Source organism: Nocardioides coralli (assembly GCF_019880385.1).
In the GTDB taxonomy this organism is placed as follows: Bacteria; Actinomycetota; Actinomycetes; order Propionibacteriales; family Nocardioidaceae; genus Nocardioides; species Nocardioides coralli.
Genome location: NZ_CP082273.1, coordinates 335,009 through 390,687, shown reverse-complemented (window position 1 = coordinate 390,687; position 55,679 = coordinate 335,009). Strand labels below are relative to the sequence as shown.

The 55,679-nt window shown below is 72.2% G+C and carries 55 protein-coding genes (2 of these 55 running past the window's edge); 20 read left to right on the top strand and 35 right to left on the bottom strand.

Annotated features, from left to right (window positions below):
- The 8 genes from K6T13_RS01935 to K6T13_RS01900 form a co-directional block, all read right to left on the bottom strand.
- A protein-coding gene (locus tag K6T13_RS01935) for an NADH-quinone oxidoreductase subunit G (RefSeq protein WP_222896508.1) crosses the window boundary here: on the bottom strand, nt 1–2,350 show its 5' portion. Its footprint begins 32 nt before the window's first position; the window shows 2,350 of its 2,382 coding nt (coding positions 1–2,350); the start codon lies at nt 2,348–2,350; its stop codon lies beyond the left edge, outside the window.
- Nucleotides 2,347–3,672: an NADH-quinone oxidoreductase subunit NuoF gene (nuoF, locus tag K6T13_RS01930; protein WP_222896507.1), complete on the bottom strand. Its 1,326-nt coding sequence runs from the start codon at nt 3,670–3,672 to the stop codon at nt 2,347–2,349. The genes K6T13_RS01935 and nuoF overlap by 4 nt, the downstream gene beginning before the upstream one ends.
- On the bottom strand, nt 3,672–4,442 hold the full coding sequence (gene nuoE / locus K6T13_RS01925) for an NADH-quinone oxidoreductase subunit NuoE (RefSeq protein WP_222896506.1): 771 nt from the start codon (nt 4,440–4,442) through the stop codon (nt 3,672–3,674). The genes nuoF and nuoE overlap by 1 nt, the downstream gene beginning before the upstream one ends.
- Entirely contained in the window at nt 4,439–5,782 is a 1,344-nt protein-coding gene (locus tag K6T13_RS01920; protein WP_222896505.1) for an NADH-quinone oxidoreductase subunit D, read from the bottom strand. The genes nuoE and K6T13_RS01920 overlap by 4 nt, the downstream gene beginning before the upstream one ends.
- Nucleotides 5,779–6,483 (bottom strand): NADH-quinone oxidoreductase subunit C, encoded by a 705-nt coding sequence (locus tag K6T13_RS01915; protein WP_222896504.1) that lies wholly within the window; start codon nt 6,481–6,483, stop codon nt 5,779–5,781. The genes K6T13_RS01920 and K6T13_RS01915 overlap by 4 nt, the downstream gene beginning before the upstream one ends.
- The gene (locus K6T13_RS01910) at nt 6,480–7,034 is read right to left on the bottom strand and encodes a NuoB/complex I 20 kDa subunit family protein (RefSeq protein WP_222896503.1); all 555 of its coding nucleotides are present in this window, start codon (nt 7,032–7,034) and stop codon (nt 6,480–6,482) included. The genes K6T13_RS01915 and K6T13_RS01910 overlap by 4 nt, the downstream gene beginning before the upstream one ends.
- 4 nt (nt 7,035–7,038) lie before the next feature.
- Nucleotides 7,039–7,398: an NADH-quinone oxidoreductase subunit A gene (locus K6T13_RS01905; RefSeq protein ID WP_222896502.1), complete on the bottom strand. Its 360-nt coding sequence runs from the start codon at nt 7,396–7,398 to the stop codon at nt 7,039–7,041.
- A gap of 167 nt (nt 7,399–7,565) precedes the next feature.
- Nucleotides 7,566–8,273, bottom strand: a complete 708-nt coding sequence (locus tag K6T13_RS01900; RefSeq protein ID WP_222896501.1) for a demethylmenaquinone methyltransferase — start codon at nt 8,271–8,273, stop codon at nt 7,566–7,568.
- A 114-nt stretch (nt 8,274–8,387) separates the two neighbouring features.
- Between K6T13_RS01900 and K6T13_RS01895 the strand changes: the two genes are divergently transcribed.
- On the top strand, nt 8,388–9,470 hold the full coding sequence (locus K6T13_RS01895; protein WP_222896500.1) for a L,D-transpeptidase family protein: 1,083 nt from the start codon (nt 8,388–8,390) through the stop codon (nt 9,468–9,470).
- Nucleotides 9,471–9,484: 14 nt separating this feature from the next.
- Here K6T13_RS01895 and K6T13_RS01890 read toward each other — a convergent pair whose 3' ends face one another.
- A complete protein-coding gene (locus tag K6T13_RS01890; protein ID WP_222896499.1) occupies nt 9,485–10,153 on the bottom strand; it encodes a DUF305 domain-containing protein in 669 nt (222 codons plus the stop codon).
- Nucleotides 10,154–10,244: 91 nt separating this feature from the next.
- On the opposite strand from K6T13_RS01890, the gene K6T13_RS01885 reads away from it, so the two are divergent.
- Both K6T13_RS01885 and K6T13_RS01880 read left to right on the top strand, forming a co-directional pair.
- The gene (locus K6T13_RS01885; protein ID WP_222896498.1) at nt 10,245–11,783 is read left to right on the top strand and encodes an LVIVD repeat-containing protein; all 1,539 of its coding nucleotides are present in this window, start codon (nt 10,245–10,247) and stop codon (nt 11,781–11,783) included.
- 85 nt (nt 11,784–11,868) lie between these two features.
- Complete coding sequence (locus K6T13_RS01880; RefSeq protein ID WP_249423893.1) at nt 11,869–13,134, top strand: isochorismate synthase; 1,266 nt, start codon at nt 11,869–11,871, stop codon at nt 13,132–13,134.
- 1 nt (nt 13,135) lies between these two features.
- Here K6T13_RS01880 and K6T13_RS01875 read toward each other — a convergent pair whose 3' ends face one another.
- Nucleotides 13,136–13,768: an MBL fold metallo-hydrolase gene (locus K6T13_RS01875; RefSeq protein WP_222896497.1), complete on the bottom strand. Its 633-nt coding sequence runs from the start codon at nt 13,766–13,768 to the stop codon at nt 13,136–13,138.
- Nucleotides 13,769–13,961: 193 nt separating this feature from the next.
- Here K6T13_RS01875 and K6T13_RS01870 point away from each other — a divergent pair, with 193 nt between their 5' ends.
- The 5 genes from K6T13_RS01870 to K6T13_RS01850 all read left to right on the top strand — a co-directional run bounded on the left by K6T13_RS01870 (nt 13,962) and on the right by K6T13_RS01850 (nt 19,836).
- Nucleotides 13,962–15,635 carry an ABC transporter substrate-binding protein gene (locus K6T13_RS01870; protein WP_222896496.1) on the top strand — a complete coding sequence of 558 codons (1,674 nt, stop codon included), beginning with the start codon at nt 13,962–13,964 and terminating at the stop codon, nt 15,633–15,635.
- Between the two features lie 86 nt (nt 15,636–15,721).
- Nucleotides 15,722–16,732 carry an ABC transporter permease gene (locus tag K6T13_RS01865; RefSeq protein ID WP_222896495.1) on the top strand — a complete coding sequence of 337 codons (1,011 nt, stop codon included), beginning with the start codon at nt 15,722–15,724 and terminating at the stop codon, nt 16,730–16,732.
- A 4-nt stretch (nt 16,733–16,736) separates the two neighbouring features.
- Entirely contained in the window at nt 16,737–17,684 is a 948-nt protein-coding gene (locus tag K6T13_RS01860; RefSeq protein WP_222896494.1) for an ABC transporter permease, read from the top strand.
- Complete coding sequence (locus K6T13_RS01855; RefSeq protein WP_222898104.1) at nt 17,684–18,676, top strand: ABC transporter ATP-binding protein; 993 nt, start codon at nt 17,684–17,686, stop codon at nt 18,674–18,676. Before K6T13_RS01860 ends, K6T13_RS01855 begins: the two co-directional genes overlap by 1 nt.
- Nucleotides 18,673–19,836 (top strand): ABC transporter ATP-binding protein, encoded by a 1,164-nt coding sequence (locus K6T13_RS01850; RefSeq protein ID WP_222896493.1) that lies wholly within the window; start codon nt 18,673–18,675, stop codon nt 19,834–19,836. The genes K6T13_RS01855 and K6T13_RS01850 overlap by 4 nt, the downstream gene beginning before the upstream one ends.
- 39 nt (nt 19,837–19,875) lie before the next feature.
- On the opposite strand, the gene menD is transcribed toward K6T13_RS01850, so the two are convergent.
- The 3 genes from menD to K6T13_RS01835 are packed head-to-tail and all read right to left on the bottom strand — an operon-like array spanning nt 19,876 to nt 23,380.
- Nucleotides 19,876–21,462: a 2-succinyl-5-enolpyruvyl-6-hydroxy-3-cyclohexene-1-carboxylic-acid synthase gene (gene menD / locus K6T13_RS01845; RefSeq protein WP_222896492.1), complete on the bottom strand. Its 1,587-nt coding sequence runs from the start codon at nt 21,460–21,462 to the stop codon at nt 19,876–19,878.
- Nucleotides 21,459–22,400, bottom strand: a complete 942-nt coding sequence (locus tag K6T13_RS01840; protein WP_222896491.1) for an o-succinylbenzoate synthase — start codon at nt 22,398–22,400, stop codon at nt 21,459–21,461. Before K6T13_RS01840 ends, menD begins: the two co-directional genes overlap by 4 nt.
- A complete protein-coding gene (locus tag K6T13_RS01835) occupies nt 22,397–23,380 on the bottom strand; it encodes an AMP-binding enzyme (protein WP_249423891.1) in 984 nt (327 codons plus the stop codon). The genes K6T13_RS01840 and K6T13_RS01835 overlap by 4 nt, the downstream gene beginning before the upstream one ends.
- Before the next feature lie 87 nt (nt 23,381–23,467).
- Here K6T13_RS01835 and K6T13_RS01830 point away from each other — a divergent pair, with 87 nt between their 5' ends.
- The 5 genes from K6T13_RS01830 to K6T13_RS17545 all read left to right on the top strand — a co-directional run bounded on the left by K6T13_RS01830 (nt 23,468) and on the right by K6T13_RS17545 (nt 28,316).
- The gene (locus K6T13_RS01830; protein WP_222896490.1) at nt 23,468–24,133 is read left to right on the top strand and encodes an alpha/beta fold hydrolase; all 666 of its coding nucleotides are present in this window, start codon (nt 23,468–23,470) and stop codon (nt 24,131–24,133) included.
- Between the two features lie 34 nt (nt 24,134–24,167).
- The gene (locus K6T13_RS01825; RefSeq protein ID WP_222896489.1) at nt 24,168–25,040 is read left to right on the top strand and encodes a 1,4-dihydroxy-2-naphthoate polyprenyltransferase; all 873 of its coding nucleotides are present in this window, start codon (nt 24,168–24,170) and stop codon (nt 25,038–25,040) included.
- A 173-nt stretch (nt 25,041–25,213) separates the two neighbouring features.
- Nucleotides 25,214–26,701, top strand: coding sequence for an alkaline phosphatase D family protein (locus K6T13_RS01820; protein WP_249423890.1), 1,488 nt, complete (start codon nt 25,214–25,216; stop codon nt 26,699–26,701).
- Nucleotides 26,702–26,752: 51 nt separating this feature from the next.
- Complete coding sequence (locus K6T13_RS01815; RefSeq protein ID WP_222896488.1) at nt 26,753–28,024, top strand: GNAT family N-acetyltransferase; 1,272 nt, start codon at nt 26,753–26,755, stop codon at nt 28,022–28,024.
- A gap of 157 nt (nt 28,025–28,181) precedes the next feature.
- On the top strand, nt 28,182–28,316 hold the full coding sequence (locus K6T13_RS17545; RefSeq protein ID WP_283247940.1) for a hypothetical protein: 135 nt from the start codon (nt 28,182–28,184) through the stop codon (nt 28,314–28,316).
- Nucleotides 28,317–28,323: 7 nt separating this feature from the next.
- Here K6T13_RS17545 and K6T13_RS01810 read toward each other — a convergent pair whose 3' ends face one another.
- The 7 genes from K6T13_RS01810 to hemL all read right to left on the bottom strand — a co-directional run bounded on the left by K6T13_RS01810 (nt 28,324) and on the right by hemL (nt 34,608).
- Nucleotides 28,324–28,584, bottom strand: coding sequence for a DUF4229 domain-containing protein (locus K6T13_RS01810; RefSeq protein WP_222896487.1), 261 nt, complete (start codon nt 28,582–28,584; stop codon nt 28,324–28,326).
- Between the two features lie 126 nt (nt 28,585–28,710).
- Nucleotides 28,711–29,754: a c-type cytochrome biogenesis protein CcsB gene (gene ccsB / locus K6T13_RS01805; RefSeq protein ID WP_222896486.1), complete on the bottom strand. Its 1,044-nt coding sequence runs from the start codon at nt 29,752–29,754 to the stop codon at nt 28,711–28,713.
- The gene (resB, locus tag K6T13_RS01800; RefSeq protein ID WP_222896485.1) at nt 29,751–31,295 is read right to left on the bottom strand and encodes a cytochrome c biogenesis protein ResB; all 1,545 of its coding nucleotides are present in this window, start codon (nt 31,293–31,295) and stop codon (nt 29,751–29,753) included. Before resB ends, ccsB begins: the two co-directional genes overlap by 4 nt.
- Nucleotides 31,295–32,044 carry a cytochrome c biogenesis CcdA family protein gene (locus K6T13_RS01795; RefSeq protein ID WP_222896484.1) on the bottom strand — a complete coding sequence of 250 codons (750 nt, stop codon included), beginning with the start codon at nt 32,042–32,044 and terminating at the stop codon, nt 31,295–31,297. The genes resB and K6T13_RS01795 overlap by 1 nt, the downstream gene beginning before the upstream one ends.
- On the bottom strand, nt 32,037–32,618 hold the full coding sequence (locus K6T13_RS01790) for a TlpA disulfide reductase family protein (RefSeq protein ID WP_249423889.1): 582 nt from the start codon (nt 32,616–32,618) through the stop codon (nt 32,037–32,039). Before K6T13_RS01790 ends, K6T13_RS01795 begins: the two co-directional genes overlap by 8 nt.
- Nucleotides 32,619–32,620: 2 nt before the next feature.
- Entirely contained in the window at nt 32,621–33,268 is a 648-nt protein-coding gene (locus K6T13_RS01785) for a histidine phosphatase family protein (protein WP_222898100.1), read from the bottom strand.
- 23 nt (nt 33,269–33,291) lie between these two features.
- Nucleotides 33,292–34,608, bottom strand: coding sequence for a glutamate-1-semialdehyde 2,1-aminomutase (gene hemL / locus K6T13_RS01780; protein WP_222896483.1), 1,317 nt, complete (start codon nt 34,606–34,608; stop codon nt 33,292–33,294).
- A gap of 213 nt (nt 34,609–34,821) precedes the next feature.
- Here hemL and K6T13_RS01775 point away from each other — a divergent pair, with 213 nt between their 5' ends.
- The 4 genes from K6T13_RS01775 to K6T13_RS01760 all read left to right on the top strand — a co-directional run bounded on the left by K6T13_RS01775 (nt 34,822) and on the right by K6T13_RS01760 (nt 38,748).
- Complete coding sequence (locus K6T13_RS01775) at nt 34,822–36,129, top strand: lytic transglycosylase domain-containing protein (RefSeq protein ID WP_249423888.1); 1,308 nt, start codon at nt 34,822–34,824, stop codon at nt 36,127–36,129.
- 200 nt (nt 36,130–36,329) lie between these two features.
- Nucleotides 36,330–37,727: a 13E12 repeat family protein gene (locus K6T13_RS01770; RefSeq protein ID WP_222896482.1), complete on the top strand. Its 1,398-nt coding sequence runs from the start codon at nt 36,330–36,332 to the stop codon at nt 37,725–37,727.
- 119 nt (nt 37,728–37,846) lie between these two features.
- Nucleotides 37,847–38,521, top strand: coding sequence for a DUF2975 domain-containing protein (locus K6T13_RS01765; protein ID WP_222896481.1), 675 nt, complete (start codon nt 37,847–37,849; stop codon nt 38,519–38,521).
- The gene (locus K6T13_RS01760; protein ID WP_222896480.1) at nt 38,521–38,748 is read left to right on the top strand and encodes a helix-turn-helix domain-containing protein; all 228 of its coding nucleotides are present in this window, start codon (nt 38,521–38,523) and stop codon (nt 38,746–38,748) included. The genes K6T13_RS01765 and K6T13_RS01760 overlap by 1 nt, the downstream gene beginning before the upstream one ends.
- 47 nt (nt 38,749–38,795) lie before the next feature.
- On the opposite strand, the gene hemB is transcribed toward K6T13_RS01760, so the two are convergent.
- The 7 genes from hemB to K6T13_RS01725 form a co-directional block, all read right to left on the bottom strand.
- Nucleotides 38,796–39,794 (bottom strand): porphobilinogen synthase, encoded by a 999-nt coding sequence (gene hemB / locus K6T13_RS01755; protein WP_222896479.1) that lies wholly within the window; start codon nt 39,792–39,794, stop codon nt 38,796–38,798.
- Nucleotides 39,795–39,798: 4 nt separating this feature from the next.
- Nucleotides 39,799–41,451, bottom strand: coding sequence for a bifunctional uroporphyrinogen-III C-methyltransferase/uroporphyrinogen-III synthase (locus K6T13_RS01750; RefSeq protein ID WP_222896477.1), 1,653 nt, complete (start codon nt 41,449–41,451; stop codon nt 39,799–39,801).
- Nucleotides 41,448–42,392: a hydroxymethylbilane synthase gene (gene hemC / locus K6T13_RS01745; protein WP_249423887.1), complete on the bottom strand. Its 945-nt coding sequence runs from the start codon at nt 42,390–42,392 to the stop codon at nt 41,448–41,450. Before hemC ends, K6T13_RS01750 begins: the two co-directional genes overlap by 4 nt.
- Nucleotides 42,389–43,678, bottom strand: coding sequence for a glutamyl-tRNA reductase (locus K6T13_RS01740; protein WP_222896476.1), 1,290 nt, complete (start codon nt 43,676–43,678; stop codon nt 42,389–42,391). Before K6T13_RS01740 ends, hemC begins: the two co-directional genes overlap by 4 nt.
- A complete protein-coding gene (locus K6T13_RS01735) occupies nt 43,675–44,355 on the bottom strand; it encodes a redox-sensing transcriptional repressor Rex (protein ID WP_249423886.1) in 681 nt (226 codons plus the stop codon). Before K6T13_RS01735 ends, K6T13_RS01740 begins: the two co-directional genes overlap by 4 nt.
- Nucleotides 44,356–44,506: 151 nt before the next feature.
- The gene (locus tag K6T13_RS01730) at nt 44,507–44,749 is read right to left on the bottom strand and encodes a glutaredoxin family protein (RefSeq protein ID WP_222896475.1); all 243 of its coding nucleotides are present in this window, start codon (nt 44,747–44,749) and stop codon (nt 44,507–44,509) included.
- Nucleotides 44,746–46,347, bottom strand: coding sequence for a class I adenylate-forming enzyme family protein (locus K6T13_RS01725; RefSeq protein ID WP_222896474.1), 1,602 nt, complete (start codon nt 46,345–46,347; stop codon nt 44,746–44,748). Before K6T13_RS01725 ends, K6T13_RS01730 begins: the two co-directional genes overlap by 4 nt.
- A gap of 54 nt (nt 46,348–46,401) precedes the next feature.
- On the opposite strand from K6T13_RS01725, the gene K6T13_RS01720 reads away from it, so the two are divergent.
- From K6T13_RS01720 to K6T13_RS01710, 3 genes are all read left to right on the top strand, one after another.
- The gene (locus K6T13_RS01720) at nt 46,402–47,280 is read left to right on the top strand and encodes an HAD family hydrolase (RefSeq protein WP_222896473.1); all 879 of its coding nucleotides are present in this window, start codon (nt 46,402–46,404) and stop codon (nt 47,278–47,280) included.
- A 107-nt stretch (nt 47,281–47,387) separates the two neighbouring features.
- Complete coding sequence (locus tag K6T13_RS01715) at nt 47,388–48,179, top strand: sigma-70 family RNA polymerase sigma factor (protein WP_222896472.1); 792 nt, start codon at nt 47,388–47,390, stop codon at nt 48,177–48,179.
- Nucleotides 48,180–48,306: 127 nt separating this feature from the next.
- The gene (locus K6T13_RS01710; protein WP_222896471.1) at nt 48,307–49,500 is read left to right on the top strand and encodes a DUF5667 domain-containing protein; all 1,194 of its coding nucleotides are present in this window, start codon (nt 48,307–48,309) and stop codon (nt 49,498–49,500) included.
- A gap of 12 nt (nt 49,501–49,512) precedes the next feature.
- On the opposite strand, the gene K6T13_RS01705 is transcribed toward K6T13_RS01710, so the two are convergent.
- The 8 genes from K6T13_RS01705 to K6T13_RS01670 form a co-directional block, all read right to left on the bottom strand.
- Complete coding sequence (locus K6T13_RS01705) at nt 49,513–50,688, bottom strand: lysophospholipid acyltransferase family protein (protein WP_222896470.1); 1,176 nt, start codon at nt 50,686–50,688, stop codon at nt 49,513–49,515.
- Entirely contained in the window at nt 50,681–51,730 is a 1,050-nt protein-coding gene (locus tag K6T13_RS01700; RefSeq protein ID WP_222896469.1) for an NAD-dependent epimerase/dehydratase family protein, read from the bottom strand. Before K6T13_RS01700 ends, K6T13_RS01705 begins: the two co-directional genes overlap by 8 nt.
- 16 nt (nt 51,731–51,746) lie before the next feature.
- Entirely contained in the window at nt 51,747–51,848 is a 102-nt protein-coding gene (locus K6T13_RS01695; RefSeq protein ID WP_008356322.1) for a 30S ribosomal protein bS22, read from the bottom strand.
- Nucleotides 51,849–52,005: 157 nt separating this feature from the next.
- Nucleotides 52,006–52,209, bottom strand: coding sequence for a helix-turn-helix domain-containing protein (locus K6T13_RS01690; protein WP_222896468.1), 204 nt, complete (start codon nt 52,207–52,209; stop codon nt 52,006–52,008).
- A gap of 184 nt (nt 52,210–52,393) precedes the next feature.
- Complete coding sequence (locus K6T13_RS01685) at nt 52,394–53,578, bottom strand: acetoin utilization protein AcuC (RefSeq protein WP_222896467.1); 1,185 nt, start codon at nt 53,576–53,578, stop codon at nt 52,394–52,396.
- Between the two features lie 74 nt (nt 53,579–53,652).
- The gene (gene proC, locus K6T13_RS01680) at nt 53,653–54,456 is read right to left on the bottom strand and encodes a pyrroline-5-carboxylate reductase (protein ID WP_222896466.1); all 804 of its coding nucleotides are present in this window, start codon (nt 54,454–54,456) and stop codon (nt 53,653–53,655) included.
- A gap of 28 nt (nt 54,457–54,484) precedes the next feature.
- Entirely contained in the window at nt 54,485–55,420 is a 936-nt protein-coding gene (locus K6T13_RS01675) for a proline dehydrogenase family protein (RefSeq protein WP_222896465.1), read from the bottom strand.
- Nucleotides 55,421–55,492: 72 nt separating this feature from the next.
- Nucleotides 55,493–55,679: the final stretch of an ABC transporter permease gene (locus tag K6T13_RS01670; protein ID WP_222896464.1), read on the bottom strand. Its footprint extends 551 nt past the window's final position; 187 of the gene's 738 nt are visible here — the last part of the coding sequence; its start codon lies off the right edge, out of view; the stop codon is at nt 55,493–55,495.

The window sequence follows — 55,679 nt, the reverse complement described above, 5'->3', positions numbered from 1 at the left end:
CTCCGGGCGGGGCCAGCTCGGCGAGCACCCCGCGGCCGAAGGAGTTGGCCGGGACCCAGATGGTGTCAGGAGCCAGGTCGGCGACCTCGACGGGCAGGGTGACCGAGCCGCGCTCACCGGTGATGGTGACGGTGCTCCCGAGCTCCTCGGCCATCGCCAGCGGCACCCTGGCGACCGCGGCGCGCGCGGTCGCGCGCAGGTGCTGCTCGCCGTCCTGCAGGCTGCCGTTGTCGAGCATCTGCTTCCAGGTCGAGAGCCTGACGCCCTCGGCACCCTCGGCCGGCTCCACGTCGGTGAACGGCGCCCGGTCACCGTCCCAGGGGCCCAGCTGCTCCATCTCGGCCCGCACCTCCTGCACCGTGCGGAAGCCGAGCGGTCGGCCGAGCTCCTCGGCGATCCCGGCCAGCACCCTCAGGTCGGGCAGGGAGGCGGCTTCCCGGAAGATCTCGTCGAAGGGGCGTGGGCGGCCCTCCCAGTTGACGAAGGTGCCGGCACGGTCGGTGACCGGCGCGACCGGGAAGACCACGTCGGCAGCGCGCGTGACCTCCGTCTCGCGCAGGTCGAGGGCCACGACGAACCGGGCCGCCTCGACCGCGGCGCGAGTGGCAGCGGGGTCGGCGCAGTCGTCGGGGTCGACGCCCCCGATGACCAGCCCGCCGAGCTCGCCGGTGGTGAGGGCGGCCACCATCGCGTCGACGTCGCGGCCGACCGCCTCGGGCAGACCGTCGACGCCCCACGCCGTGGCGACGTCGATCCGGGCGGAGGCGTCGGCGACCGGCCGACCCCCGGGCAGCAGGTTGGGCAGGCACCCGGTCTCGACCGCACCGCGGTCGCCGGCGCGACGGGGCACCCACGCGAGCCGGGCACCGGTGCGGTTGGCGAGGTCGCGGGCGGCCGTCAGGGCTCCCGGGACGGTCGCGAGGCGTTCGCCGACCAGGATCACCGCGGTGCCGTCGATGCCGTGCTCGCCGTGCTCGACCAGCGAGGCCAGGACGGCGGGCTCGTCGCCGGGACGGGTCGCGAGAAGCTCCCCGTGCATCTTCTGCAGGCCGCGGGAGGCGTACGGCGCCACCGAGAGGACCCGCAGGCCGCGGCGGACGGCCTTGCGCAGCCGGAGGAAGATCGCGCCGGCCTCGTCCTCGGGCTCGAGCCCGGCGAGGACCACGCAGGACGCGGTCTCGAGGTCGGCGTAGGAGACCGGCGAGCGGAGCACCACCTCGGAGGCCAGGAAGTCGGCCTCCTCGGCGGACAGTGGCCGCGCGCGGAAGTCGACGTCGTTGGTCTGGAGGGCGACCCGCGCGAACTTGCTGTAGGCGTAGGCGTCCTCGGCCGTCACGCGGCCACCGGGCAGCACGGCCGTGCCGCCGGCCTCGCGCAGCCCGCGGGCGGCGACGGTGAAGGCCTCGACCCATGAGGCGGGCCGCAGCTCGCCACCCTCGCGCACCATCGGGTGGGTGATCCGGTCACCGACCTGGGTGTAGCGGAAGGCGAAGCGGTCCTTGTCGGTGATCCACTCCTCGTTGACCTCGGGGTCGTTGCCCGCGAGTCGGCGCATCACCTTGCCGCGACGGTGGTCGACGCGGATCGCCGAGCCGCACGCGTCGTGCTCGGCGACCGACGGGCTGGAGACCAGGTCGAAGGGACGGGACCGGAAGCGGTAGTCGGCCGAGGTCAGCGCACCCACCGGGCAGATCTGGATCGTGTTGCCCGAGAAGTAGGACTCGAACGGCTCCTTCTCGTAGATCCCGACCTGCTGCAGGGCGCCGCGCTCGACCAGGGCGATGAACGGGTCGCCGGCGATCTCCTCGGAGAACCGGGTGCACCGGGCGCACAGCACACAGCGCTCGCGGTCGAGCAGCACCTGCGCCGAGATGTTGATCGGCTTGGGGTAGGTGCGCTTCACGCCCTCGAAGCGGGACTCGCCGCGGCCGTTGGTCATGGCCTGGTTCTGCAGCGGGCACTCGCCGCCCTTGTCGCACACCGGGCAGTCGAGCGGGTGGTTGATCAGCAGGAACTCCATGATCCCCTGCTGCGCCTTGTCGGCGACCTCGCTGGTGGCCTGGGTGTTGACCACCATGCCCTCGGCGACCGGCAGCGTGCAGGACGCCTGCGGCTTGGGGAAGCCGCGTCCGTTGCCGGCATCCGGCACCTCGACCAGGCACTGGCGGCAGGCGCCGACGGGCTCGAGGAGCGGGTGGTCGCAGAACCGGGGGATCTGGACGCCCACCTGCTCGGCGGCGCGGATTACCAGCGTGTTCGGGGGGACGCTGACCTGGATCCCGTCGATGGTGACGGTGACGAGGTCGGTCCGGTCGGGGGCCGTGTCGGACCCCTTGTCGATGGTCGTCATGCGTGCGCTCCGGCGGTCGCGCTGTGCTGGTGGTCAAAGACGGTCGAGGCGGCCGGGTCGAACGGACAGCCGCCGTGGGTCAGGTGGGCGAGGTACTCGTCGCGGAAGTACTCGATCGAGCTGGAGATCGGCGAGGTCGCGCCGTCGCCCAGCGCGCAGAACGAACGCCCGAGGATGTTGTCGCACTGGTCCAGCAGCAGGTCGAGGTCGTCCTCGGAGCCCTGCCCCTGCTCGAGCCTGGCCAGGGTCTGCACGAGCCACCACGTGCCCTCGCGGCACGGGGTGCACTTGCCGCAGGACTCGTGCTTGTAGAACTCGGTCCAGCGCAGCACCGCACGCACCACGCACGTGGTCTCGTCGAAGATCTGCAGGGCGCGGGTGCCGAGCATGGAGCCCGCCTCGCCCACCGACTCGAAGTCGAGGGGTACGTCGAGGTGCTCGTCGGTCAGCAGCGGGGTGGAGGAGCCGCCGGGGGTCCAGAACTTCAGCTGGTGACCCTCCCGGACACCGCCGGCGAGGTCGATGAGCTCGCGCAGCGTGATGCCCAGCGGCGCTTCGTACTGTCCCGGTCGGGTGACGTGGCCCGACAGCGAGAAGATGCCGTACCCCTTGGACTTCTCGGTCCCCATCGAGGCGAACCAGTCGGCTCCGTGCTCGATGATGCTGGGCACCGACGCGATCGACTCGACGTTGTTGATGACCGTGGGGCTGGCGTAGAGGCCGGCGACGGCCGGGAACGGCGGGCGCAGCCGGGGTTGCCCGCGGCGCCCCTCGAGACCCTCGAGGAGGGCGGTCTCCTCCCCGCAGATGTAGGCGCCGGCGCCGGCGTGGACGACCACGTCGAGGTCGTAGCCCGAGCCGTGGATGTTCGTGCCCAGGTGGCCGGCGCGGTAGGCCTCCTCGACGGCCGCGCGCACGCGCCGGATCACGTGGAGCACCTCGCCGCGGATGTAGATGAACGCGGTGTTGGCCCGGATCGCGTAGGAGGAGATGGCGACGCCCTCGACGAGGACGTGGGGGTTGCCCATCATCAGCGGGATGTCCTTGCAGGTGCCCGGCTCCGACTCGTCGGCGTTGACGACGAGGTACTTGGGCTTGGGGTTGTCCTGCGGGATGAAGCCCCACTTCATGCCGGTCGGGAAGCCGGCGCCACCACGGCCACGCAGGCCGGACTCCTTGACCTCCTCGATGACGGCCGCGGGGTCCATGCCCAGGGCCTTCTTCAGGCCCCGGTAGCCGCCGTGGCGCTCGTAGACGGGGAGCGTCCAGCTGCGGTCCTCACCCCAGGGTGCGGTGAGGACGGGGGTCAGGGTGTCCACCATCAGGCCTTCCCCTCTTCCTGCTTGGTCTCGGACTCGGCGCGGGCGGTGTCGGCCTCCTCGGCGGCGCCCTCCTTGCTCGCAGCCACCTGACCGGTGTCACCCGAGGCACGCGGGGAGGGTGCGCTCCACCCGTTCTCCCGCGCGACCTCCAGCCCCACCAGGCTGGCCGGCCCGGCACCCGGGCCCTCGTCGGCCAGCCCGTCGTCGAAGCCCGCCAGCACGCGTTCGGCCTCGCGCCAGGTGCAGACCCGTGGGCCACGGGTCGAGGAGACCTCCTTGCCGGCGCGCAGGTCGTCGACCAGCTGGACCGCCGACTCGGGGGTCATGTTGTCCATGAACTCCCAGTTGACCATCATCACCGGGGCGTAGTCGCAGGCGGCGTTGCACTCGACGTGCTCGAGGCTGACCGTCCGCACGTCGCCCTCACGCGACGGGGCGGTCTCGTCGTTGCCGACCCCCAGGTGGTCCTGCAGCCGCTCGAGGATGGCATCGCCACCCATCACCGCGCAGAGCGTGTTGGTGCAGACACCCACGTGGAAGTCGCCGACAGGACGCCGCTTGTACATCGTGTAGAAGGTGGCGACGCCGCTGACGTCGGCCGCGGAGATGCCGAGGATGTCGGCGCACGCCTCGATGCCCTCGGGGGTGACGCGCCCCTGCGCCGCCTGCACGAGGTGCAGCATCGGCAGCAGGCCCGACCGCTTCTCGGGGTAGCGGGCCGCGATCTCCTCGAGCTCGGCCCAGGTCTTCTCGTCGATCGCCTGGCTCATCGGTCAACGCCTCCCATGACGGGGTCGAGCGAGGCGATCGCGACGATCACGTCGGCCACCATGCCGCCCTCCGACATCACGCTGGTCGCCTGCAGGTTCGTGAAGGACGGGTCGCGGAAGTGCGCACGGAAGGGCCGGGTTCCTCCGTCGGAGACGACGTGTGCGCCGAGCTCGCCGCGCGGCGACTCGACCGGCACGTAGGCCTGGCCCGCCGGCACCCGGAAGCCCTCGGTCACCAGCTTGAAGTGGTGGATCAGGGCCTCCATCGACTCACCCATGATGTGACGGATGTGGTCGAGGCTGTTGCCCATCCCGTCGCTGCCGATCGCCAGCTGGCTGGGCCAGGCGATCTTCTTGTCACCGATCATGACCGGCGCCCCCTCGAGGCCGGCGAGCCGGTCGGCGCACTGCTCGACGATCCTGAGCGACTCGTGCATCTCGGCGAGCCTGATCCGGAACCGGCCGTAGGCGTCGGGCACGTCCCAGGTCTGGACGTCGAAGTCGTAGTCCTCGTAACCGCAGTAGGGCTCGGACTTGCGCAGGTCCCAGGGGTAGCCCGTGCTGCGCAGCACGGGGCCGCTGACGCCGAGGGCCAGGCAGCCCGCGAGGTCCAGCACGCCGACGCCGTCGAGGCGGGCCTTGAAGATCGGGTTGGCGTTGCAGAGCGCGGCGTACTCCGGCAGACGCTTCTTCATCAGCTTCACGAAGTCGCGGATCTCGTCGAGCGCCCCCGACGGGAGGTCCTGGGCCACGCCCCCGGGTCGGATGAAGGCGTGGTTCATCCGCAGGCCGGTGATCAGCTCGAAGAGGTCGAGCACGAGCTCGCGCTCGCGGAACCCGATCGTCATCACCGTCAGCGCACCGATCTCCATGCCGCCCGTGGCGATCGCCACGAGGTGGGAGGAGATCCGGTTGAGCTCCGAGAGCAGGACCCGCATCACCTGGGCCTTCTCGGGGATGTCGTCCTCGATGTCGAGGAGCCGCTCGACGCCGAGGCAGTAGGTGAGCTCGTTGAAGAACGGCGACAGGTAGTCCATCCGGGTGCAGAAGGTGGTTCCCTGCACCCAGGTGCGGAACTCCATGTTCTTCTCGATCCCGGTGTGGAGGTAGCCGATGCCGCACCGGGCCTCGGTGACCGTCTCACCCTCCAGCTCCAGGATCAGCCGCAGCACGCCGTGGGTCGAGGGGTGCTGCGGGCCCATGTTGACGACGACGCGCTCGTCGGCGTCGCCCGCGTCCGCGAGGCCCTGGGAGATGGCGTCCCAGTCCTGGCCGGTGACGGTGAAGACCCGACCCTCGCTGGTGTCGGCGCCCGTGGCGTAGAAGTCGGTGTCGCTCATGAGTAGCTCCTGCGCTGGTCCGGCGGCGGGACCGAGCCGCCCTTGTACTCGACCGGGATCCCGCCGAGCGGGTAGTCCTTGCGCTGCGGGAAACCCGGCCAGTCGTCGGGCATCAGGATCCGCGTGAGTGCCGGATGGCCGTCGAAGACGATGCCGAACATGTCGTAGGTCTCGCGCTCGTGCCAGTCGTTGGTGGGGTAGACCGGCACCAGGCTCGGGACGTGCGGGTCGCTGTCGGGGACCGAGACCTCGAGCCGGATCCGGCGGTTGTGGGTCATCGACAGCAGGTGGTAGACGGCGTGCAGCTCGCGGCCGGTGTCGTCGGGGTAGTGGACACCGCTCACGCCGGCACAGAACTCGAAGCGGAGCCGCTCGTCGTCGCGGAGCAGCTGGGCCACGGCCAGCAGGTGGTCGCGGCTGACGTGGAAGGTGATCTCGCCACGGTGGACGACGACCTGCTCGACGGCGGTGTCGAGCTGTCCGTCGGCCAGCCTGTGCTCGAGCGCGTCGGCGACCTCGTCGAACCAGCCGCCGTACGGTCGCTGGGTCGCCCCCGGGTAGACGACCGGCTGGACCAGGCCGCCGTAGCCGCTGGTGTCGCCCGTGCCCTGGGCGCCGAACATGCCGTGGCGGACGCCGGCGGTGCGGACCTCGCCGGCCTCCGCCGGCACGTTGCCGGGCTGGTTCTGCTCCTCCGTCATCGCAGCAGGCCCTTCATCTCCGAGGTCGGGAGCGCGTTGAGGGCGGCGGTCTCCCGCTCCTCGATCTGGGCCAGCCGGTTGCTGCCCAGCTTGCCGGCCTGCACCTGGTCGTGGAGCTTCAGGATCGCGTCGATGAGCATCTCCGGCCGCGGCGGGCAGCCCGGGAGGTACATGTCGACGGGGACGACGTGGTCGACGCCCTGCACGATCGCGTAGTTGTTGAACATGCCGCCGCTGCTGGCGCAGACGCCCATGGCGAGCACCCACTTGGGCTCGGCCATCTGGTCGTAGATCTGGCGGAGCACCGGCGCCATCTTCTGGCTGACCCGCCCTGCCACGATCATCAGGTCGGCCTGGCGGGGGCTGGCCCGGAAGACCTCCATGCCGAACCGGGCGAGGTCGTACTTGGGGCCGCCGGAGGTCATCATCTCGATGGCGCAGCACGCGAGCCCGAACGTGGCGGGCCAGAAGCTGGCCTTGCGCATGTACCCGGCCACGCCCTCGACGGTGGTGAGGAGCACTCCGCTCGGGAGCTTTTCTTCGATGCCCATGTGATCAGTCCCAGTCGAGGCCGCCACGACGCCACTCGTAGGCGTAGGCGATGGTGATGTTGAAGAGGAACAGGACGACCGCGATCACGCCGAACCACGAGAGCTGGTCGAAGTAGACCGCCCACGGGATCAGGAACATGATCTCGACGTCGAAGATGATGAACGTCATCGCCACGGTGTAGTACTTCACCGGGAACCGCCCGCCCCCGACCGGCTGCGGGGTGGGCTCGATGCCGCACTCGTAGGAGTCCAGCCGGGCCCGGTTGTAGCGCTTGGGCCCGACGAGCGCGCTCATGACCACGGAGAAGACCGCGAACCCCGCCGCGAGGAGGGCCAGCGCCAGGACCGGCGTGTAGAGCTCCATCCGCGTGCTTCCTTCCCTCGTCGACGCCCCCGGTTGTGACCTTGTGAAGACGTTCACAAATCGTGGTGCGTCGCACAGTCTAGGACTCCCACCCCACGTTCGCACCCCGGGGTGCTCGGCGGCGAAACGGCCCCTGACCTGCTGATTTAGGCAACGGGAGGCTTGCGTTAATGGCCGGGCCGGGTGGCCCGGTGGAGCGCGACGACGCCCCCCGTCAGGTTGCGCCACTCCACCCCGTCGCCACCGCTCCAGCCGGCCGCGTCGATCATCGCCGCCAGCCCCGCCTGGTCGGGCCAGGCCCGGATCGACTCGGCCAGGTAGACGTAGGCGTCGGCGCTGGAGGACACCGCGCGGGAGATGGCCGGCAGGGCCCGCATCAGGTACTCGAGATAGACCTGCCGGAAGGCGCGGTTGGTCGGGTGGCTGAACTCGCACACCACGAGCCGGCCGCCGGGCCGGGTCACCCGGAGCATCTCGCGCAGGCCGGCGGCGGGGTCGACGATGTTGCGCAGCCCGAAGGAGATCGTGACGGCGTCGAAGGTCGCGTCCGCGAACGGCAGCCGGGTCGCGTCCCCGGCGGTGAAGGGCAGCGCCGGTCGGGCCTGCTTGCCGACGGCGAGCATGCCGATGGAGAAGTCGCACGGCACCACCGTCGCGCCCCGGTCCGCGAAGGGCTGGCTGGAGGTGCCGGTGCCGGCCGCCAGGTCCAGCACCACGTCCCCCGGCCGCGGGTCGACCGCCTCGATCACCTGCGTCCGCCAGCGTCGGTCCTGTCCCAGCGACAGCACGTCGTTGGTCAGGTCGTAGCGCCGGGCCACGGCGTCGAACATTCGCTGCACGTCAGCGGGCTGCTTGTCGAGGTCTGCGCGGGCCACGGGGGAAGGGTACGGGCCTCCTCCCGACCGGTTCCGACCCGGACGGCAACCAAATGCCGAGATCCCGCGTCCTCCCCCATGACACTGGTAGACCTGCGACGTTTCGGAGGACCCATGAAGCTGTTGAGGACGCTGGCCGTCTCGGTGCTGGCCGTCGCCCTGGTCTGCGCGGCGGCGTACGGCGCGGGCCAGCTGAGCCGCGGCACCTCCGTCGCCTCCGACGACCGCACCGCCGCCGACGGCGGCACCCCCGACACGCAGGAGCCGACCGCCGAGCCGCGGCAGCCCACCGTGTCCCCGGCCACGCTGCGGCCCGGGCCGGTGCTCGAACCCGGCGACCGGGGTCCGCAGGTGCGCGAGCTGCAGTCGCGGCTCTTCCAGCTGGCGTGGTTCCCCGAGCTGACGAGCGGCAGCTACGACGCGACGACCCGCGAGGCCGTCAGCGGCTTCCAGGCCAAGCGCGGACTGCGCGCCTCGGGCATCGTGGACCGCCGCACGTGGGGCCGACTGGTCGCCATGACCGAGCAGCCGACGCACGACCAGCTCTTCAACATCCTCCGCCCGGGTCCGGCCATCCTGGCCACGGGCTCACAGGGGTCCGCGGTGCGCGACCTCCAGGCCCGGCTGAAGGCGATCCAGTGGTACTTCGGCGACGTCACCGGTTCCTACGACGCGGCGACCGTCGAGGCGGTCCGCGGCTTCCAGGCCAAGCGCGAGATCCCGGTGACCGGCGACGTCGACCAGCGCACCCTGGACAGGCTGCACGGGATGACCGCCGTCCCGACCCACGAGCAGCTGCACAACATCGAGCCGCAGCCGGGCGCCCTCGACCCGCGCTGTCGCACCGGCCGCGTGCTGTGCGTGGACAAGTCGACCAACTCCCTGCGGTGGGTGGTGGACGGCGACGTGGTCGCCACCTTCGACGTCCGGTTCGGCTCCGACGAGCTGCCGACCCGGGAGGGCCGGTTCAGCGTCTTCGCGAAGTCACGCGACCACGTCTCCAGCCTGTACGACACGGCGATGCCGTTCGCCATGTTCTTCTCCGGCGGCCAGGCGGTGCACTACTCCCCCGACTTCGCGGCGGTCGGTTACAGCGGAGCGTCCCACGGCTGTGTCAACGTGCGCGACTACGCCGGCATCGCCTGGCTCTACGACCAAGTGCAGATCGGCGACGCCGTCGTCGTCTACTGGAGCTGACGCCTCGGCGGGTGTCAGAGGTCGCGGCGGAGGTCCGCCATCCGGCGGATCTCGGCGAGCTGTCCGGTCGCGATGTCCGCCGCGAGCTCGAGGGACAGCGTCTCGGACCCCGCGTCGAGCGCGTCATGGGCCATGTCGACGGCCCCCTGGTGGTGCTGGGTCATCCCGGCGAGGAAGAGCCGGTCGAAGGCGGGTCCGCGGGCGGCGGCCAGCTCGGCCATCTGCTCGTCGGTGAGCATCCCGGCCATCTCCCCGTCGTGGCCGCCGTGCGATCCGTGGTCGCCCGGGACCTCCGCGCCCTGCAGGGCCAGCCACGACGACATGGCGATGATCTCGGGGCCCTGGGCCCCCTGGATGCGGCGAGCCAGGGACGCCACGCGCGGGTCGGCGGCCCGGGTCCGAGCGAGCTCGCACATCTCCAGCGCCTGCTGGTGGTGGGGGATCATCTGTTGCACGAACGCCACGTCGGCGGCGTTCGCGGGGGCGGACTCCACGCGGGTGTCCGGCGGCACGGTGCGGTTGGGCTCGCCGGGACGGCCCGGCTGGAGCACGGTGCCGTCGGTGCCATCGGCTTGCGAGGCGCTCTCCGTCGACGGTGCCTCGCGGTCGGTCCCGGAGCAGCCGGTGAGCAGCACGGCACCGAGGCCGGCGGCGACCACGGCCCGGACGATGAGGGTGTCCACGTGACTCCTCCCGAGATGTCTGCCCTGGGGGCTGGTGTGACGCGACGCACTGTACCTAGGATGCGGGCACCCCCTCACGGAAGGTCCTCCCATGTCTCGGGTCCCCCGCTTGGCAGCCGTTGCTGCCGCCACCGCCCTGGCCGTCGCCGGGCTCACCCTCACCAGCACTCCCTCGGTCGCCGACGACCGCCACCGCGATGCCGACGAGCAGCCGGTCATCACCGAGGAGGCTCGGCCCGACTGCGGGGCCGACCAGCGTGACCTCGCTCGCGCCGGCGACCGCTTCTCCCAGGGCTGCCTCTCCGAGAGCGAGCTGGAGGCCCTCGGCGGCAACGAGGCCTCGCTCGCCCCCGGCGAGCAGGCCTCCCTCGAGATGGAGCTGCTGGCCAACATCCCCAAGAACGGCGCGTTCTCGGACTACGGCTCCTTCAGCTCCGACCTCGCGTTCCAGGACGACTACGCCTTCGCCGGCAACTACAACGGCTTCACGGTCTACGACATCAGCAAGCCTAAGAAGCCCACGCAGGTGGCCCAGGTGCTGTGCCCGGGTTCCCAGAACGACGTGTCCGTCCACGAGGACCTGCTGGTGCTCTCGACCGACTCCAGTCGCAGCAACGACAGCTGTGACAACACCAGCCAGTCGGCGACGATGAAGGAGTCGTGGGAGGGCATCAAGGTCTTCGACATCAGCGACCCGGAGGAGCCGGCCTACGTCGCCGCGGTCGAGACCAAGTGCGGCTCGCACACCCACACGCTCGCCCCGAGCAAGGACGGCGACGACCTGTTCGTCTACGTCTCGTCGTACTCCCCCCGGGACACCTTCCCCGACTGCCAGCCGCCGCACGACCTGATCAGCGTGGTGCAGGTCCCGGTCGACGAGCCGGCAGCCGCCCGCCTGGCCGCCGAGCCGGTCCTGTTCCCCGAGGGCGGCAACCCGTCCGGCAACGGGTCGCGCGAGACGAGCGGCTGCCACGACATCACCGCCTACCCGGAGAAGGACATCGCCGCCGGCGCCTGCATGGGCGACGGGGTCCTGATCGACATCTCCGACCGGCTCAACCCCGTGGTCACCGAGACCGTGCGCGACACCGAGAACTTCGCGTTCTGGCACTCCGCGACGTTCAACGACCGGGGCACCAAGGTCGTCTACACCGACGAGCTCGGCGGTGGCGGTGCCCCGACCTGCAACGAGAAGACCGGTGACACCCGCGGCGCCAACGGCATCTACGACATCCGCGGCGGCCAGCTCGAGTTCGCCAGCTACTACAAGATCCCCCGGACGCAGTCGGACACGGAGAACTGCGTGGCCCACAACGGCTCACTCATCCCGGTCAAGGGTCGTGACGTGATGGTGCAGGCCTGGTACCAGGGCGGCATCTCGGTCTTCGACTTCACCGACTCGGCCAACCCGCGTGAGCTGGCGTGGTTCGACCGCGGCCCGCTGTCCGACACCCAGCTGATGGTCGGCGGCTCCTGGTCGGCCTACTACTACAACGGCTACGTCTACTCCAACGACATCCAGCAGGGCTTCGACGTCCTGCGGATCACCGAGAAGAGCCTGCGCAAGGCCCAGGGCCACGAGTACGACGACGAGTTCAACCCGCAGAGCCAGCCCAGCTTCAACGGCTGACCCAGCACCCGTCGCGGGCCACCGGCGCACTCGTGCGCGGGTGGCCCGCGTTGCTGTCCCCGGCGGCCACGTAGGCTTCGGCAGCGTGACGACCAGCGTGACGCTCGACGAGCAGGCCGGGCCCCTCGTCGTCCGTACGGTCGCCCTCGACCTGGCCGCGACTCCGCTGCTGGACCTGCTCCCCGACCGAGACCCCGTCACGTGGCTGCGCCGCGGCGAGGGCCTGGTCGGGTGGGGCACGGCGGCGCAGATCCGCACCCGCGGGCCCGGCCGCTTCGCCGACGCCGACGCGTGGTGGGGCGAGGTCACCGGCCGGGCCGTGGTCCGTGACGAGGTCACCGAGCCCGGCACCGGGCTGCTGTGCTTCGGGAGCTTCGGCTTCGCCGACGACACGGGTGACTCCGTGCTGACCGTGCCGGAGGTCGTGGTCGGCCGTCGCGGCGACCGGGCCTGGGTGACCACCGTCTCCCGCGGCTCGCTGGACCACCCCGCCCGGGTCGTGGCCGCCGAACCACCCGCAGCGCCCCTGGACATCGTCTTCGCGGACGGTGCGCTCAACGGCGAGCAGTGGATGAGCGCGGTCGCGGACGCCGTCCGGCTCATCGGCACCGGCGAGCTGGAGAAGGTCGTGCTGGCGCGCGACCTCGTCGCCACGGCGACCGAGCCGGTCGACGTGCGCTGGCCCGTGACGAGGCTCGCGGGCGACTACCCGATGTGCTGGACCTTCCACGTCGACGGACTCTTCGGAGCCACACCGGAGATGCTGGTGCGCCGTGAGCGCGGCCTGGTCACCTCCCGCGTGCTGGCCGGCACCATCCGGCGTACTGGCGACGACGGACGCGACCTGGCCCTCGCCGCGGCACTGGCGCGGTCGTCGAAGGACCTCGAGGAGCACGAGTACGCCGTCCGCTCGGTCGCCGACGCGCTCGACCCCCACTGCTCGTCGATGAACGTGCCCGAGGCTCCCTTCGTGCTGCACCTGCCCAACGTCATGCACCTGGCCACCGACGTGGCGGGGGTGGTGCACGACGCTGCGACCGTCTCCTCCTTGCGGCTCGCGGAGGCGCTGCACCCCTCGGCGGCGGTCGGGGGGACACCGACGGCGGAGGCGATGGCGGTGATCGCCCGCCTGGAGCAGATGGACCGGGGCCGCTACGCCGGGCCGGTCGGCTGGATGGATGCCGAGGGCGACGGCGAGTGGGGCATCGCCCTGCGATCCGCCGAGGTCGACGGGGACACCGTTCGCCTCTTCGCCGGCTGCGGCATCGTGGGAGACTCCGACCCGCAGGCAGAGCTGGCGGAGGCGCAGGCCAAGTTCGTGCCGGTCCGCGACGCCCTCGCCGCCGACTGACCTAGAGGTCCGCGCCCTCGCGCAGCCGGACGTAGGACTGTTCCGGAGGCAGCAGCCGTTCGAAGTGGCCGTCGACGATCCCCAGGCCCTCCGGCGAGTAGACCCGGTCGTGGATCGCGAGGTTGCGCGGCGCACCGACGGCGCGGGCGAAGTCGACCGCCTCGGCCGCCTTGAGCCACGGCGCCGACACCGGCACGCACAGCACGTCCACCGACCGGTCCGGGACCGTGAGCGCATCCCCCGGGTGGAACACCGTCGAGCCGCCCGCCGACACGAGGTAGCCGGAGTTGTGGAACCGCGGCAGCTCCGGGTGGATCACGGCGTGCAGCTCGCCGACCACCCGGACCGCGAGCCCCGCCGCCACGTCGTCCCCGGGCCCCACGACCGTCACGCGCTCGGCGAGGTCGGGCGCCTCCTCGGCGATCCGGAGCGCCACCGCGTCGATGGTGAAGATCGGCGCCTCCGCGGCCCGCAGATGAGCGACGTCCAGGTGGTCGGGGTGCTCGTGGGTGACCAGGAGCGCGGTCGCTCCCTCGACGGCCTCGCCCTCGGTCCAGCCGCCGGGGTCGATCACGAGGGCCGCCCCCTCGTGCTCCACCCGCACGCACGCGTGGCCGAACTTGGTGATGCGCATGCCTCCACCCTGCCGCACACCGTTGGTCACGGCCAGATAACACCTCGGCCGCGCCTCCGGCGTAGACCTTGTCCCGCAGGAGTCGCGTGGGGCTAGAGTGCACCGACGCCGGCGAGACGGGGGTCACAATCTCCGCCGTCGGCCTGGCTCGTCGCAGGGGCGAGCCGCAACGATCGACTGCGAGGTTGCACTGATGAGATCCATCAAGAGGGCGGCTCCGGTCGCCATGGTGGCCGCTCTGGCGCTCGGCATCACGTCCTGCGCCGAGTCCGAGCGGAGCGACGACGGCGGCGGCTCGGGCGAGGGTGGTGGCACCTTCATCTTCGGCGCCGCCGGCGCCCCCGAGATGTTCGACCCGTTCTACGCCACCGACGGCGAGACCTTCCGCGTGACGCGGCAGATGTTCGAGGGCCTGCTCGGCATCGAGCCCGGCAGCGCCGAGGTCGTGCCCGAGCTGGCGACCGAGTGGACCTCCAACGAGGAGGGCACGGAGTGGACGTTCACCCTGCGTGACGACGTCAAGTTCCACGACGGCACCGACTTCAACGCCGAGGCCGTGTGCGCCAACTTCGAGCGGATGTTCGACCAGAACGAGGCCGGCCGCACCGCCGGCGAGTACTGGGGCTACGTCATGGGCTCCTTCGCCAACGACGCCGAGAACTCCCTCTACCAGGGCTGTGAGGCCACCGACGAGTTCGAGGCGACGGTGACCATCAACAGCGCGACGTCGGGCTTCCCGACGATGCTGACCCTCGAGTCGCTCTCGATGCAGTCGCCCACCGCGCTGGAGGAGGGTGACGCCAACGGCATCGAGGCCCAGGGCGAGGGCTTCGCGTTCCCGGACTACGCCCAGAACCCCGTCGGCACCGGGCCGTTCCAGTTCGTGGAGTACGACGAGGCCAACGCCGAGGTCACCCTCGAGCGCTTCGACGACTACTGGGGCGAGGCCGCCAAGGTCGAGGAGATCGTGTTCCGCGTCATCCCCGACGAGAGCACCCGCCGTCAGGAGCTCGAGGCCGGCAGCATCATGGGCTACGACCTGCCGAACCCGGTCGACTGGGCAGCCCTCGAGGAGAGCGGCAACTCGGTCGAGGTCCGGCCGGCGTTCAACATCCTCTACCTCGGCCTGAACCCCGAGGCCAACCCGGCGCTGAAGGACCTCAAGGTCCGGCAGGCGATCTACCACGCCATCGACCGTGAGCAGCTGATCCAGACCCAGCTGCCCGAGGGTGCCGAGGTCGCCACGCAGTTCATGCCGTCGACGGTGAGCGGCTACAACACCGGCCTGGAGCCGTACGCCTACGACCCCGACCAGGCCAAGCAGCTGCTGCAGGAGGCCGGCGCGCAGAACCTGACGCTGAACTTCGCCTTCCCGACCGAGGTCACCCGGCCCTACATGCCGGACCCGCAGAAGATCTACGAGGCGATCCGCACCAACCTCGAGGCGGTCGGCATCAAGATCAAGGTGTCCAGCGCGGCGTGGACCGGTGGCTACCTCGACAACGTCTCGGCCGAGCCCGGCAAGTACGACGCGTACCTGCTCGGGTGGACCGGTGACTACGACTCGGCGTTCAACTTCATCGGCACCTTCTTCGGCAACCTGAAGGACAACGACTTCGGGACCGACACGATGCCGTGGGGCAAGCAGCTCGCCGACGACCTCAAGGCGGCCGACGCCATCGTCGACGAGGCCGAGCGCACCGCGGCGTTCGAGGAGATCAACCGGGCCATCATGGAGGACTACCTCCCGGGCCTGCCGATCAGCCACTCCCCGCCGGCCCTCGTGGTCGGTCCGGAGGTGGAGGGTCTGATCCCCAGCCCGCTGACGGCTGAGGAGTTCGACACCGTGAGTGTCGGCGGCGAATGATCGCCCACCGCCGATACCACTAGATCGCTCGAGGGGGGTCACCACCCGGTGGCCCCCCTCGACACTGTTTGCGGGAGGATCCGTCCATGGTCCGGTTCATCGTCCGCCGGCTGATCCAGATGGTCGGCGTGATCTTCGTGCTGTCGCTGCTGCTGTTCCTGTGGCTGCGCTCGCTCCCCGGGGGCCCCGTCTCGGCGATGCTCGGCGAGCGGCAGACCGAGGCACGCCGCGAGGCCCTCGAGGCCGCCCTGGGCCTCGACCAGCCGCTGCCCGTCCAGTACCTGCGGTTCCTGCAGCGGGCCGCGCAGGGTGACTTCGGCGTCTCCACCAAGGTGCTGCCCGGTCAGGACGCCCTCGACATCTTCCTGGCCCGGCTCCCCGCCACGATCGAGCTGTCCTTCTTCGCCCTGCTCATCGCGGTCTCGCTGGGCATCCCCCTCGGCTACTTCGCCGCCAAGCGACGCGGCTCGGCCCTCGACACCGGCTCGATCATCTTCTCGATGGTGGGCATCGCGGTGCCGGTCTTCTTCACCGCGTTCCTGCTCAAGTACTTCTTCGCCGTCCAGTGGCAGCTGCTGCCGGTCTCCGGCCGCTCCAGCACCGGCATCGACGCGACCCAGGTGACAGGGTTCTTCGTCCTCGACGGCATCCTCACCCGCGAGTGGGACGCCGCCTGGGACGCCTTCCTCCACCTGATCCTCCCGGCGGTGGCGCTCTCCACGATCCCGTTCGCCGTGATCTTCCGGATCACGAGGGCCTCGGTGCTCGAGGTCCTCGAGGAGGACTACGTCCGCACCGCCGAGGCCAAGGGGCTCACCACGCGGGTCATCCGCGCCCGCCACGTGCTGCGCAACGCGATGCTGCCGGTGGTGACCATCACCGGCCTCCAGGTGGGCGCCCTGCTGGCCGGAGCGGTGCTCACCGAGACCGTGTTCTCGTTCCGCGGGGTGGGTGACGCGCTCGCGACGGCGTTCCGAGATCGCGACTACCCCGTCCTCCAGGTGATCATCATGGGCGCCGCGGTCATCTACGTCCTGGTGAACCTGCTCGTGGACATCTCCTACGCCATCATCGACCCGCGCGTCCGGACGAGGTGACCCGATGACCCCCAAGTCCTACGCGGACTACCGCAAGGGCCGCATCGACCGGCTCGCCGAGAGCACCGGCGGCGACGACGGTGGCGTCTCCCTGCTCATGAGCGCCTGGCGACGACTGCGCCGCAACCCGATCTTCATCGTCGGCGCCGCCATCACCAGCCTGTTCGTGGTCCTGGCGATCATCTCGCCGTGGCTCGCGCCCTGGGACCCGGCCGCCACCCCGCTCCTCGACAAGGTGCGCCCGCAGTCCAACCCGGTCCCGGGTCCGGAGGCCGGTCACCCCCTGGGCGCCGACGACCGCGGTCGTGACCTGCTGTCGCGGCTGCTCGTCGGGAGCCGGCAGACCCTGATCGTCGGTGTCCTGGCGACCCTCTTCGGCTTCACCGGCGGCCTGATCCTCGGGACCCTCGCCGGCGCGATCTCGGGCTGGGTCGACTCCGCGGTGATGCGGCTGGTCGACGTGATGCTCTCCATCCCCTCGCTGCTGCTGGCCTTCTCGCTCGCGGCGATGTTCGCGCGGCCCAACCAGTGGACGGTGATCATCGCGATCGCGGTGATCCAGGTGCCGATCTTCGCGCGGCTCCTGCGCGGGTCGATGCTCGCGCAGCGGGCCAGCGACCACGTGCTCGCCGCCCGCGCGCTCGGCGTGAAGCGCCGGGCGATCGTCTTCCGGCACATGCTCCCCAACGCGCTGGGCCCGGTGATCGTGCAGGCGACCCTGGTGCTGGCGGTCGCCATCATCGACGCCGCGGCGCTCTCCTTCCTCGGCCTGGGCAACCCCGACGACCGGCAGCCCGAGTGGGGCCAGATGCTCGGCCGCGCCCAGCAGTTCATCGGATCGGACCCGCACCTGGCCTTCTGGCCCGCGGGATGCATCATCGTGGTCGCCCTCGGGATCACCCTGATGGGCGAGTCGTTGCGTGAGGCCCTCGACCCGAGGGCCAGGAGGTGATGGCGGTGGGTGGCTCGGAGCCGCTGCTCTCGGTGAAGGACCTGCGGGTGACCTTCACCCGGCACGGGGAGGAGCCGTTCACGGCGGTGGACGGCGTGTCCTTCGACGTCGACGCCGGACAGACCCTGGGCCTCGTGGGCGAGTCGGGGTGCGGCAAGTCCGTGACGTCGCTGGCGATCATGGGGTTGCTCCCCCAGCGCGGCAACAGGGTCGAGGGCACCGTGAGCTTCGAGGGGACCGACCTGCTGCGGCTCTCGAAGCAGGAGCTCCGCAACCGGCGTGGCCGCGACATCGCGATGATCTTCCAGGACCCGCTGTCCTCGCTGAACCCGGTCGTCCCCATCGGGGTCCAGGTGACCGAGGTGCTCGAGCGCCACCGTGACCTGTCCCGCAAGGAGGCGATGCCGAAGGCGCGCGAGCTGCTCGAGCGCGTCGGCATCCCCGACCCCAACGCCCGGCTGAAGAACTATCCGCACCAGATGAGTGGCGGGATGCGGCAGCGGGCCCTCATCGCCATGGCGCTGGCCTGCGCGCCGCGGCTGCTGATCGCCGACGAGCCGACGACCGCGCTTGACGTCACCATCCAGGCGCAGATCCTGGCGCTCCTCAAGGAGCTGGTCGAGGACACCGGCACCGCACTGATCATGATCACCCATGACCTCGGGGTGGTGGCCGGCCTCTGCGACGAGGTCAACGTGCTCTACGGCGGCCGGATCGTCGAGCGGGGCCAGCGGCACTCGCTGTTCAAGCACCCTGGTCACCCCTACACGGCCGGGTTGCTGTCCTCGATCCCGCGGCTGGACGCGACCCGCGGCGAGAAGCTGACGCCGATCCCGGGCGCGGTGGCGGACAACCTGCCCTGGGACTCCGCGTGCGCCTTCGCCCCGCGGTGCGCCAACGCGCTGGACGTCTGCGTCGAGCAGACCCCGGTGTGGGAGGAGCACCCCGCCACGGGCTACCGCTGCTTCAACCCGGTGGAGGGAACGCAATGAGCGAGGAGACCACGACCGCGACCGACTCCGAGGTGCTGGTCGACCTCAAGGGCGTGAAGGTCCACTTCCCGATCAAGAGCGGGATCATCTTCGACCGGACCGTCGGCCACGTCTACGCGGTCGACGGTGTCGACATGCAGGTACGCCGGGGCGAGACCTACGGCCTTGTGGGCGAGTCCGGCTGCGGGAAGTCCACGCTGGGCAAGGCGATCCTCAACCTCGAGACGCCGACCGAGGGCAGCATCGTCTTCGACGGCGTCGACATCGCCTCGCTCAAGGGCGAGACCCTGCGCCGCAAGCGGCAGGACCTGCAGATGGTCTTCCAGGACCCGATGTCGAGCCTCGACCCGCGCCAGTCGGTGGAGTCGCTCCTCGTCGAGGGCATGCGGTCCCACGGTCTCGACCAGGACGACCAGAAGACCAACGCCCGGCTGCGCGAGCTGCTCGCCGCCGTCGGGCTGCCGGCGTCCTCCCTGCGCAAGTACCCCCACGAGTTCTCCGGTGGGCAGCGCCAGCGCATCGGGATCGCCCGGGCGCTTTCGGTGGACCCCAAGCTGATCGTCGCCGACGAGCCGGTCAGCGCGCTCGACGTGTCGGTGCAGGCGCAGGTGCTCAACCTGCTGGAGGAGATCCAGGACGAGTTCGGGCTGACCTACCTCGTGGTTGCGCACGACCTGGCGGTCGTGCGCCACATCAGCGACCGGATCGGCGTCATGTACCTCGGCGGACTCGTGGAGGAGTCGGAGGCCGGTGAGCTCTACGAGCACCCGCTGCACCCCTACACCCGGGCGCTGATGTCCGCCGTGCCGGTGCCCGACCCCGAGGTGGAGGACCAGCGCGAGCAGATCCTGCTGACGGGCGACCTGCCCTCGCCGTCCAAGCCGCCCAGCGGCTGCCGGTTCCACACCCGGTGCCCGTGGCGGCAGGAGACCCGGTGCGACGACGAGCGGCCGCAGCTGCGGGTCGTCGAGGTCGACGGGGTGTCCGCCGGCCACCGGGTGGCCTGTCACTGGGCGGAGCAGATCGCCTCCGGCGAGATCCAGCGCCACGAGGTGAGCGCCGAGTTCGTGGAGGCCGCCAACCGCGGTCGCGTGGACGTCGACAGCATCCCCCGTGACCAAGCTGAGGACCTCGGTTATGGCGGGGACGGCAGTCTCTGATCGTCACCCGGTGATCCGGGTACCTGAGGGCTGGACGGGTCAGCGGGCGAGCGACCGGATCCGCTCGTCGAGCTCCCGCCGGTTGTCGCGGCGGACCACGACCTCGACGACCTCGATCCCGCCGTTGGGCGAGGCCAGCGCCTGCTCCAGCTCGGGCAGCGACTGCACCCGCCAGTGGGGCGTCCGGGTCGAGGCACACAGCGACGCCAGGTCGACCCGGTGCGGCGTGCCGAACAGGGTGTCGTAGCGGTCGGCGTAGTCCGGCGCGCCCTGCTCGAGCGTCGCGAAGATCGAGCCACCGTCGTCGTTGACCACCACGATCGTCAGATCAGGTCGCGGCTCGTCGGGTCCGAGGACGAGCCCGGTCGCGTCGTGGAGGAAGGTCACGTCACCGACCAGCGCGAAGGCCCGGCTGCTGTGCGGGCGCCCGAGGGCAGCGCCGACGGCGGTGGAGACCGTTCCGTCGATGCCGGAGAGGCCGCGGTTGGCGATCACCTTGCGCCGGTCGCCGACGGCGTACGGCGCCACCATCAGGTCCAGGTCGCGGATAGGGCTGGAGGCGCCGACCACGAGCAGCCCGCGCGGCGGCAGCGCCCGGCTGACCGCGCCCGCCACCTCGTACGGCGTCAGGTCCTCCTCGGTGGCGAGCAGCCGGTCGAGCCGGCTGCCGAGCTCCCGGTCCGCGGAGCGCCACTCCTCCAGCCACGCCGGGTCGTCGGGCTCGTCCACCGCCGGCCGCCCGGAGATGAAGCGGTCGTCGACCCGGAACGGGCGGTCGTGCCACACCCCGCGCGTCCCGGCGTCGAGCACGGTGACGTCGTCGCGAGCCAGCAGCCGGCTCACGGGCCGGCTCAGCGTGGGGTGGCCGAAGACGACCACCCGCTCGACCCGGCTCCCCAGGTCACCGTCGAGCAGCAGCCGGTAGCACCGCAGCGCGTGGTCGCCGGTGCGCGACCCGCTGCTGGGCTCGGCGAGGAGCGGCCAGCCCGCCTGCTCCGCCAGCGTCCTGGCCGGCGGTCCGGCGTCGTCGCCGGCGACCACGACCGTCCGGGGACCCAGCGCCACCGTCTCGTGGATCGCCGGCCACACCTCCTGGGGCGGCTCACCCGGTGTCAGCCCCTCCGGCACCCAGCGGTCCTCCGGCACGAGCGGCTCGTCGAGCTGCACGTTGAGGTGCAACGGGCCGAAGCCGAGCCCCGGCGTGGTCCAGCCGGGCGAGGCGACGTCCACGGTCTCCACGAGCGGGCCGAAGACGCCGACCTGGTCGGTGGTCTGGTTGGCACCGGTGCCCCGCAACCGGGCGGGCCGGTCAGCGGTCACGGCGACCAGCGGGATCCCGGCGTGCGCGGCCTCGAGCAGGGCCGGGTGCAGGTTGGCCACCGCCGTGCCGGAGGTGCAGCAGACCGCGGCCGGCGGGCCGGTGCGGGCCAGCCCCAGGGCGAGGAACGCCGCGGTCCGCTCGTCGATGCGCGTGTGGAGCCGCAGCACACCGGCAGCGGCCGCGTCGTGCGCCGCGAAGGCCAGGGGTGCGTTGCGCGACCCGGGGGCGAGCACCATCTCGGCGACGCCGGCCTCGACGAGCGTGGTCAGGATGCTGCGGGCCAGCTCGGACGACGGGGTGCTCACGACCCCCGATCCTGCCGTACGTCGGCCAGCCGGCGCTCCCAGTGGGCGACCCGGTCGGGCGCCGCCGCCAGCCGGTCGAGGGCGACCGGGTCGACGACCGGGCGACGGACCGGCAGCTCGCCGGCCACGGGCAGCAGCGGCTCGGCCGCGAGGTCGTCGGCGAGCAGCTGCACGGTGGCCAGCCCGCACGCGTGCGGGAGCTCCGGGAGCGCCGCGGCGAGCGCGACGCCGGCCGCGATCCCGACACTGGTCTCGAGCGCCGAGGAGACGACGACAGGCAGCCCGATGTCCTCGGCGATGCGCAGGCAGGCGGCGACCCCGCCCAGCGGCTGCACCTTGAGCACCGCGACGTCGGCGGCCTCCAGGTCACGGACCCGGTAGGGGTCGGCGGCCCGGCGGATGGACTCGTCCGCCGCGATCGGTACGTCCACCCGCCGGCGCACGGCGGCGAGGTCCTCGACCGCGGCGCAGGGCTGCTCGACGTACTCCAGCCCGCCCGCGGCCCGGTCGAGCAGGGCGATGGTGGTCACCGCCGTGCCGACGTCCCAGGCGCCGTTGGCGTCGACCCGCACCAACCCGTCGGGCCCGAGCGCGTCGCGCACCGCCTCCATCCGGGCCTCGTCGTCGGCCACGGTCTGGCCGGGCTCGGCGACCTTCACCTTGGCGGTGCGGCACCCGCCGTCGGTGACGATCCGGTATGCGGCGGCCGGGTCGACCGCGGGCACGGTCACGTTGACCGGGATGCTGTCGCGCAGCGGCGCGGGCCACGCGCCGGCCGCCGCCTCCTCGGCGCAGCGCAGCCACGGCTCGGCGACGTCGGCGGGGTACTCGAGGAACGGGCTCCACTCACCCCAGCCGGCCGGACCCTCGACGAGGACGCCCTCGCGCACCGTGATCCCCCGGAAGCGGGTGCGGAGCGGGATCGAGAAGACCCTCACGGACGGTCCCGCAACGCTTGCCGGTCGAGCTTGCCGTTGGGCAGCAGCGGCAGGTGGTCGACGGTGACGACCTCCCGGGGTGCCCAGGACCGTGGATGCACCTCGGCGACCCAGGCCCGCACCTCCTCGCGCGAGAGCCCGCCTACGACGTAGGCCACCACCCGTTCGCCCCACTCCTCGTCGGGGACGCCCACCACGGCCGCGTCCTCGACGGCGGGGTGCTCGCGCAGCCGGGCGGCGACGGTCGGGGTCGGCACGTTGACGCCGCCACTGACGACCACGTCGTCGAGCCGGCCGAGCACGTGGAGGCGGCCGTCCTCGTCGAGCCGGCCCGCGTCGGAGGTCAGGAACCAGCCGTCGACGAGCGCCGCCTCGGTCGCGGCCGGGTCGCCGTCGTAGCGCTCGAAGAGCATGGGGCCGCTGATCCGGATCCGGCCGCCCTTCCCGATCGCGAGGCCGACCCCGTCGAGCGGGTGGCCGTCGTAGACGCAGCCGCCGCTGGTCTCCGCCATGCCGTACGTCGCCACGACCCGGACCCCGGCGGCCTCGGCCCGCCGCCGGAGGGCGGGGTCGATCGGGCCGCCCCCGAGCAGCACCGCCCGCATCGCGGCGAGCGCGGCCACGTCGGCCTCGGACTCCAGCAGCCGGTGGAGCTGGGTCGGCACCAGCGAGGTGTAGTCCGCATCGCCCCAGCCGTCGACGACCGGCGGCTGGCCCGCGAGCAGGGACCGCACCACGACCTGGATCCCGGCGACGTACGTCGGCGGCAGCGCCAGCGCCCAGCGGCCCTCTCCCCCGAGCCGGCGGGCGGTCGCGCGCGCCGAGGCGAGCACCGCCTCCCGCGGCAGCACCACCCGTTTCGGGATGCCGCTCGACCCGGAGGTCTCGACGATCAGCGGCGGCGGCTCGGCCGCGGCCAGCCACCCGGCCAGCGCCTCGACGACCTCGGCCGGCTGCCCGGCCACGCGCAGCGGTTCCACGGGGGAACCGTAGCCGCCCGGACGCGCCGACCTTTCGACGCCGTCTGCGGTCACGACCTGACCGCAATCACTCCTACCGTGCCTGCCATGACGACTCCTCTGGTGTTCCTGTCCGGTGCCGGCCTTCCCGCGTGGGTCTGGGACGACGTGCGGTCCCGCCTCGACGCGCCCACGACGGTCGCCCGCTACGCGAAGGGCGGTGCGCGGCTGACCCAGGTGGTCGACGGCGTCGTCGCCGACCTGCCCGACGCGCCCTGCCACCTGGTCGCGCACTCGATCGGTGGCGTGGTCGCGGCCGGGGTGCTCGGCCGTGCGCCCGAGCGGATCGCGGCGGTGACGGCGGTCTGCGCGATCGTGCCGGCGGCGGGCGACTCCTTCACCGACGCGCTGCCGGCCCCCCAGCGCTACGTCATGGGGGCGATGGTGAGGCTGCTCGGGACCCGCCCCCCGGCCTCGGTGCTGCGCGCCCAGCTGACCGCCGCGCTGCCCGACGACGTCGCGGACCGCGTGGTGAGTGACTTCGAGCCGGAGTCGAGGCGCCTCTACCTCGACCGGGTCCCGGACCACGCGTGGCCCGCCGACCGGGCCTACCTCCTCACCACCGAGGACCGCGAGTTCCCCGTCCCCCTCCAGCGCAGGTACGCCGCACGCGTCGGTGCCGATCCGACGACCGTGGCCGCGGGGCACCTGCCGATGCTGAGCCACCCCGCCGAGGTGGCATCGGCGGTCAGTCGCGCGACGCATCCCGCCTGAGGGCGGGGCCGGCGTCCCTGCTTGAATCCACGCCATGCCCACCGCCTCCGACTGGGTCGCCGGCGCCCGTCCCCGCACCCTGCCCGCCGCGGTCTCACCGGTCCTCGCCGGCACCGCCGTCGCGGCGTACGCCGGCAGCCCGGTCTGGTGGAAGGCGGCGCTCGCCCTCGTGGTGGCCCTGGCCCTTCAGGTGGCGGTCAACTACGCCAACGACTACTCCGACGGCATCCGCGGCACCGACGACGCCCGGGTCGGGCCGCTGCGCCTGGTCGGCTCCGGGACGGCCAGCCCGCGGTCGGTGAAGGCAGCCGCGTTCCTGGCCTTCGGTGTCGCCGGGGTGGCCGGGCTGGTGCTGGCGGCCACGACCGCGTGGTGGCTGGTCGCGGTCGGCCTGGTGTCCATGGTCGCCGCGTGGTTCTACACCGGCGGCGAGCGGCCCTACGGCTACGCCGGGCTGGGCGAGGTCATGGTCTTCGTGTTCTTCGGGCTGGTGGCGGTGGTCGGCACGACCTACGTGCAGACCGAGACCCTCGAGCCGGCCGCGGTCTACGCGGCCGTCGGCATCGGCGCGCTGGCCTGCGCGATCCTCGTCGTCAACAACCTGCGCGACATCCCGACCGACACCACCGCCGACAAGCGGACCCTGGCGGTCCGGCTCGGCGACGAGCGCACGCGGGGCCTCTACGTGCTGCTCGTCGCGGCCGCCGCGGCGGCCATCGTGGCCGTCGCGGTCGCCACCACCTGGAGTGCCCTGCTCGGTCTCGGCTTCTTGGCGCTCGCCGTCCCCGCGGTGCGGACCGTGCTGGGCGGCGCCACCGGACCGGCCCTCGTGCCGGTCCTGCAGCAGACCGGCCTCGCGGAGCTGGCGTGGGCCGTCCTGGTCGGGGTCCCGCTCCTCGCCTTCTGATCCTCTTCGGGCCCCGGTCGCGGGTCCGTCACCTCCTCGTCGCCGTGGGGACACGCGCGGCTGGGTGACTCACAGGTGCACATCCCCGTCTCGCCCTGTCTCGGAGGTCACCTGTGTTTCCGTCCCCCCTGCCCCGCCCAGTGTCCCGCCGCGGCTTCCTCGCCTGGTCCGGCATGAGCACCGCGGCCACCGCGGCGGCCTACGGCTTCTCCTCGGCCCCGGCGTGGGCCGACCCGACGTTCACCACCGACCCCTTCACCCTCGGCGTGGCCTCGGGCGACCCGACACCGGAGGGCGTCGTCCTCTGGACCCGGCTCGCCCCCGAGCCGATGGCGCCGGACGGCAGCGGCGGGATGCCGCAGCGCACCGTGCGGGTCGGGTGGCAGGTGGCCGCGGACCCGGACTTCCGGCGCGTCGTCGCGTCCGGCCGGGTCACCGCGACCCCGGAGCTCGGCCACTCCGTCCACCCCGAGGTCGACGACCTCGAGCCCGGCCGCGACTACTGGTACCGCTTCCGCGTCGGCTCCCACCTCAGCCCGGTCGGGCACACCCGCACCGCGCCGGAGCCGGCCAGCCTGCGAACGGTGACCTTCGCGCTGGCCTCCTGCCAGGCCCTGCCCGCCAACGGCCGCTACGCGGCGTACCACGCGATGGCGCAGGAAGACCTCGACCTGGTCGTGCACGTGGGTGACTACATCTACGAGCGGCGCGACGACGAGACGCTCGCGCAGTTCCGGGTCAACCACGCCCGCCACAAGCTGTCGCCGGACCTGCAGGCCGCGCACGCGGCGTTCCCCTTCGCGGTCACGTTCGACGACCACGAGATCGAGAACAACTGGGCCGACGACATCTCGCAGCCCGACAACGAGCCCAGCAACGAACGGTCGCGCTTCACGCAGCTGCGGGCCAATGCCTTCCAGGCCTACTACGAGCACCTTCCGCTGCGCCGGCCGCAGCGTCCGCAGGGCCCGGACATGCTGCTGCACCGCCGGCTGCGGTACGGCGCGCTGGCCGACTTCCACGTCCTCGACACCCGCCAGTACCGCTCCGACCAGCTCGCCGAGGCCTTCCCGGCAGGTCCGCAGGACCCGCGCGTCACCGACCCGTCCCGCACGCTGCCCGGAGGCGAGCAGGAGCGCTGGCTGTTCGAGGGCCTGCACCGCTCGCGGACCCGGTGGAACTTCGTGGCGCAGCAGACGATCATGGCCCAGGTCGACTACGACAACGGTCCGGGCATCTCGGTCAACCACGACCAGTGGGACGGGTACGTCGCCTCCCGCGACCGCTTCCTCCGGTTCGTCGAGCGGCGGCGGCCGAGCAACCCGGTCGTGCTCAGCGGCGACTGGCACTCCGCGTGGGTCAACGACCTGCGGCTCGACTTCTCCCGGCCGGAGACCGAGGTGCTGGCGACCGAGCTGGTCGGCACGTCGATCAGCTCCGGGTGCGGCTGGGCCGACGCCGTCAAGGGCGCCCGGCCGAACAACCCGCACGTGAAGTACCTCAACCCGGACCGGCGCGGCTACACGCGCGTGACCGCCGACGCCGACCGGGCCCGGGCCGACTACCGGGTGGTGCCCACGGCCTCCGACGTCAGCCTGCCGGCCACCACCGACGCCAGCTGGGTGATCGAGGACGGCCGCGCCGGCGCGCAGCCCGGCTGACCCGGAAACCCGCGCGACGCACGGTCGGCCACGGCGATACCGTGGCCGATCGTGGACTACCGCTTCGAGACCCTCGACCTCGCCGACGACAGCGACCGGGCGCGTGCGCGGCGCTCGGCCTGGCTGCAGGCGGTGATGCACGGCTTCCACGAGGGCCGCGTCGAGGACGAGTTCGAGAAGCTCTGGGTGCGTGACTCCCTCGCCGACGACGCCACCTGCGTCGGGGCCTGGCTGCCCGAGGGCGCCTTCGGGGCCGGCGACATGCCGGTGGCCACGACGTCGTGGTTCGACAAGGCGCTGAACGCCGGGCGCGACCTGGTGCCGCTGCGGATGATCACCGACGTCACGACGAGTCCGGCGCACCGGCGTCGCGGCCTGGTCCGCCGCATGATCGAGGACTGCCTCGACGACGCCGTCGCCGCCGGCGTACCGCTGGCAGCGCTGACGGTCTCGGAGGCGACGATCTACGGGCGCTGGGGGTTCGGGGCGGCCACCTTCGCCCAGCACGTCGAGCTCGACACCGGGCCGCGGTTCGGGCTGCGCGAGGTCGCCGACCCCGGCCGGGTGGAGCTCATCGACCCGCGCGAGTCGTGGGCGGTCATCAGCCCGCTGCTGGAGCGCTTCCACCGGCGTACCCGCGGCTCGGTGGGCACCCCGGCGTTCTACGAGACCCACTTCACCGGTGGCTGGAGCTTCCCCGACGGCGGTCCCGACAAGAAGCTGCGCGGCGCCGTGCACCTCTCCGCCGACGAGACCGTCGACGGTGTCGTGCTGTTCCGTCCCGACGGGCGGGACGACGCGGGCCACCGCAAGCTGAAGCTGCAGCTGCTGCTCGCCGAGGACGCCACGGTCACGCTGGCGCTGTGGGGCTTCCTGGGCGGCATCGACCTGGTCCGTTCCGTGAGCTGGTTCGCCGCCGCACCCGACGACCCGCTGCGCTGGGCGCTGCGGGACATCAACGCGCTCAAGCTCACGGAGAACGCGGAGTTCCTCTGGGTGCGCGTGCTCGACGTCCCTGCTGCCCTGGCGGCGCGCCCGTGGAGCGGCGACGACACGCTGGTGCTCGAGGTGGACGACGCTCAGGGCCATGCCGCCGGTCGCTGGCAGGTCACGACTCGGGACGGCGTGGCGGAGGTGACCCCCACCGACACCGACGCCGACCTCCGTCTCGACGCCGAGACCCTCGGCTCGCTCTACCTCGCCGGCGTCGGCATCGGCACCCTCCACGCCGCCGGTCGCATCCGCGGCGAGCGTTCCGCCGCCGACCGCTTCGCCGCCATGGCCGACCTGGCTCTCCCGCCCTACAACATCCTGGGGTTCTGACCGCCGTGGCCGGGAGCGCCGTGGTCGGTGGAGCATGACCCACCGGTCGCCGGTCAACGCGGTCGAACGTGGTCACCAGGTGACACCGATCGACCGCGCAAGGCCGCAGCCGCCCACGGTGCCGCCCCGCCAGCCACACCCGGCGTAGGCTCGAGGCATGGGTTGGTTGATCCTGATCGTGCTGGTGGTCGGCGGCTACCTCGCCTGGAAGAACCGCGTCGCGCTGATGGCGCGGGTCCTGGGCCAGGAGGAGTCACGCGTCGACCGGCAGCTCAAGCGCCGCCGCGACTGAACTGACGTCAGTCGACGTCCTCCTTCGAGCGGCGGGCCTCGAAGGAGGCTGACGCGCGCTCGGCGCGCTCCTGCACCCGGCGGGCGAAGGCCTCGCGCGAGCGGTTGAGCAGGAAGAAGGACGCGATCCCGGAGATCACGAAGGCCAGCACGATGGCCCAGAGGATCGGTACCTGGTCGGCGAGCAGCATCCAGACGCCGACGACGGTGACCAGGGTGGTGACGAACACGCCGGCCCGCAGGGCCGTGTAGATCCAGAACTCCTTCACGACCTCCAGCGTAGGTCGTGACCACCAGCGGCCTATTCTGGGGGCGTGGGGAAGATCCTGCTCGTGCTGCTCGTGTTCGCGGTCATGGTGTACTTGCTGGTCCGCGTCATCGAGCGACGCGGCCTGTCACGGCCCGAGCCGCGGCGTCCCTTCGGCCCCGACGACGACCCCGACTTCCTGCGCGGCCTCGACCGGCACCCCGACGACGACCGCTGACGCCGGCGCGGCGTAGGAGTGCTGGCTCGTCGTCGAGAAGAAGTTGATCCCGATGAAGTTGAACCACAACGTCGCCAGCCCCAGCAGCGCGAGCAGCGCCGCGTTGCGACCGCGCCACCCGGCTGTGGCCCGGGCGTGGAGGTACGCCGCGTAGACGACCCAGGTGATGAACGCCCAGACCTCCTTGGGGTCCCAGTTCCAGTAGCTGCTCCACGCCTGGTGCGCCCAGATCGGTCCGGTGATGAGCACCGCGAAGGTCCACACGGGGAAGCCGAAGGCGTGGATCCGGTAGGACAGCCGGTCGAGGTCCTCCAGCGACGGCACCCGCGCGAGGTAGCCGCGCTCGCCGGCGCCGCGCCGCGACTTGAGCAGGTAGAGCACCGAGCAGATGCCACCGATGGTGAAGGCACCGGTCGCGATGATCGCCGAGACCACGTGGATCACCAGCCAGGGCGACTGCAGGGCCTCCATCAGCGGGGCGATCGGCTTGTAGAGCCAGATCACCGCCACCATCAGCAGCGTCAGCACCACGCCGACCACGATCGGCGCCATCCAGGCCAGCGAGTAGCGGCGCAGCAGCAGCAGGTAGATCGCCGCCACCACGAAGGTCCCGGAGAGAGTGAACTCGTACATGTTGCCCCACGGCACCCGGTTCGGATCCGCCGCGAGACCACGCGCGACGAGCGCCAGCAGGTGGACACCCGCACCGATCAGCGTGAGGAGCACGCCGAGGCGACCCATCATCGTCTCCCGGCGTACGGCGTCGGCAGCCCGGGCCCGCGGCGCGACCGCGTCGTCGTGCGAGGCGGTGCCGCCGACGGCCACCGGCACGGCGGCCACCGCCCGGCGGCCGGCGGACAGCTCCACCAGGTGCGCGAGCAGCGCGAGGAAGTAGACGAGGCCGGCGGCGGCCACCGCCTGGTTGCTCAGGGCCTCCCACGTCGCGTCGGTCACGAGGGCTCCTTCGGGTCGTCCTTGAGGGCGGTCACCAGCTCCCCGAGCGCGGCGCTCACGTCGTCGCCGCCGGCCCGGTCGAGGACCGCCACCTCGACCAGTGTGCCCTGACCGTCCTCACGCGCCCGCACCCAGGAGCGCCGCGGCCGGATGAACAGCGATCCGCACAGCCCGACCAGCCCCAGCACGACGCCGGTCAGCGCGATCCACTTGCCGGGCGTCTGGCTGATCTGGATCTTGTTCCACCGCTCGAGCCGCTCGAAGGTCACGCTGCCCTGCCCACCGGGCAGGTCCACGGTGTCGCCGAGCGCGAGGTCGACCCGGAACATCGACCCGTCCCCCTCGGTGACGAGCTCGGCGTCGTCCTTGTCGAGGGCGTAGACCGACTGCGGGGTGCCGAGGTCCATGCCGAGGTCGCCGACGTAGGCCTGCATGGAGATGGCGGGGTTCTGCGCGTCGCCGAAGACCGAGAACGGACCGGTCTCCTGCGTGAAGGCGTACGTCGGGTAGAACCACCCCTCCAGCCCGATCTGCTGCGGCCGCGCGTCCGGCGCCTTGACCACGCCGACGGACTGGAAGGTCTGGTCCTCGGGCAGGAAGATCGTCGGGCCGCTGTAGGCCACGTCGCCGTTGCCGTCGCGGATCGTGATGACCGGCGCGTAGCCGTGGCCGATGAGGAAGACGTCGGTGTCGCCGATCGACAGCGGGTGGTTGACGCGCAGGTCGTAGTCCTCCGGCTCGCCCCCGCCCGCGGCGTAGCTGACGTGGGACACGAAGCCCTGGGCCTGGCCCTGGGCCCGCCCCGACGTGATCCACTCGACGTCGAAGTCGTCCACGTCGAGGTAGAAGTCGTCGAGGTCGTCGGGGGTGAACAGGCTGCCCGGCTCGAACTCGTCGTACTGCGTGAGGTTGTTGGACATCCCGTTGCCGACCACGAGGATCACGCCGCCGCGGTAGCCGAGCAGGCTGCCGATCGCGAAGCCGATCAGCACGACCAGGACGGAGACGTGGAAGAGCAGGTTGCCGGCCTCGCGCAGGTAGCCGCGCTCGGCGGCGACGGAACCGTCGTCGCCGTCCGCGCGGATCCGGTGCCCGCGCAGCGCGGTCCTCGCCCGGCCGAGCACCTCCTCCGGGGGGAGGTCGGTGCGGTACGACGCGTGGTCGGGCAGCCGGTCGAGGCGACGCGGGGTCGCGGGCGGCTGCGCCCGCACGGCCCGGGCGTAGACCGCGATCCGCGGCACGAAGCAGCCGACCAGCGACACCACGAGCAGCAGGTAGATGGCGGCGAACCACGGCGAGGAGTAGACGTCGAAGAGCCCCAGCGCCTCGTAGACGGGCGTCAGCGTCGGGTGGTCCTCCTGCCACTGTGCCGCCTTGACCGAGTCGACGTCCTCCTGCGGGACGACCGACCCGGGGATGGCGGCGAGCGCGAGCAGCAGCAGCAGCACGAGCGCGGTCCGCATCGAGGTCAGCTGTCGCCAGCCCCAGCGGAGCAGCTCGGTGAGGGTGAGCTCGCCGGAGCGGCGCGTCGGCTCGGCCATCACAGGCTCGTCTCGAAGTCGCTGATGAGCCGCAGCTGCAGCCACGTCACCGCCTCGGCCCACCAGCCGGTGACCAGCAGGACGCCGACGACGACGAGCATCAGCCCGCCGACCCGGGTGACCCACTGCTGGTGGCGCCGGATCGCCGCGAAGGCGCCGAGGGTACGCCGGTAGGCCAGCCCGGCCGCGACGAACGGCAGTCCCAGCCCGACGGCGTAGCAGGCCGAGAGCAACGCGCCCCGGGCCGCGGTCGCCTCGTTGATCGAGAGCGTGGTGATCACCCCGAGGGTGGGCCCGATGCACGGCGTCCACCCGAGGCCGAAGAGCACCCCGAGCAGCGGCGCGGCGGCCAGCCCGACGGCCGGCACGTGGTGCACCCGCCAGTCCCGCTGCAGCAGCGGCACCAGCCCGGCGAAGGCCAGTCCGAGCAGGATCGTGAGGACGCCGAGCACGACGGTGATCTCGCGCTGCCAGGTGATCAGCCAGCTGCCGAGCGCACCCGACAGGGTCCCGAGCGCCACGAAGACCGCCGAGAAGCCCAGCACGAACAGCAGCGAGCCGGCGAGCATCCGGCCGCGGTGCGCCTCCTCGAGGTCGGCCCCCGACAGCCCGGTGGCGTAGGAGAGGTAGCCGGGCAGCAGCGGGATGACGCACGGCGAGAAGAAGGAGACCAGCCCGGCGACCAGCGCGACGGGGATCGCCAGTGCGAGCGACCCGGACGCGGCGGTGGAGGAGAACCACTCACCCACGGGCGGTCTCCCCGGTCACGTCGCGGGTCAGCTCCACCAGGGTGGTGGTCGAGGGCAGCTCGCCGATGATGCTGGCCGCGATCCGTCCCTCCGCGTCGAGGACGACGAAGCTCGGGATCGAGTTGGGCGTCAGCGTGCCGTCGAAGGCGAGCATCGCCTTGCCGTCGGGTGAGTAGAAGGAGGGGTAAGGGATCTCGTAGGTGCGTGCGAAGGCCTGCGCCTGGGCCGGGGACCCGTCCCGGATGTTGAGCCCCACGAACGCCGCCTCGTCGGCCAGCTCCTCGGCTGCGGCGACCACGGCCGGGGCCTCGGCCCGGCACGGGGCGCACCACGAGCCCCACACCACCACGACCACCGGCTGTCCCTGCAGCTCCGCCAGCGACAGCGGGTCACCCTCGAGGTCCTCCCCGGCGAGCTCGACCGGCTGCTCGCGGTCGGCGGCGGCGAGCCGGGTCACCTGGCCCTCTCCGGACACGAACCCCTTGTCGCCGGCGCCCTGCAACGACGAGCAGCCCGCGAGCGCGAGCACGCAGGCGAGCAGGGCGACGACCAGCCGGGCCGGGCGGACGGACACGGTCAGGGACGACGCTCCTCGGAGGCCCCTCCGGCCGAGAACGGCGCACCCTTGTCGCGGGCGGGGATCAGGTCGCCCGCCGGTTCGGAGTAGGTCACCTTGGTGATCCGGTCGCCCTCGAAGTGGAGGGTGGTCAGCGAGCAGAGCGTGCACTGCCGCTTGCGCGGGTCGTGCAGGAACGAGCGGTCCTCGACGTGGAGCCGCATGGTCCAGATCGGCAGCTGGTGGGACACGACGACGGCCTCGTGCCCCTCTGCGGCGACGCGGGCGTCCTCGATCGCGGCGCCCATCCGCTCGACGATGTCGGCGTACGGCTCGCCCCAGGAGGGCTTGAAGGGGTTCCAGAGGTGACGCCACGTGGTCGGCTTGAGCAGCGTCCTGGCCCCGGCACCGAACGGCTCGCCCTGGAAGACGTTGGTCGACTCGATGACCCGCTCGTCCTCGACGACCTCGAGGTCGCGCGCGGTGGCCAGCGGCTGGGCGGTCTCGCGCGCCCGTTCCAGCGGCGAGGAGCGCAGGTGGGTGATGTCGCGGTCGCCGATCACGTCGGCGACCCGCTGTGCCATCCGCCGGCCGAGGTCGGACAGGTGGTAGCCGGACATCCGCCCGTAGAGCACGCCCTCGGGGTTGTGCACCTCGCCGTGGCGCATGAGGTGCACCAGGGTCGTGGCGCTCACCGGCCGGCTCCCTCGGCTGCCGCGCGGGCCGCGGCGGGCAGCGCGTCGAGCACCGTCTGCACGGCCCGGTCGTCGTGGGCGGCACTCAGGAACCACGCCTCGTACGCCGAGGGCGGCAGGTAGACGCCGCCCTCGAGCATCGCGTGGAAGAACCGGGCGAACGCCGCGGTGTCCTGGCTGGCGGCGCCGGCGAAGTCGCGCACCGGGCGGTCGGTGAAGAACACGGAGAACATGGTGCCGGTCGACTGCACGACGTGGGGGACGCCGGCGGCGGACAGCGCCGATGCCGCCGCCTCCTTGATGACCTCGCCGACCTTGGTGAGGTGCTCGTAGACGCCGTCGTCGGCCAGGCGCAGGGTGGTGAGGCCCGCGGTCGTCGCCACGGGGTTCCCCGACAGTGTCCCCGCCTGGTAGACCGGGCCCTCGGGCGCGAGTCGCGCCATCACCTCGGCCCGACCCCCGAAGGCGGCGGCGGGGAACCCGCCGCCCATCACCTTGCCGAAGGTCACCAGGTCCGGCCGCCAGCCCTCCGTGGCCCCGTCGAGGCCCCACTGGCCGTGACGGCTGGCCCGGAAGCCGGTCATCACCTCGTCGGAGACGAACAGCGCGCCGTGGTCGGCGCAGGTGCGGGCGAGGAACTCGTTGAAGCCCGGCTCCGGCGGCACCACGCCCATGTTTCCCGGAGCGGCCTCGGTGATGAGGCACGCGATCCGGTCGCCGTGCTCGGCGAAGGCGCGGCTGACGGCCTCCCGGTCGTGGTAGGGCAGCACCAGCGTGAGCGCGGTGGCCGAGTCCGGGACGCCGGGCGTCCCGGGGACGCCGAGCGTGGCCAACCCGGACCCGGCCTCGGCGAGCAGCGCGTCGACGTGGCCGTGGTAGCAGCCGGCGAACTTCACGACCAGGTCGCGGCCGGTGAAGCCGCGTGCGAGCCGGATCGCCGACATCGTCGCCTCGGTGCCGGAGGACACGAAGCGCACCGTGTCGACCGGCGTGCGGGCCACGATCTCCTCGGCGAGCTCGACCTCCGGCTCGGTGGGGGTGCCGTAGGAGGTGCCGCGGGCCACCGCCTCGGCGACGGCCGCCTGGACCTCCGGGTGGGCGTGGCCGAGCAGCATCGGCCCCCACGAGCAGATCAGGTCGACGTAGTCGTTGCCGTCGACGTCGGTCAGCCAGGCGCCACGGGCGGACCTGATGAAGCGCGGGGTGCCGCCCACGGCGCTGAAGGCGCGGACCGGCGAGTTCACGCCTCCGGGAGTCACCGTGCGGGCGCGCTGGAACAGGTCCGCGGACTGCTGGGTCGGAGCCGGGTTCACGGGCCCATTGTCCCTGAGCGGCCCAGCGCTCGACCGGCCGGGTTTGGTGGCGCCGACAAGCGGGTAGGAGCCCCCGGAGCCACCGGCGCGTGAGCGCCCTCGCCCACCGGGCTACCAGCGCGTAACCTGAGAGCCAGAGTTTCGTTGTCTGGTTGTCCCCGTGCGGGAGGGAGCACGGTCACGGGACGCGCACGACACCGGGAGAAACGAGCAATGTCTTCACCGAAGTTCGGTCGTTTCCAGAAGGTCACGACCCTGCTGCCACTGGCGATGCTGTCGACTGCCGTCACCGCGTCGATGGCCGGGCTGGGACCGGCCACCACGGCCGTCGCCGGCCAGGAGGGGCCCACGACGCTGCCCGACGGGTCCACCGTCCCCACCGAGGCCATCGAGGCACCGGCCAGCGTGTCCGCCCCGGGGGTCGTCGCCCCCGGCCTGCGCGGTGAGAAGACCCAGCGCGCCGTCTCCACCGCCTCGACCTCCGGCATCCCGGCGGCAGCGCTCGCCGCCTACCAGCGCGCCGAGACCGTCATCAACTCCGCCGACCGCTCCTGCAAGCTGCCCTGGCAGCTGCTGGCGGCGATCGGTCGCGTCGAGTCCGACCACGGTCGCTACGGCGGCAACGTCCTCAACGCCGACGGGGTGGCCATCCCCGGCATCTTCGGCATCGCCCTCAACGGCAAGAACGACACCCGGGCGATCAGCGACACCGACGCCGGCCAGTACGACGGCGACGCGAAGTGGGACCGTGCGGTCGGGCCGATGCAGTTCATCCCCTCCACCTGGTCGGTCGTGGGCGTCGACGGCGACAACGACGGCAAGCGCAACCCCCAGGACATCGACGACGCGGCGCTCGCCTCCGCGGTCTACCTCTGCTCCGGCAAGGACGACCTGTCGACCATCACCGGCCAGCGTTCCGCGGTGTTCCGCTACAACCGCAGCAACGACTACGTCGACCTCGTCCTCTCCCTGATGAACGCCTACATGGAGGGCGACTTCACCGAGGTCCCCACCTCGGTGTCCTACAGCGGCGGCAGCAGCGGCGGCTTCGGCAGCTTCGACCCGTTCATCCCCTCCCCCGAGCCGCGCGGCGGCAACGGTGACGGCAAGGGCGGCAACGGCCCGAAGGGCGGTAACGGTGGCAACGGCGGCTCGGGCGGCAACGGCGGCTCGGGCGGCGACGGCGGCACCGGGACCGGCGACCCCGTGACCGACCCGCCCACCAGCGGTGGCGGTGACGGCGGCGGCGGCGGCGGTGGCATCCTGCCCTCGCCCGACCTGCCTCCCGTCTCCCCGCCCCAGGTCGGTGGCGGTTCCGGCGGTGGCTCCGGCGGCGGCGGTGGCACCGGCGGTGGCGGCGGCGGCGCTGGTGGCGGCGGCGGTGGTGGCACCGGCGGCGGCACGGACACACTCACTCGAGCTGAGGCCCAGGCACAGTGCGTGGCGGCGGGTGTCATCGATCTCCCGACGACGCCCAACGTCAACGAGATGGAGCAGTGCATCCAGAACAAGTTGAACTGACTACCAGCGCAGCAGTCGTGAGGTACGCGGCCGCCGGAGGTTGAGGTGCGAAGGCGTGCAACGCCTGAGCCACGAAACCACCGGACCGTTCACGCCAACCCGACCCCACGGAGGTCGAGCCTGTCGAGACCCCCATCCAGGGTGTGGAGAACCGCTCAACCACGGGATTCTTGTCAGTGGTGAGTGCTTGAGTGGGGGTCATGGCGATCACCGCACCCGAGCAGCCCGGCACCCTGCCGGATGACGCTGCGGGGGTGCTGGCCTTCGCCCGCCGGCAACGGCAGACGGCCGACGCCGCGGAGGCACGTCTGTTGGCGGCGGCGGTGCAGTGGGCGGTCATCCACCCCGCCGATTCGGTTGAGGACGCCGAGACCTACACCTTCCGCTCCGGCCTGGAGGGCGTGATCCCGATCGCCGGCCCGGGTGCGCCGCTGGTGGCGGAGTTCAGCGTGGCCGAGTACGCCGCCGCCCTCGGCCTCTCGACCGAGGCGGGCAAGCACTACCTCGGTCAGGCGGTCGAGCTCCGCTACCGACTCCCCCGGCTGTGGCGGCGGGTGATGGCCGGGGACCTGCCGGCCTGGAAGGCCCGCCGGGTCGCCGACGCCACCATCGGCGCCGACCTCACCGAAGCCGCGGCAGCGTTCGTCGACACCCATGTGGCGCCGGTGGCCCACAAGATCCGGCCCACGGCCCTGGACCGGCTGGTCGAGGAGGCCATCGGCCGGTTCATGCCCGACCAGGCCGAACAGCGCCGCCGCGACGGCCTCGACCGGCGGCATTTCACCGTCGACCGCGACCACGTCTCCTTCGACGGCACCGCCTACGTCACCGGCGAGCTCGACCTCGCCGACGCGATCGACCTCGACGACGCCGTGCGTGGTCTGGCTGCCCAGCTGGCCGACCTCGGCTCCGAGGCGACCCTGGACCAGCGCCGCGCCCTCGCGGTCGGCGAGCTCGCCCGCCGTCAGCTCACCCTCGACCTCACCCCGCCGGAGGTTGAGGTGCGAGCGCAGCGAGCCACGAAACCCCCGGCCCCCAGGCGCACACCGGTCCGCAAGACCGTGCTCTACCTCCACCTCACCGACCACGCCCTCACCAGCACCGGCGACGGGATCGGGCGGTGTGAGACCACCCGCAAGCCGGTCACCGCCACCCAGATCCGCGACTGGTGCGGCCACCCCGACACCCACCTCGTGGTGACCCCGGTGATCGACCTGCATGACCACGTCCATGTCGACCAGTACGAGATTCCCGACCGGATCACCGAACGCGTCGCCCTGCGCGACCTGACCTGCGTCTTCCCGCACTGCACCCGACCCGCCCGCCGGCTCCACCCCGACCACCACGGCTGCGACCACGACCACACCACTCCCTATCGCGACCACCCCGAGACCTGCAGCCACGGCATCGCACCCCTGTGCCGACGCCACCACCGCCACAAGACCCACGGCGGCTGGACGTACGAAACCCTCGAGCCCGGCAGCTACCGGTGGACCTCACCCCACGGCTACCACTACCTGCGCGACCACACCGGCACCACCGCGATCGATCCCGCGGACGACAACCCGGCCGAGCCCGGCCCTCCCGACCGAGATTGACCCCGCCCCACACCCCGCCCACACCCGGGCGGGGACACCGGCGCGTCTAGGTGGGTGTGTTCCCAGGCGCCGATCGTGCGTCGCCCCATCGATTCGACCGTGGTGCATATCGACTATCGATGTTATCGTTCATCGATAACATCGGTTCTCCAGTGGAGGCCAGCATGGTCACCTCGTCCACCTCCAAGTCCGTTCGCGCGGCACGCACCATCACCATCGCTCTCCTGGTTCTGTCGATCGGCTTCACCGCACTCGTCCTGGTGTCGGTCGTGACCGGCCTCTTCCGCCACGGCGATTCGTTGCTCTACGGCGACTCCATCACCGTCCCCATGCAGGTCTCGGGCAGCGACCTCGGCCAGCTGCCTGACGGGATCTCTGCAGGCAACTGGCTCGACGTCTACGTCACGATCCAGGATCCGACGACATCGCAGATGCTCCTGAGATCCGTGCAGGACCTCGGGCCGGCGGTCGTCATCGTCTGGGCTCTCTGGTTGCTGACCGCAGTCCTGAATGCGGCTGCACACGGCGATCCGTTCGGGCGTGACAACGCCCGGCGCTTCCGCAGTCTGGCGCTTGTCCTGATCGCCGGAGGGTTCGCACTCACCATGATGAACTACGCGGTGCTCAACGCGTTCCTTGGTCAGGTGCCCGCGTATCCCTCCATCGACCTCGCGGCAGGACCCTTCAGCCCACTCCCAGCGGGCATGCTCATGGGCGGCCTGGTTGCCTTCGCGTTGGCCGCCATCTTCGCTGACGGTGCACGGCTACGCGAGGACGTCGAGGGGATGGTCTGATGCCAGGTGATGGACACGCCATCGTCGTTCATCTGGACGAGTTGCTCCGCGCCAAGGACATGACCCTCACCGAGCTCTCGTCTCGCGCGGACATCACGATCGCCAATCTGTCGGTCCTCAAGAACGACCGCGCCCGCGCTATCCGATTCTCGACCCTGACCGCCCTGTGCGCGGTCCTCGATTGCCAACCAGGGGACCTGATCAGCTATGCACCGGGCCAGGACTGAGCGCAGCCTACGGGCGCGGACCCCGCTCCCGGGCGCGTGACCGCATGTCAGCGCGCGAGCAGCCGCGCGGCCTCGCTGGCCCAGTAGGTGAGCACGATGTCGGCGCCGGCACGCCGGATCGAGGTCAGCGTCTCGAGGATCGCCTGCTCCCGGTCGATCCAGCCGTACTCAGCGGCGGCCTCGACCATCGCGTACTCACCGGAGATGTTGTAGGCGGCCACCGGGACGCTGACGGCCTCGCGCACCGCCCGCACCACGTCGAGGTAGGCCAGCGCGGGCTTCACCATCACGACGTCGGCGCCCTCGGCGACGTCGAGCTGTGCCTCGCGGACGCCCTCGCGCACGTTGGCGGGGTCTTGCTGGTAGGTGCGTCGGTCACCCTCGAGGGTGGAGTCGACCGCCTCCCGGAAGGGACCGTAGAACGCCGAGGCGTACTTCGCGGAGTAGGCGAGGATCGAGACGTCGGTGTGCTCGGAGGCATCCAGCGCCTCGCGGACCACCCGCACCTGCCCGTCCATCATCCCGGAGGGACCGACCACGTCGACCCCGGCGTGGGCCTGGGCCCGCGCCATCTCGGCGTACAGCGCGAGCGTGCGGTCGTTGTCGACCCGCCCGTCGGAGCCGAGCACGCCGCAGTGGCCGTGGTCGGTGAACTCGTCGAGGCACAGGTCGCTCATCACGGTCAGCGCGTCGCCGACCTCGGCGACCACGTCGGTGATCGCCAGGTTGAGGACGCCCGAGGGATCGAGGGCCCCCGACCCGGTGGCGTCGCGGGTCTCCGGGACGCCGAACAGCATCACCCCGCCGAGCCCCAGCTCCGCGGCCTCCGTGACCGCGGCGAGCAGGCTCTTCCGGGTGTGCTGCACGACCCCGGGCATCGAGCTGATCGGCCTCGGCTCGGAGAGCCCCTCGCGGATGAAGACCGGCAGCACCAGCTGGTCCGGCGACAGCGACGTCTCGGCCACGAGCCGGCGCATCGCCGGCGTCGTCCGTAGCCGGCGCGGCCGGTGGAGCGGCGCCGGGACGGGCTGGTGCTGCTCGGTCATCGGCTCACTTGGCCCGGGCGCGACGGCGTCCGGACGGCTTGCGCTCCGACGGCTTCGTGACCGGCTGGCCGGCCTCGATCATCGAGGCCCGGCGCGAGGCACCGAAGTCGGCGAGGGCGTCGACCAGCAGGTCCACGTCCGGCTGGGGGGCGAGCACGTCGACCCGGAGCCCGTGCTCCTCCGCGGTCTTCGCCGTGGCGGGCCCGATCACCGCGATCACCGTGGAGGCGTGCGGCTTGCCGGCGATGCCGACCAGGTTGCGGACCGTCGAGGAGGAGGTGAAGACCACCGCGTCGAACTTGCCGCTCTTGATCGCGTCGCGGGTCGGGGCCGGCGGCGGCGTCGCCCGCACCGTCCGGTACGCCGTGACGTCGTCGCACTCCCAGCCGAGGTCGATCAGGCCGGCGACGAGGTTCTCGGTGGCGATGTCGGCGCGCGGCAGGAACACCCGGTTGATGGGGTCGAGCACGTCGTCGTAGGGCGGCCAGTCCTCGAGCAGGCCGGCGGCGGACTGCTCACCCGAGGGGACGAGGTCGGCCCGGAGCCCCCACGCGGCGATCGCCTGCGCGGTCTTGTCGCCGACCGCGGCGATCTTGAGGCCCGAGAAGGCGCGGGCGTCGAGCCCGTACTCCTCGAACTTCTCGCGCACCGCCTTGACGGCGTTGACCGAGGTGAAGGCGATCCACTCGTAGCGGCCCTCGACCAAGCCGCGGACCGCCTTGTCCATCTGCTGCGGGTTGCGCGGCGGCTCGACCGAGATCGTCGGGACCTCGTCCGGCACGGCGCCGTAGCCCCGCAGCCGGGTGGTCAGCGAGGCCGCCTGCTCCTTGGTGCGGGGCACCAGCACCCGCCAGCCGAACAGCGGCTTGGTCTCGAACCACGACAGCGTCTCGCGCAGGTCGACGACGTCGCCGACCACGACGACCGCCGGCGGCTCCATCCGGGCGGCGCGGGCGTCGGCGGCGATGTGCTCCAGCGTGGAGCAGACCGTCGTCTGCTCGGTGGTGGTGCCGACCCGCGTCATCGCGACCGGGGTCGTGGCCGGTCGGCCGTGGGCCACCAGCGCCTCGGCGATCTCGCCGATCGTGCCGACCGCGCTGAGCAGCACCAGCGTCCGGTCGTCGGCGTAGCGGGACCAGTCGACGTTGCCGCCACAGGTGACGACGGTGACGTCGCGGTTCTGCTTGGTGCTCAGCGGCACCCCGGCGTACGCCGGCACGGCCGTGGCCGCGGAGACGCCGGGCACGATCTCGAAGCCGACCCCCGCCTTGGCGCAGGCCTGGGCCTCCTCGGGCCCGGAGGCGTAGAGGAACGGGTCACCGACCATCAGCCGTACGACGCGGCGCTTCTTGCCGTGCCGGACGACGACCTTCGCGCGGGCGGCGTGGGTGAGCGGCTGCCCGTCCTCGCCGAAGCCGCCGTCGACGAACTCGGGGGTGGTGCCACCCTCGACGTCGTCCTCGGCCGCCGGGAGGCCGAGCAACCGGCGCACCATTGGCTCGTGGTCGGGCACCTCGGTCACGACGACCTCCGCCTCGCGCAGCAGGTCGACGGCCCGGACCGTGAGCAGGTCGGGGTCTCCGGGGCCACTGCCCACGAACGACACCCATCCGGTGGGCGCGTTCTTGGGGGTGGTCGTGGTCTTGGCTCGCGTCATGCGTTCTGCCTCTTCGCTGGTGCTGCTGTCAGTTCGGCGGCTCCGTCGGCGAGCATCTCCCTCGCCAGCCGGGTCCCGACGCCGGCGGCGTCGGTCGGGCTCCCGGACGCGGACATCCGCACCGAGAGTGCTCCGTCGTGGGACAGGGCGACCGCCCTGACCCACAGCTCGTCCCCGTCGTCGCCCTCGGCCACCTCGGCCAGGGCCCCGATCGGGGCCGAGCAGCCACCCTCGAGGGTGGCGAGTACGGCGCGTTCGGCGTCGACCGCCGCACGCGAGTGGGGGTCCTCCAGGGCCGCGAGGTCGGCGGCCAGCCGGAGGTCGTCGGTCCGGCACTCGACCGCCAGCGCGCCCTGCCCGGGGGCGGGCAGCATCTGCAGCGGGTCGAGCACCTCGGTGGCGTCGTCGAGCCGGCCGATCCGTGCCAGCCCGGCGCGGGCCAGCACGACGGCGTCGTAGTCGCCGGCGCGCACCTTGCCGATCCGGGTGTCGACGTTGCCCCGGATGTCGGAGACCTCGACGCCGAGGCCGAGGGCGTGGAGCTGGGCCGCCCGTCGGGGCGAGCCGGTGCCGACCCGGGAGCCGCTCGGCAGCTCGCCGAGGGTGAGGTCGTCACGGGCCACGACGACGTCGCGGGGGTCCTCCCGCGTGGGGACGGCGGCGAGGGTGATGCCGGGCTCGGGGGCGGTCGGCAGGTCCTTGAGCGAGTGGACCGCGAGGTCGATCCGGCCCTCGAGCAGCGCCTCGCGGAGGGCGCTCACGAAGACGCCGGTGCCGCCGAGCTGGGTGAGCGGCGCGGCCGTGCGGTCACCCTCGGTCGTGACCTCGACCAGCTCGACGTCGCGGTCGAGGCGGTCGCGGACCAGGTCGGCGACCAGCGTCGACTGGGTGGTGGCGAGCAGCGAGGCGCGGGTACCGAGGCGCAGCGGGGAACCGGTCACAGCGCCTCCTCCGGGGGTCGGGTGACCGCGTCGACCGCGTCGGGGTCGAGCGAGAAGAGCTCGGCGAGCGCGGCGGCGTAGGAGACGGCGCCGGACTCGTTGGCCAGCTCCTTGACCCGCACGGTCGGCTGGTGGAGCAGCTTGTCGGACACCCGCTGCAGGGTCTGCTGGATCTCGGCGCGCGCGGCCTCGTCGAGGTCCGGGAGCCGGGTGAGCAGCCGCGCGAGCTCGGCGTCCACGACCCCGGTCGCCATGGTGCGCAGGGCCACGACCGTGGGGGTCACGCTCGCCTGCCGCCGCGCGGTGAGGAACGCAGAGACCTCTTCGGCGACGATCCTGCGCACCCCCTCGACCTCGCGGCCGGCGTCGGTGTCGCGCAGCTCCTCGGCGAGGTCGGCGAGGCCGATCAGGCTCACCCCCGGCAGCTCGGCGGCTGCCGGCTCGACGTCGTGGGGCAGCGCCAGGTCGGCCACGGCCAGCGGCCGCTGGTCGGGCCGGGCGGCGTGGAGCTCGGCGGCGCTGATCAGCGTGCCGGCCGCCCCGGTGCAGGTGAGCAGCACGTCGGCCGTGCCGAGGACGTCGGCCAGCTGCGCCATCGGCGCGGAGCGGACGTCGTACTCGGCGGCGAGACGGTCCGCGTTCTGCTCGGTGCGGTTGACGACCACGACGTCGGCGGCGTCCTGCCGGGCCACCGTCGCGGTCGCGAGGGCGGCCATGCCGCCGGCACCGAGGACCACGACCCGCTTGCCGGCGACCCCGTCGGGGACGATCCGCTCGAGGGCGGCGCTGACGAGGGTCGGCGCGGCCTGGTCGATGCCGGTCTCGGCGCGGGAGCGCTTGCCGACCCGCAGCGCCTGCTGGAACAGCACGTTGAGGGCCGAGCCGACGGTGCCGTGCTCCTGGCCCAGCCGCAGCGCCTCGCGGGTCTGGCCCAGGATCTGACCCTCCCCGACGGCCATGGAGTCGAGGCCTGCGGCGACGTGGAAGAGGTGGGCCACCGCGCCGTCCTCGTAGTGGACGTAGAGGTGGGGCAGCAGCGCGTCGGTGCTCTCGCCCGCGCGCTCCACGAGCAGGCCCGAGAGGTCCTCGACGCTGCCGTGGAAGCGGTCGACCTCGGCGTAGATCTCCAGCCGGTTGCACGTCGAGACCACGGCCGTCTCGGTCACGTGGTCACCGGCCATGGCCTGGGTGAGCAGCTTGACGACGCCGTCGCGGTCGAGCGCGACGCGCTCCAGCAGCGAGACCGGGGCCGACTTGTGGGAGATACCGACGACGAGGACGCTCACGACACCGGCTCCTTCTCGCCGAGGGCACCCTTGCGCTGCTCGTGGTAGGCCAGGATCTGGAGCTCGATGGAGAGATCGACCTTGCGGACGTCGACGCCCTCGGGCACCGCGAGCACGGTCGGGGCGAAGTTGAGGATGCTGGTGATGCCGCTGGCCACCATCCGGTCGGCGACGTCCTGGGCCGCGAGCGCCGGCGTGGCGATGACGCCGATCGCCACCTGGTGCTCGGCGACGATGCCCTCGAGGTCGTCGAAGGGGCGCACGTCGACGCCTGCGACGACCTCCGCCTGCCGGGCCGGGTCGGCGTCGAGCAGCGCGACCACCCGGAAGCCGCGGCTGCGGAAGCCCGAGTAGTTGGCCAGCGCGTGCCCCAGGTTTCCGATGCCGACGATGACCACGGGCCAGTCCTGGGTCACCCCGATCTCGCGGGCGATCTGGTAGCGCAGGTAGTCCACGTCGTAGCCCACACCGCGCGTGCCGTAGCTGCCGAGGTAGGAGAGGTCCTTGCGGAGCTTGGCGCTGTTGACGCCGGCGGCCTGGGCGAGCTCCTCGCTGGAGCAGGTGGTGGTGCCGGAGTCGGCCAGGGTGACCAGCGCCCGCAGGTAGACGGGCAGCCGGGCGACCGTGGCCTCGGGGATGTCCCGGGCGCTCTCGGCGTGTGTCCGTGCTGAGGTCACTGCTCCGCTTTCCAGCCGCCCGGCGGTGGGCCTCGGGAACCCGGGGTCAGCCACGCGGCCCGTTCAATGTAGGAGTTTGTGAACGCGGGAACAAATCGAGTCGACCGGTCGGCTAGCACAGGTGAGGATCCGCACACCGACCGGGGTGTTCTCAGCCCCGGAGAGCCGCCCGCAGCCGCTGCTCGTCGACCCGCCAGAAGTCGTGCTGGCGGCCGTCGACGAAGGTCACCGGGATCTCGTCCCGGAACCGGTCGCGCAACGCGTCGTCGGTGTCGATGTCGACCTCGGTCCATTGCTCGCCGAGGTCGTCGCAGACCCGCACGATCACCTCGCGGGCGACGTCGCAGAGGTGGCAGCCGGGACGGCTGTAGAGGGTGACGCGAGGGTCGGTCACTCCAGCAGCCCCAGCGCCCGTCGACGTTCGAGGCCGCGGAGCCGGCCCTTCTGCACCTTGCCGGTGACGGTCAGCGGCAGCTCGTCGACGACCTCGACCCGGGTGGGCTGCTTGAACCGGGCCAGCCGACCCGCGCAGTGCTCGCGCACGGCCGCCTCGACGTCGGCCGGGTCGCGGCCCGTGGCGCGCACGTAGGCCACCACCGCCTCGCCGGTGTCCTCGTCGGCGACCCCGATCACGGCGACCTCGGCGACACCCTCGACCTCGCGGACCACGTCCTCCACCTCGACCGGGTAGACGTTGAATCCCGAGACGATCACCAGCTCCTTGAGCCGGTCGACCAGGTAGAGGTCACCGGACGGGTCGAGGAACCCGACGTCGCCCGTCGCCCACCACCCCTCGGCGTCGGGGCCGTCCTGGCCGTCGGGCCAGTAGCCGCTGAACAGGTTGGCGCCCCGCACCTCGATCTCGCCGGGGTCCTCACCGACCGGCGGCTCCCCCCGGTCGTCGACCAGGCGCAGCTCGATGCCGGGCAGCGCCGCACCGACCGAGCCGTCGTGGAGCTCCGCCGAGCACAGCGTGCTCGTCACCACGGGCGCGGCCTCGGTGAGGCCGTAGCCCTGGTGGACCGGGAGACCGGTGGCCTCGGTGAAGGCCCGGGCGCTCTCGGCAGCCAGTGGAGCCGATCCGGACAGCACCAGCCGCACCGGCCCCAGCCGCTCCCGCAGCTGCTCCTCGCGCAGCCAGTGGCCGAAGACGGCGGGGGCGACGGGGAGCACGCTGCAGGCCTCGTCCTCGATCAGGTCGAGCGTGGCGTCCGGGTCGAAACGCTCGGCGAGCACCAGTCGCGCACGGTGGCGCAGCACGCCGCCGAGGACGGCGTTGAGCCCGTAGACGTGGAACAGCGGCAACACCCCGAGCACGACGTCGTCGCCGTGCATCATCGGCGGCTCGACAGCGGCGACCTGCTCGACGTTGGCCAGCAGCGCGCGGTGGGTGAGCATCGCGGCGCGCGGGACCCCCGAGGTGCCCGAGGTGTAGAGGAGCGCCGCCAGCTTCTCCGGGTCACGTAGGGGAGGAACCGCCCGCGGCTCGACGGCGACCAGGTCGTCGTAGGAGAGCTCGGTGCCCTGCGCCTCGCCCCCGACCGCCACGACCCGTACGGGGGCCGCGCGCTCGCGGAGCGTGGGATCGAGGTCGCCCGGGTCGCCGGACCGCAACCGGTCGACGGTCGCCACCGCCTCCCGGACCGCCGGCAGCGTGTCGGGCTCGCCCACCACCAGCCGCGTCCCGGAGTCGGCGAGCATCCGCGCCAGCTCGCCGGCGGTCGACCCCGGGTTGACGGGAACCGCGACGGCCTGGGCGCGCAGCACCCCGAGGTAGGTCGTCACGAACTCGAGCCGGTTGCCGAGGACCACCATCACCCGTTGCCCGGCGACCACCCCGGCTGCGCCGAGACCGCTGGCCACGCGGGCCACCTGGTCCTCGAGCCCGCCCCACGTCAGGTGGCGTCCGCTCGCCTCGACGACGGCGATCGCATCCGGCCGTTCCGCCGCGGCAGACGCCACCAGGTCGGCCACGTCCTGCTGGACAGACATGATCGCGATCCTCGCACACCCGCTGAGCCCGCGCGGGGGTCTACGATCGCGGGCATGGCCAAGGACTCCGCGCGCCGGCCCCTCGACCTCCAGCAGCGGTCGGTCCTCGCGGGAGAGGCGGCGGCGTCCGCAGCCGAGGTCGAGACCGCGCTGAGCACGCCGGCCGACGCCACCTCGGCTGCCTTCTTCGACGTCGACAACACCGTCATGCAGGGAGCGAGCATCTTCCACCTGGCGCGGGGCCTGCACCGTCGCCAGTTCTTCACGACCCGCGAGATCGCGGGAGCCGCGTGGAAGCAGGCCTACTTCCGGGTCGTGGGCGTCGAGGACCCCGAGCACGTCGCCGATGCCCGCAACTCGGCGCTCGCCTTCATCGCCGGGCACACGGTCGCCGAGCTCGAGGAGCTGGGCGAGGAGATCTTCGACGAGGCCATGGCCCACCGGATCTGGCCCGGGACCCGCGCGCTGGCCCAGCTCCACCTCGACCAGGGCCAGCGGGTGTGGCTGGTTACCGCGGCGCCGGTCGAGATCGCCCGGATCATCGCCCGCCGACTGGGACTGACCGGCGCGCTGGGCACGGTCGCCGAGCACGTCGACGGCGTCTACACCGGGCGTCTGGTCGGCGACATGCTGCACGGGCCGGCCAAGGGGGAGGCGATCAAGGCGCTGGCCTCCCGGGAAGGGCTCGACCTGGCCCGCTGCTCGGCGTACTCCGACAGCTTCAACGACCTGCCGATGCTGAGCCTGGTGGGGGACCCCTGCGCCATCAACCCCGACAGCCGGCTGCGGGCCCACGCCCGAGCCCACGGCTGGCGGGTCCGCGACTACCGGACCGGTCGCAAGGCGGCCCGTACGGGACTGGTCCTGGGTGCTGCCGCGGGCGCCCTGAGCGGGGCCGTCGCCGCCGGCGTCGCGCTCCGCAACCGGCGGTAGTCCAGACCGCCCGTGGCCACTTGTGGCCTGGGACACGTTTTTCCGTCGAAGGGTTCCCCCCTCCGAACCACCGTCTTACGATGATTCGAGGCTTCGGGGGAAGCTGTATGACCGGGAGGGTCATCATCAAGACGGAGTGGGGATCCAGCGACGGAGCACGCGGGCTCGACGCCCTGCGCGCTGCTGTCGCTGCCATCATCCTCGGGCAGCCGCTGCCGGCGCTCTCGACTGCCGGTGGCTCCGTGCCCGCAGGCTGGCTGCTCAGCGAGGCCGCCGTCAGCAGCGGTCCCGGTCGCGGCGGCTACGACGACGCCGAGCACGCCGCCTCCTCCGAGGACGACGAGGCCGAGCGGAGCCGGCTGATCGCCCTCGTCGAGCTGGCCCGCGGCGGCGACAAGGACGCCTTCGGGATGCTCTACGACCACTACCAGGGCTCGGTCTACCGGTTCCTCTTCTACCGCACCCGTTCGCAGCAGCTGGCCGAGGACCTCACCTCGGAGACCTTCTTCCGCGCACTGCGCTCGATGAGCAACTTCCGCTGGCAGGGGAAGGACTTCGGCGCCTGGCTGATGACCATCGCCCGCAACCTGTGCACCGACCACTTCAAGGCCGGCAAGACCCGGCTCGAGGTCACCACCGAGGACATGGCGACCCACGACGACGCCACCGAGGGTCCCGAGCCGGCCGTCCTCGCCTCGCTCACCAACGAGGTGCTGCTGCAGACGCTCGGCGAGCTGCCCGACGAGCAGCGCGACTGCCTGATCATGCGTTTCCTGCAGGGGATGAGCATCGCCGAGACCGCGGAGGTGCTCGGCCGCAGCGACGGTGCCGTCAAGCAGCTGCAGCTGCGCGGGGTCCGCAACCTCGCCAAGCGCCTGCCCGAGGGGGTGCGGGGCTGATGCACAGGTTCGCGAAGATGTCTAGCCCTCCTGCGTCACACCCCGTAACCTCCCCCGCCGCGGCGTCGTTGGTGCGGTCGACGGGGGCCCGCAAGGGTTCGACACAACGTTCTGAAGGGTCCGTGGGATGAGCGTGTTCATGGCGCGACGACGCGCCGAGGAGTTCGACTCCCTGGTCGAGGCCGGCTCGACCGGGGACGCTCCGGGCGCGCGCTTCGCCGACCAGCTCGAGCTCGTCGCCGGCCTCCGCACCCTCCCCCGCCCCGAGCCGCGGGCCGACTTCACCGCCGACCTGCGCGTCCAGCTCCTCGAGGCCGCCGACACCCTGCTCCAGCCCTCCGAGGACACCCAGCGGCTGACGCTGCCCCCGCGGCGCTCGGCCCGCGACCGCCGGATCGCCGCCGCCGTCGGCGGTCTGGCCGTGGTCGGTGCCACCACCTCCCTCGCGGTCGCCGCCCAGACGGCGCTGCCCGGTGAGATGCTCTACCCGCTCAAGCGGGCCATGGAGAGCGCCGGCACCGAGATCCACACCAGCAACCAGGCGCGCGGCGAGTCGCTGCTGGCCGACGCCACGGTCCGCCTCGAGGAGGCGGCGGCGCTCAGCCGCTCCGGCGACGACGCCGACGGCGCCTACGTCGAGCAGGCGCTGCTCGACTTCGCCGACCAGGCGACGGCGGCCTCCGACCTGGTGCTGGCCGACTACGCCGAGACCGGCGACAAGGAGTCGGTCGAGGACCTGCGCGAGTTCACCGAGGACAGCATGGCGATGCTCACCGAGCTCGAGGAGCTGCTGCCCGACGTGGCGCGCGACGAGCTGCGCTACGCGGCCCAGGTGATCGACCGCATCGACGAGGCTGCGGCGCTGGCCTGCCCGTCGTGCCGCGGCGGCGTCGCCCAGATCCCGCCGGTCCTGCTCGCGGCCGGACAGGTCGCCGAGCCGGCCGTCGTCCTCCCGAGCACCCTGCTCCCGGCCACCACGATCCGGCCGGACGGCGGTGGCCAGGCCGCCCCGGGCACGAAGGGTGGCGACAAGCCCAGCACCGGCGGTCAGGCGACGAGTCCGTTGCCGTCCGTCGACGACGTCCCGAGTCCCGCCGGCGGCGGATCCGGCTCCGGAGGCGGCGGCGGAGGTGGCCCGCTCGGCGACCTCACCAACGGCCTCACCGGCGGCCAGACCGGCGGCACCCCGACCAGCGGCGGTGGCGCCGGTGGTGGCGGTGGCGCCGGCGGCCTCACTGGCGTGCCGGTCGTCCCCGGCGTGGGCGAGGTCGTCGACGACGTCGTGGAGGACGTCGACGACGTCCTGCCCGACCTGCCCTGATCCGGGGCCGGTTCAGTCCTCCCCGCGCCCGCCGCGGAACACCGTGTCGCGCTGGAGCAGCAGCGAGTAGAGCGTCTGCTGGATGGTCTCGCGCACCTGGTCCGTCACGTCGAAGACCAGCATCGGGTCGTCGGCCGAGCCGGGCTCGTAGTCGTCGGTGCGGATCGGCTCGCCGAACTCCATGAGCCACTTCGACGGCAGCGGCACCATGCCCAGCGGTCCCAGCCAGGGGAAGAACGGCGTGATCGGGATGTAGGGGACGCCGAGCAGACGCGCGAGTGACGGGACGTTGCCGACGAGCGGGTAGATCTCCTCGGCGCCCACCACCGAGAGCGGCACGATCGGCACCCCGGTGCGGATCGCGGCGGACACGAAGCCGCCCCGACCGAAGCGCTGCAGCTTGTAGCGCTCGCTGTAGGGCTTGCCGATGCCCTTGAACCCCTCGGGCCAGACCCCGACGAGCTCGCCCCCGCCGAGCATCCGCTCGGCATCCTCGGTGCAGGCGAGGGTGGCTCCGCCCTTGCGGGCCATCGTGCTGACGAAGGGCATCTGGAAGACGAGGTCGGCCCCGAGCATCCTCAGGTGGCGCCCGGTCTGGTCGTGGACGGTCACCATCGTCATCAGCGCGTCGACCGGGACGGTGCCGGAGTGGTTGGAGACCACGAGGGCGCCGCCCTCGGTCGGCAGGTTCTCCAGGCCGGTCACCTCGATGCGGAACCACTTCTCGGCGATGGGGCGAAGCGCGGTCATGAAGAACCGCTCGGTGATCTCGCGGTCGAAGCCGTACTCGTCGACGGTGTAGTCGCCGGTCACCCGGCGCCGCAGGAAGGCCAGGAAGCGTGCCAGCTCGTGTTCCCAGTCGTCGCCGAAGAGCTCGACGGCCGCCTGCTGGAAGCCCGCCAGCCACTCGCCCGGCGAGATCCCGGAGAGCGGGGCCCGCTCGCGCGTGGTCGTGGGGCCCGGGCCGGCGCCGGGTGCGGCAACCGGCTCGGCCGGCTGCTCTGCTGCGGCGTCGTTCGGCGTGGGGTCCGGCTCGGTCGGGGCCGGCTCCGCCGCGCGAGGCTTCCCCGGCGTACGCCGGTGGGAGGCGGGGGCGAGGTCGCGGGCCGCCGACGAGGGACGAGCGGTCCCGCTGCCGCGTCCGGGTCGGCCCCGGGTCCCGATCGGGATGATCTCGGCGTCACCCACGGCCGGCTCCTGTCTGGTCGAGCATGGTCGTCGCACCCACGGTTGCGGTGGCACGGTCGAGCAGCCGTGCGGCCTGGTCGGCGGTCGGGGTGACCGAGCGGGCGAAGTCGGCGAAGGCCGACGCGGTCGTGTGGCGCGGCTCGAAGCCGAGCTCCTCCCGCATCCGCGTGGTGTCGACGCCGCGCCCGAAGGTGAGCAGTCCGAGCTGCTCGGGGGAGAAGTCGGCGAGCCGTGCCCGCCGGAGCGCCGAGCCGAGGCGGCCGACGGCGAAGGAGGGCAGGGACACCGAGGGGCGCTGCAGCCGCCGGATCGCCTGGGACAGCATCAGCATCCCGTCGCCGGCGACGTTGTAGGTCCCGGCGATGTCGGTGACCACGGCGTGCTCGAGGACGGCGAGCAGGTCGTCCTGGTGGAGGAACTGCATCCGGGGATCGAAGCCGAGGACGGTCGGGATGACCGGGAGCCGGAAGTAGGAGGTGATGGGGCTGTGCACCTCGGGCCCGATCACGTTGGCGCACCGGAGCAGGGTCACCCGGACGTCCGGCCGTCGGCGGGCGAAGCCGCGGACGTAGCCCTCGACCTCGGCGGCGTCCTTCGCGTAGCCCGACCGCGGCTGGCGGCGGGGCTCCATGTCCTCGGTGAACATCGCGGGGTCGCGGCTGCTCGCGCCGTAGACGGTCGAGGTCGACTTGACCACGAGGTGCCGGAGCCCGGGCGCCCGTTGGGCCGCCGCGAGGAGCTGCATCGTCCCGAGGACGTTGAGCTCCTTCATGGTGTGGCGGCCGCCGGCGCTGCCGGGGGTGGCGATCACGCTCATGTGGACGACGGTGTCGACGTCCTCCTTGGCGATCACCTTGGCGATCACCGGCTTGCGGATGTCGGCGCGGACGAAGGAGACGTCACCGATGTCGCCCCGCGGGGGGACGGCGTCGACACCGATCACCCGGGCGATGCCGGGTGCGGAGGTGAGGGCGCGCGCATGCCGGCGACCGAGATCGCGGGAGACCCCGGTGACCAGGACGACCTTGCCGGCGGCGCTCATGGTTGGACCGGGGCGACTACTTGCCGAGCTTGCGGCGCTGGACCCGGGTCTTCTTCAGCAGCTTGCGGTGCTTCTTCTTCGCCATGCGCTTGCGCCGCTTCTTGATGACAGAACCCACAGATAGACCTTTCGACTGCGATGCCGCTGCCGGTCGCCGGCAGCGGCGGCCAGCCTATCCGCCGACGCGTGCCCGACCCGCATCGAGGTGCACCCAGTCCACCACGGGACCGCCGGTCAGGTCGAGGGCGTCTCGCCTGCCGAGGGGGAGGTCGGGGTCAGCCGGCGCTGTAGAAGCTCTTGCGGAGGTACTCGTCGACGTCCTCCTCGGTCACGCGGAAGGACCGCCCGACCCGGACCGCCGGCAGCTCGCCGGAGTGCACGAGGCGGTAGACGGTCATCTTCGAGACGCGCATCATCGCGGCGACCTCAGCCACCGTCAGGAACTTCGGGTCCGTGTAGTCCCCAGGGGTGTTCGCCATCGTGCACCGACTTTCTCGCGCGCGTCACGCCGCCGGCTTCCCCGCCGGCGGGCCCTTCGTGCACGCCACGTGAAGGATAGAGCCTCCTGTGATTGATGGGGAAGCAAATCACTCATGAAACTCGTGGGATCACGGCGTGTCTCCTTGCGGCGAGCACATTCTTTACCGTGTCGTGTCCGGCGCCTCAGGGCAAGGGGTCGATCCCGAGTCGGGGAAAGGTCTCGGTGCGGGTGGCGTTGATGGCGCGGTCGAGCCAGGAGTCGGGGTCGTAGCCCTCCGACCAGTCCCGCCAGGCCGGGGTGCGGCCGTCGGTCAGCCGGAACGGGGGCGTGCGGCCCAGCCGGGTCCGCACGTGCTCGCGCCACTCCTCGGGGGTGTCGGTGTCGGGCGGCAGCGGCCGTCCCGAGACGATCGCGAGCAGATGGGTCCAGGCGCGGGGCACGACGTCGACGACGGCGTAGCCGCCGCCGCCCGTCGCGACCCAGCGGCCCCCGCAGACCTCGTGCGCCAGCTCGTGGAGAGCCTCGTAGGCGGCGCGCTGACCGTCGACGGTGAGCATGAGGTGGGCCAGCGGGTCGTCGATGTGGGAGTCGCAGCCGTGCTGGGTCACGAGCACGTCGGGCTCGAAGGCGCGCAGCACCGGCGGCACCACCGCGTGGAAGGCCCGTAGCCAGCCGCCGTCCGAGGTGCCGGGCGGGAGCGCCACGTTGACCGCGGTGCCCTCGGCGTCCGGCCCGCCGATGTCGTGCGCGAAGCCGGTGCCCGGGAAGAGCATCTGCCCCGTCTCGTGGAGGGAGACGGTGAGCACCCGCGGGTCGTTCCAGAAGATGTGCTCCACGCCGTCACCGTGGTGCACGTCGACGTCGACGTAGGCGACCCGTTTCGCTCCGCTGTCGAGCAACCGGCGGATCGCCACCGCCACGTCGTTGTAGACGCAGAAGCCGCTCACCCGCCCCGGCATGCCGTGGTGGAGGCCACCGGTGATGTTGGCGCTGTGGAGGCTGCGCCCGCTCCACACCTGCTCGGCGGCCTCGACACTGGCGCCGACGACGTGGGCAGCGGCGACGTGCATGTCCCGGAAGACGGGGTTGTCGTCGCTGCCGAGCCCGAACTCGTCGGTGTAGTCGGCGGTCGTGCCCGCCCGAACCACCGCCTCGACCAGCCGCGGCTCGTGGACCGTGAGGAGCTCCTCCTCCGTCGCGAAGGGGGCCTCGACCAGCCGCAGCCGGTCGCCGGTGACGCCGAGCGCGGCGGCCAGCCGCATGGTGAGGTCGACGCGCAGCGGTGACATCGGGTGGGTGGGACCGAAGTCGTACTCGGTGAGGCTCGGGTCGAAGACGACCGTCGCCGGACCGGAGCACTCCACCATGGCGGCGAGCGTATCCGAGCGCGCCACGGTAGCCGCGCCGCCGAACGGCCTCGGCTACCGAAGGGCGGGCACCCTCAGCTGCCCTCCGCCAGCGCCCGGGAGCGGTCGCGAGCGGCCTCCATCGCTGCGAGGAAGGCGGCGCGGACCTTGTGCACCTCGAGCTCGCGGAGCGCCGCCGCGGTCGTGCCGGCCGGCGAGGTGACCTGCTCGCGGAGCACGACGGGGTGGGAGCCGGTCTCGCGCAGCATGTGGGCCGACCCCACCACGGTCTGGACGACCAGCTCGGTCGCCGTCGCCCGGGGCAGCCCGAGGTGGACGCCGGCCTCGATCATCGACTCCACGACGTAGAAGATGTAGGCCGGGCCGGACCCGGAGATGGCGGTGACGGCGTCCATCTGGCGCTCGGGCACCCGCAGCACCTTGCCGGTGGAGGCCATCAGGGACTCGGCGACCGCGAGGTGCTCGTCGTCGCAGTGCGAGCCGGGGGCGATCGCCGCCATGCCCTCGTCGACGAGGGCGGGGGTGTTGGGCATGACCCGCACCACGGCGACCCCCGCGGGCACCCTCGCCTCGATGAACGCCGTGGTGATGCCGGCGGCCAGCGAGACCACCAGCTGGCCGGGGCGCAGCTCGGAGGCGACCTCGTCGAGCAGGCCCGCCATGTCCTGCGGCTTCACGACGATCGCGACGGTGTCGGCCTTGCGGGTGGCGTCGACGTTGGAGACCACGGAGACGCCGTACCGCTCCTCCAGCTCCCGGGCGCGCTCGGGGCGCTTCTCCCCCACCAGCAGCCGGTCGACCCGGCGGCCTGCCCGGACCAGGCCCGAGAGCAGCGTCTCCCCCATGACGCCCGCGCCGAGGATGGCGGTCTGGCTCATGGGTTCCTCCTCCAGAGGGCGGGTGCGGTCAGCTCTTCGAGACCAGCGATCGCAGGAAGAATGACAGGTTGGACGGCTTCTCCGCGAGGCGTCTCATGAGGTAGCCGTACCACTCGGTGCCGTAGGGGATGTAGACCCGCACGGTCTCGCCGGCGTCGGCGAGACGCTGCTGCTCGGTCGGCCGGATCCCGTAGAGCATCTGGAACTCGTAGGTGCCCTTCTCGCGGCCGTAGCGGCTGGCCAGCGAGGAGGCGATGTCGACCATGCGCGGGTCGTGGGTGGCGATCATGGGGTAGCCCTGGCCGCCCAGCAGCACCTTGAGGCAGCGGACGTAGGACTTGTCGATGTCGATCCGGTCCTGGAAGGCGACCGCCTCGGGCTCGAGGTAGGCGCCCTTGCACAGCCGGACGCGCGAGCCCTCGTGGGCCAGCGCGCGGCAGTCGGCCTCGGTGCGGTGGAGGGCGGCCTGCAGCACCGCGCCGGTCTCGGGGAAGTCCTTGCGCAGCTCGCGCAGGATCCGCAGCGTGGAGTCGGTGGTGGTGTGGTCCTCCATGTCGAGGGTCACCGTCGTGCCGGCATTGCGGGCGGCGCGGCAGATGGTGCGGGCGTTCTCGAGCGCCACCTTCTCGCCGTTGTCGGGCAGCGCCTGGCCGACCGCCGACAGCTTCACCGAGACTTCGGCCCGACCCGCCAGCCCGCGCCCCGAGAGCTCCTTGAGCACGTCGACGTACGCCGCGACCGTGGCGTCGGCCTGCTCGAGGTCGAGGGTGTCCTCGCCGAGGTAGTCCAGGGTGACGGTGAGGCCGGACTCGACCAGGCCCGCGGTGGCGTCGACGGCGGCGTCGGTCGTCTCACCGGGGACGTAGCTGTTCACGATCCCCGAGGACACGGGCATGGTGCTGACGAGCTTCTTCACCTGCTGGCTGCGCGCGAGGAGCAGCAGCGGCTGGCGGAGCAGGGGCATGCGGGACAGGTTACGCGGCGAGTCGACTGCGGCCCTACTCGTGGCCGGTGACCGGCTCGCCGGCGGGTCCGCTCACGGCGTACGCCGGCGCAGGGTGGCCGCGCCGAGGGCCAGCCCGACGACGACGAACCCGGCCACCACGCCGAGGTCCTGCCAGACCTCGGTCGTCTCGCTGGTACGGGTCAGCGTCTGCATGGCGTCGACCGCGTAGGACAGCGGCAGCACGTCGCTGATCGCCTCGAGGACCGTCGGCATCGTG

What these genes read in the sequence shown, in the direction of transcription:
- K6T13_RS01895 (WP_222896500.1), top strand. Translation starts at nt 8,388, where the DNA reads ATGAAGCTGTTGAGGACGCTGGCCGTCTCGGTGCTGGCCGTCGCCCTG.
- K6T13_RS01770 (WP_222896482.1), top strand. Translation starts at nt 36,330, where the DNA reads ATGGCGATCACCGCACCCGAGCAGCCCGGCACCCTGCCGGATGACGCT.
- K6T13_RS01905 (WP_222896502.1), bottom strand. Translation starts at nt 7,398, where the DNA reads ATGGAGCTCTACACGCCGGTCCTGGCGCTGGCCCTCCTCGCGGCGGGG.
- K6T13_RS01865 (WP_222896495.1), top strand. Translation starts at nt 15,722, where the DNA reads ATGGTCCGGTTCATCGTCCGCCGGCTGATCCAGATGGTCGGCGTGATC.
- K6T13_RS01685 (WP_222896467.1), bottom strand. Translation starts at nt 53,578, where the DNA reads ATGGTGGAGTGCTCCGGTCCGGCGACGGTCGTCTTCGACCCGAGCCTC.
- K6T13_RS01765 (WP_222896481.1), top strand. Translation starts at nt 37,847, where the DNA reads ATGTTATCGTTCATCGATAACATCGGTTCTCCAGTGGAGGCCAGCATG.
- proC (WP_222896466.1), bottom strand. Translation starts at nt 54,456, where the DNA reads ATGAGCCAGACCGCCATCCTCGGCGCGGGCGTCATGGGGGAGACGCTG.
- K6T13_RS01870 (WP_222896496.1), top strand. Translation starts at nt 13,962, where the DNA reads ATGAGATCCATCAAGAGGGCGGCTCCGGTCGCCATGGTGGCCGCTCTG.
- K6T13_RS01725 (WP_222896474.1), bottom strand. Translation starts at nt 46,347, where the DNA reads ATGTCTGTCCAGCAGGACGTGGCCGACCTGGTGGCGTCTGCCGCGGCG.
- K6T13_RS01920 (WP_222896505.1), bottom strand. Translation starts at nt 5,782, where the DNA reads ATGAGCGACACCGACTTCTACGCCACGGGCGCCGACACCAGCGAGGGT.
- K6T13_RS01910 (WP_222896503.1), bottom strand. Translation starts at nt 7,034, where the DNA reads ATGGGCATCGAAGAAAAGCTCCCGAGCGGAGTGCTCCTCACCACCGTC.
- K6T13_RS01825 (WP_222896489.1), top strand. Translation starts at nt 24,168, where the DNA reads ATGCCCACCGCCTCCGACTGGGTCGCCGGCGCCCGTCCCCGCACCCTG.
- K6T13_RS01820 (WP_249423890.1), top strand. Translation starts at nt 25,214, where the DNA reads ATGAGCACCGCGGCCACCGCGGCGGCCTACGGCTTCTCCTCGGCCCCG.
- K6T13_RS17545 (WP_283247940.1), top strand. Translation starts at nt 28,182, where the DNA reads ATGGGTTGGTTGATCCTGATCGTGCTGGTGGTCGGCGGCTACCTCGCC.
- K6T13_RS01875 (WP_222896497.1), bottom strand. Translation starts at nt 13,768, where the DNA reads ATGCGCATCACCAAGTTCGGCCACGCGTGCGTGCGGGTGGAGCACGAG.
- K6T13_RS01855 (WP_222898104.1), top strand. Translation starts at nt 17,684, where the DNA reads ATGGCGGTGGGTGGCTCGGAGCCGCTGCTCTCGGTGAAGGACCTGCGG.
- K6T13_RS01700 (WP_222896469.1), bottom strand. Translation starts at nt 51,730, where the DNA reads ATGAGCGCCGCCGGCAAGGTCGTCCTGGTCACCGGGGTCTCCCGCGAT.
- K6T13_RS01675 (WP_222896465.1), bottom strand. Translation starts at nt 55,420, where the DNA reads ATGCCCCTGCTCCGCCAGCCGCTGCTGCTCCTCGCGCGCAGCCAGCAG.
- nuoE (WP_222896506.1), bottom strand. Translation starts at nt 4,442, where the DNA reads ATGAGCCAGGCGATCGACGAGAAGACCTGGGCCGAGCTCGAGGAGATC.
- K6T13_RS01750 (WP_222896477.1), bottom strand. Translation starts at nt 41,451, where the DNA reads ATGACGCGAGCCAAGACCACGACCACCCCCAAGAACGCGCCCACCGGA.
- K6T13_RS01710 (WP_222896471.1), top strand. Translation starts at nt 48,307, where the DNA reads ATGAGCGTGTTCATGGCGCGACGACGCGCCGAGGAGTTCGACTCCCTG.
- hemB (WP_222896479.1), bottom strand. Translation starts at nt 39,794, where the DNA reads ATGACCGAGCAGCACCAGCCCGTCCCGGCGCCGCTCCACCGGCCGCGC.
- K6T13_RS01760 (WP_222896480.1), top strand. Translation starts at nt 38,521, where the DNA reads ATGCCAGGTGATGGACACGCCATCGTCGTTCATCTGGACGAGTTGCTC.
- K6T13_RS01850 (WP_222896493.1), top strand. Translation starts at nt 18,673, where the DNA reads ATGAGCGAGGAGACCACGACCGCGACCGACTCCGAGGTGCTGGTCGAC.
- K6T13_RS01775 (WP_249423888.1), top strand. Translation starts at nt 34,822, where the DNA reads ATGTCTTCACCGAAGTTCGGTCGTTTCCAGAAGGTCACGACCCTGCTG.
- K6T13_RS01830 (WP_222896490.1), top strand. Translation starts at nt 23,468, where the DNA reads ATGACGACTCCTCTGGTGTTCCTGTCCGGTGCCGGCCTTCCCGCGTGG.
- K6T13_RS01885 (WP_222896498.1), top strand. Translation starts at nt 10,245, where the DNA reads ATGTCTCGGGTCCCCCGCTTGGCAGCCGTTGCTGCCGCCACCGCCCTG.
- resB (WP_222896485.1), bottom strand. Translation starts at nt 31,295, where the DNA reads ATGGCCGAGCCGACGCGCCGCTCCGGCGAGCTCACCCTCACCGAGCTG.
- K6T13_RS01720 (WP_222896473.1), top strand. Translation starts at nt 46,402, where the DNA reads ATGGCCAAGGACTCCGCGCGCCGGCCCCTCGACCTCCAGCAGCGGTCG.
- nuoF (WP_222896507.1), bottom strand. Translation starts at nt 3,672, where the DNA reads ATGGTGGACACCCTGACCCCCGTCCTCACCGCACCCTGGGGTGAGGAC.
- K6T13_RS01785 (WP_222898100.1), bottom strand. Translation starts at nt 33,268, where the DNA reads ATGCGCCACGGCGAGGTGCACAACCCCGAGGGCGTGCTCTACGGGCGG.
- K6T13_RS01690 (WP_222896468.1), bottom strand. Translation starts at nt 52,209, where the DNA reads ATGGCGAACACCCCTGGGGACTACACGGACCCGAAGTTCCTGACGGTG.
- K6T13_RS01860 (WP_222896494.1), top strand. Translation starts at nt 16,737, where the DNA reads ATGACCCCCAAGTCCTACGCGGACTACCGCAAGGGCCGCATCGACCGG.
- K6T13_RS01715 (WP_222896472.1), top strand. Translation starts at nt 47,388, where the DNA reads ATGACCGGGAGGGTCATCATCAAGACGGAGTGGGGATCCAGCGACGGA.
- K6T13_RS01915 (WP_222896504.1), bottom strand. Translation starts at nt 6,483, where the DNA reads ATGACGGAGGAGCAGAACCAGCCCGGCAACGTGCCGGCGGAGGCCGGC.